At 58.7% G+C, this 57671-nt stretch carries 52 protein-coding genes and 1 tRNA gene (2 of these 53 cut by a window edge); 16 read left to right on the top strand and 37 right to left on the bottom strand.

Annotated features, from left to right (window positions below; genetic code table 11):
* The 3 genes from abgT to ACP39K_RS21535 all read right to left on the bottom strand — a co-directional run.
* Window positions 1–264, bottom strand: the 5' portion of a protein-coding gene (abgT, locus tag ACP39K_RS21545) for a p-aminobenzoyl-glutamate transporter (protein ID WP_028127596.1). 1263 nt of this gene lie to the left of the window's left edge; the window shows 264 of its 1527 coding nt (coding positions 1–264); the start codon lies at window positions 262–264; its stop codon lies beyond the left edge, outside the window.
* A 100-nt stretch (window positions 265–364) separates the two neighbouring features.
* A complete protein-coding gene (locus ACP39K_RS21540; RefSeq protein WP_079450163.1) occupies window positions 365–1816 on the bottom strand; it encodes a M20 family metallopeptidase in 1452 nt (483 codons plus the stop codon).
* On the bottom strand, window positions 1813–3129 hold the full coding sequence (locus ACP39K_RS21535) for a M20 family metallo-hydrolase (protein ID WP_497008823.1): 1317 nt from the start codon (window positions 3127–3129) through the stop codon (window positions 1813–1815). The genes ACP39K_RS21540 and ACP39K_RS21535 overlap by 4 nt, the downstream gene beginning before the upstream one ends.
* Window positions 3130–3401: 272 nt before the next feature.
* Here ACP39K_RS21535 and ACP39K_RS21530 point away from each other — a divergent pair, with 272 nt between their 5' ends.
* Window positions 3402–4298 carry a LysR family transcriptional regulator gene (locus ACP39K_RS21530; RefSeq protein ID WP_015379061.1) on the top strand — a complete coding sequence of 299 codons (897 nt, stop codon included), beginning with the start codon at window positions 3402–3404 and terminating at the stop codon, window positions 4296–4298.
* A gap of 27 nt (window positions 4299–4325) precedes the next feature.
* Here the strand turns inward: ACP39K_RS21530 and ACP39K_RS21525 are convergent, their stop codons facing one another.
* The 16 genes from ACP39K_RS21525 to ACP39K_RS21450 form a co-directional block, all read right to left on the bottom strand.
* Window positions 4326–6449, bottom strand: a complete 2124-nt coding sequence (locus ACP39K_RS21525; protein ID WP_033639383.1) for a TonB-dependent receptor family protein — start codon at window positions 6447–6449, stop codon at window positions 4326–4328.
* Window positions 6450–6609: 160 nt separating this feature from the next.
* Window positions 6610–7746, bottom strand: coding sequence for an ABC transporter substrate-binding protein (locus tag ACP39K_RS21520; RefSeq protein ID WP_147881449.1), 1137 nt, complete (start codon window positions 7744–7746; stop codon window positions 6610–6612).
* 85 nt (window positions 7747–7831) lie between these two features.
* Window positions 7832–9979: a phosphocholine-specific phospholipase C gene (locus ACP39K_RS21515; RefSeq protein WP_497008822.1), complete on the bottom strand. Its 2148-nt coding sequence runs from the start codon at window positions 9977–9979 to the stop codon at window positions 7832–7834.
* A gap of 123 nt (window positions 9980–10102) precedes the next feature.
* The gene (gene queF / locus ACP39K_RS21510) at window positions 10103–10942 is read right to left on the bottom strand and encodes an NADPH-dependent 7-cyano-7-deazaguanine reductase QueF (RefSeq protein ID WP_028127598.1); all 840 of its coding nucleotides are present in this window, start codon (window positions 10940–10942) and stop codon (window positions 10103–10105) included.
* Window positions 10920–11816, bottom strand: coding sequence for a queuosine precursor transporter (locus tag ACP39K_RS21505; RefSeq protein ID WP_004937338.1), 897 nt, complete (start codon window positions 11814–11816; stop codon window positions 10920–10922). The genes queF and ACP39K_RS21505 overlap by 23 nt, the downstream gene beginning before the upstream one ends.
* Window positions 11817–12431 (bottom strand): helix-turn-helix domain-containing protein, encoded by a 615-nt coding sequence (locus ACP39K_RS21500; protein WP_004937341.1) that lies wholly within the window; start codon window positions 12429–12431, stop codon window positions 11817–11819.
* A 531-nt stretch (window positions 12432–12962) separates the two neighbouring features.
* Window positions 12963–14264, bottom strand: coding sequence for a cytosine permease (locus ACP39K_RS21495; RefSeq protein WP_497008821.1), 1302 nt, complete (start codon window positions 14262–14264; stop codon window positions 12963–12965).
* A 20-nt stretch (window positions 14265–14284) separates the two neighbouring features.
* A complete protein-coding gene (locus ACP39K_RS21490) occupies window positions 14285–14974 on the bottom strand; it encodes a helix-turn-helix transcriptional regulator (protein ID WP_004937346.1) in 690 nt (229 codons plus the stop codon).
* A 27-nt stretch (window positions 14975–15001) separates the two neighbouring features.
* Window positions 15002–15412: a GNAT family N-acetyltransferase gene (locus tag ACP39K_RS21485; protein ID WP_016930107.1), complete on the bottom strand. Its 411-nt coding sequence runs from the start codon at window positions 15410–15412 to the stop codon at window positions 15002–15004.
* Between the two features lie 427 nt (window positions 15413–15839).
* Window positions 15840–16754, bottom strand: coding sequence for an alpha/beta hydrolase (locus ACP39K_RS21480; RefSeq protein ID WP_497008820.1), 915 nt, complete (start codon window positions 16752–16754; stop codon window positions 15840–15842).
* 640 nt (window positions 16755–17394) lie between these two features.
* A complete protein-coding gene (locus ACP39K_RS21475) occupies window positions 17395–18279 on the bottom strand; it encodes an ATP-grasp fold amidoligase family protein (protein ID WP_448175383.1) in 885 nt (294 codons plus the stop codon).
* Window positions 18280–18329: 50 nt separating this feature from the next.
* Window positions 18330–19625, bottom strand: a complete 1296-nt coding sequence (locus tag ACP39K_RS21470) for a lysine N(6)-hydroxylase/L-ornithine N(5)-oxygenase family protein (protein ID WP_033639387.1) — start codon at window positions 19623–19625, stop codon at window positions 18330–18332.
* A gap of 928 nt (window positions 19626–20553) precedes the next feature.
* Entirely contained in the window at window positions 20554–21414 is an 861-nt protein-coding gene (locus ACP39K_RS21465) for a hypothetical protein (protein ID WP_228009761.1), read from the bottom strand.
* 36 nt (window positions 21415–21450) lie between these two features.
* Window positions 21451–21933: an Hcp family type VI secretion system effector gene (locus ACP39K_RS21460; protein ID WP_025304261.1), complete on the bottom strand. Its 483-nt coding sequence runs from the start codon at window positions 21931–21933 to the stop codon at window positions 21451–21453.
* A gap of 47 nt (window positions 21934–21980) precedes the next feature.
* Window positions 21981–22463: an Hcp family type VI secretion system effector gene (locus ACP39K_RS21455; protein ID WP_004937362.1), complete on the bottom strand. Its 483-nt coding sequence runs from the start codon at window positions 22461–22463 to the stop codon at window positions 21981–21983.
* Between the two features lie 456 nt (window positions 22464–22919).
* Window positions 22920–22995: transfer RNA gene (locus ACP39K_RS21450), tRNA-Phe, on the bottom strand.
* Between the two features lie 705 nt (window positions 22996–23700).
* On the opposite strand from ACP39K_RS21450, the gene speF reads away from it, so the two are divergent.
* Window positions 23701–25866 (top strand): ornithine decarboxylase SpeF, encoded by a 2166-nt coding sequence (gene speF, locus ACP39K_RS21445; RefSeq protein WP_234214306.1) that lies wholly within the window; start codon window positions 23701–23703, stop codon window positions 25864–25866.
* Between the two features lie 48 nt (window positions 25867–25914).
* Here the strand turns inward: speF and mltC are convergent, their stop codons facing one another.
* The 3 genes from mltC to mutY all read right to left on the bottom strand — a co-directional run bounded on the left by mltC (window position 25915) and on the right by mutY (window position 28424).
* On the bottom strand, window positions 25915–26991 hold the full coding sequence (gene mltC / locus ACP39K_RS21440) for a membrane-bound lytic murein transglycosylase MltC (RefSeq protein ID WP_004937402.1): 1077 nt from the start codon (window positions 26989–26991) through the stop codon (window positions 25915–25917).
* Window positions 26992–27054: 63 nt separating this feature from the next.
* Window positions 27055–27327, bottom strand: coding sequence for an oxidative damage protection protein (locus tag ACP39K_RS21435; RefSeq protein WP_004937404.1), 273 nt, complete (start codon window positions 27325–27327; stop codon window positions 27055–27057).
* Entirely contained in the window at window positions 27324–28424 is a 1101-nt protein-coding gene (gene mutY, locus ACP39K_RS21430) for an A/G-specific adenine glycosylase (protein WP_227944618.1), read from the bottom strand. The genes ACP39K_RS21435 and mutY overlap by 4 nt, the downstream gene beginning before the upstream one ends.
* Before the next feature lie 177 nt (window positions 28425–28601).
* On the opposite strand from mutY, the gene trmB reads away from it, so the two are divergent.
* The 5 genes from trmB (at window position 28602) to ACP39K_RS21405 (ending at window position 31758) form a co-directional block, all read left to right on the top strand.
* Window positions 28602–29321, top strand: a complete 720-nt coding sequence (trmB, locus tag ACP39K_RS21425) for a tRNA (guanosine(46)-N7)-methyltransferase TrmB (RefSeq protein ID WP_016930097.1) — start codon at window positions 28602–28604, stop codon at window positions 29319–29321.
* A complete protein-coding gene (locus tag ACP39K_RS21420; RefSeq protein ID WP_004937412.1) occupies window positions 29321–29647 on the top strand; it encodes a YggL family protein in 327 nt (108 codons plus the stop codon). Before trmB ends, ACP39K_RS21420 begins: the two co-directional genes overlap by 1 nt.
* Window positions 29648–29742: 95 nt before the next feature.
* Window positions 29743–30666 (top strand): glutaminase B, encoded by a 924-nt coding sequence (gene glsB / locus ACP39K_RS21415; RefSeq protein WP_004937414.1) that lies wholly within the window; start codon window positions 29743–29745, stop codon window positions 30664–30666.
* Window positions 30667–30696: 30 nt separating this feature from the next.
* Complete coding sequence (locus ACP39K_RS21410) at window positions 30697–31419, top strand: YggN family protein (RefSeq protein WP_033639389.1); 723 nt, start codon at window positions 30697–30699, stop codon at window positions 31417–31419.
* Window positions 31420–31509: 90 nt separating this feature from the next.
* Complete coding sequence (locus tag ACP39K_RS21405; RefSeq protein WP_197829493.1) at window positions 31510–31758, top strand: DUF2442 domain-containing protein; 249 nt, start codon at window positions 31510–31512, stop codon at window positions 31756–31758.
* Window positions 31759–31795: 37 nt separating this feature from the next.
* Here the strand turns inward: ACP39K_RS21405 and hemW are convergent, their stop codons facing one another.
* From hemW to ACP39K_RS21375, 6 genes are read right to left on the bottom strand one after another with little or no spacing between them, the layout of a single operon-like run.
* Window positions 31796–32938, bottom strand: coding sequence for a radical SAM family heme chaperone HemW (hemW, locus tag ACP39K_RS21400; protein WP_048796774.1), 1143 nt, complete (start codon window positions 32936–32938; stop codon window positions 31796–31798).
* Window positions 32931–33524: an XTP/dITP diphosphatase gene (locus ACP39K_RS21395; RefSeq protein ID WP_497008819.1), complete on the bottom strand. Its 594-nt coding sequence runs from the start codon at window positions 33522–33524 to the stop codon at window positions 32931–32933. The genes hemW and ACP39K_RS21395 overlap by 8 nt, the downstream gene beginning before the upstream one ends.
* An 18-nt stretch (window positions 33525–33542) precedes the next feature.
* Window positions 33543–33833: a DUF167 family protein YggU gene (yggU, locus tag ACP39K_RS21390; protein WP_004948014.1), complete on the bottom strand. Its 291-nt coding sequence runs from the start codon at window positions 33831–33833 to the stop codon at window positions 33543–33545.
* Window positions 33830–34384 (bottom strand): YggT family protein, encoded by a 555-nt coding sequence (locus ACP39K_RS21385; RefSeq protein WP_004937436.1) that lies wholly within the window; start codon window positions 34382–34384, stop codon window positions 33830–33832. The genes yggU and ACP39K_RS21385 overlap by 4 nt, the downstream gene beginning before the upstream one ends.
* 31 nt (window positions 34385–34415) lie before the next feature.
* Window positions 34416–35237 (bottom strand): pyrroline-5-carboxylate reductase, encoded by an 822-nt coding sequence (gene proC / locus ACP39K_RS21380; protein WP_033639391.1) that lies wholly within the window; start codon window positions 35235–35237, stop codon window positions 34416–34418.
* A 19-nt stretch (window positions 35238–35256) separates the two neighbouring features.
* Complete coding sequence (locus tag ACP39K_RS21375; RefSeq protein WP_115116486.1) at window positions 35257–35964, bottom strand: YggS family pyridoxal phosphate-dependent enzyme; 708 nt, start codon at window positions 35962–35964, stop codon at window positions 35257–35259.
* Between the two features lie 20 nt (window positions 35965–35984).
* Here ACP39K_RS21375 and ACP39K_RS21370 point away from each other — a divergent pair, with 20 nt between their 5' ends.
* A complete protein-coding gene (locus ACP39K_RS21370) occupies window positions 35985–37007 on the top strand; it encodes a type IV pilus twitching motility protein PilT (protein ID WP_060445093.1) in 1023 nt (340 codons plus the stop codon).
* Here the strand turns inward: ACP39K_RS21370 and ruvX are convergent.
* The 6 genes from ruvX to ACP39K_RS21340 form a co-directional block, all read right to left on the bottom strand.
* Window positions 37004–37426, bottom strand: a complete 423-nt coding sequence (gene ruvX, locus ACP39K_RS21365) for a Holliday junction resolvase RuvX (RefSeq protein ID WP_015379046.1) — start codon at window positions 37424–37426, stop codon at window positions 37004–37006. The two genes, ACP39K_RS21370 and ruvX, sit on opposite strands and share 4 nt — an antisense overlap.
* Complete coding sequence (locus ACP39K_RS21360; protein ID WP_033635940.1) at window positions 37426–37989, bottom strand: YqgE/AlgH family protein; 564 nt, start codon at window positions 37987–37989, stop codon at window positions 37426–37428. The genes ruvX and ACP39K_RS21360 overlap by 1 nt, the downstream gene beginning before the upstream one ends.
* A gap of 145 nt (window positions 37990–38134) precedes the next feature.
* Complete coding sequence (gene gshB / locus ACP39K_RS21355) at window positions 38135–39085, bottom strand: glutathione synthase (RefSeq protein WP_016930084.1); 951 nt, start codon at window positions 39083–39085, stop codon at window positions 38135–38137.
* Window positions 39086–39095: 10 nt separating this feature from the next.
* Window positions 39096–39827 (bottom strand): 16S rRNA (uracil(1498)-N(3))-methyltransferase, encoded by a 732-nt coding sequence (rsmE, locus tag ACP39K_RS21350; protein WP_004937458.1) that lies wholly within the window; start codon window positions 39825–39827, stop codon window positions 39096–39098.
* Between the two features lie 69 nt (window positions 39828–39896).
* Window positions 39897–40592, bottom strand: a complete 696-nt coding sequence (gene endA, locus ACP39K_RS21345; protein ID WP_015379043.1) for a deoxyribonuclease I — start codon at window positions 40590–40592, stop codon at window positions 39897–39899.
* 101 nt (window positions 40593–40693) lie between these two features.
* Window positions 40694–41206: a SprT family zinc-dependent metalloprotease gene (locus ACP39K_RS21340; protein WP_033639394.1), complete on the bottom strand. Its 513-nt coding sequence runs from the start codon at window positions 41204–41206 to the stop codon at window positions 40694–40696.
* A 349-nt stretch (window positions 41207–41555) separates the two neighbouring features.
* Between ACP39K_RS21340 and fumA the strand changes: the two genes are divergently transcribed.
* Together fumA and ACP39K_RS21330 are read left to right on the top strand one after the other, a co-directional pair.
* Entirely contained in the window at window positions 41556–43202 is a 1647-nt protein-coding gene (gene fumA, locus ACP39K_RS21335; RefSeq protein ID WP_147881384.1) for a class I fumarate hydratase FumA, read from the top strand.
* Between the two features lie 150 nt (window positions 43203–43352).
* Window positions 43353–44219, top strand: coding sequence for a helix-turn-helix domain-containing protein (locus ACP39K_RS21330; protein WP_016930080.1), 867 nt, complete (start codon window positions 43353–43355; stop codon window positions 44217–44219).
* Here the strand turns inward: ACP39K_RS21330 and ACP39K_RS21325 are convergent.
* Window positions 44143–45195 (bottom strand): XdhC family protein, encoded by a 1053-nt coding sequence (locus ACP39K_RS21325; RefSeq protein ID WP_033639397.1) that lies wholly within the window; start codon window positions 45193–45195, stop codon window positions 44143–44145. The two genes, ACP39K_RS21330 and ACP39K_RS21325, sit on opposite strands and share 77 nt — an antisense overlap.
* Before the next feature lie 8 nt (window positions 45196–45203).
* Window positions 45204–45788, bottom strand: a complete 585-nt coding sequence (locus ACP39K_RS21320) for a nucleotidyltransferase family protein (protein ID WP_060445095.1) — start codon at window positions 45786–45788, stop codon at window positions 45204–45206.
* Between the two features lie 208 nt (window positions 45789–45996).
* Here ACP39K_RS21320 and ACP39K_RS21315 point away from each other — a divergent pair, with 208 nt between their 5' ends.
* From ACP39K_RS21315 to ACP39K_RS21305, 3 genes are read left to right on the top strand one after another with little or no spacing between them, the layout of a single operon-like run.
* Window positions 45997–48786 carry a xanthine dehydrogenase family protein molybdopterin-binding subunit gene (locus tag ACP39K_RS21315; protein WP_117287305.1) on the top strand — a complete coding sequence of 930 codons (2790 nt, stop codon included), beginning with the start codon at window positions 45997–45999 and terminating at the stop codon, window positions 48784–48786.
* The gene (locus ACP39K_RS21310) at window positions 48783–49337 is read left to right on the top strand and encodes a (2Fe-2S)-binding protein (protein WP_025304236.1); all 555 of its coding nucleotides are present in this window, start codon (window positions 48783–48785) and stop codon (window positions 49335–49337) included. Before ACP39K_RS21315 ends, ACP39K_RS21310 begins: the two co-directional genes overlap by 4 nt.
* Window positions 49334–50569, top strand: a complete 1236-nt coding sequence (locus ACP39K_RS21305) for a c-type cytochrome (protein WP_497008818.1) — start codon at window positions 49334–49336, stop codon at window positions 50567–50569. Before ACP39K_RS21310 ends, ACP39K_RS21305 begins: the two co-directional genes overlap by 4 nt.
* A gap of 63 nt (window positions 50570–50632) precedes the next feature.
* On the opposite strand, the gene ACP39K_RS21300 is transcribed toward ACP39K_RS21305, so the two are convergent.
* Window positions 50633–52009 (bottom strand): amino acid permease, encoded by a 1377-nt coding sequence (locus tag ACP39K_RS21300; RefSeq protein ID WP_004937488.1) that lies wholly within the window; start codon window positions 52007–52009, stop codon window positions 50633–50635.
* 631 nt (window positions 52010–52640) lie between these two features.
* Here ACP39K_RS21300 and pdhR point away from each other — a divergent pair.
* From pdhR to aceF, 3 genes are all read left to right on the top strand, one after another.
* The gene (pdhR, locus tag ACP39K_RS21295; protein ID WP_004937490.1) at window positions 52641–53405 is read left to right on the top strand and encodes a pyruvate dehydrogenase complex transcriptional repressor PdhR; all 765 of its coding nucleotides are present in this window, start codon (window positions 52641–52643) and stop codon (window positions 53403–53405) included.
* Between the two features lie 165 nt (window positions 53406–53570).
* Window positions 53571–56234, top strand: coding sequence for a pyruvate dehydrogenase (acetyl-transferring), homodimeric type (gene aceE, locus ACP39K_RS21290; protein ID WP_004937495.1), 2664 nt, complete (start codon window positions 53571–53573; stop codon window positions 56232–56234).
* A gap of 13 nt (window positions 56235–56247) precedes the next feature.
* Window positions 56248–57671, top strand: partial view of a pyruvate dehydrogenase complex dihydrolipoyllysine-residue acetyltransferase gene (gene aceF, locus ACP39K_RS21285; RefSeq protein ID WP_004937497.1) — the 5' portion only. Its footprint extends 460 nt past the window's final position; 1424 of the gene's 1884 nt are visible here — the first part of the coding sequence; its start codon is at window positions 56248–56250; its stop codon lies beyond the right edge, outside the window.

Raw genomic sequence — 57671 nt, 5'->3', positions numbered from 1 at the left:
AAAGCTGCTGAAATTATGGATGATATTGGGAAATATCCACTGCATGCCCGCCACGCTCATCAGGTTATTCACCTTGATGAGCTCGCCGGTGGCCGGATTTTTCACCGCCACATCGAGCCAGGAAAACAGCGCGGTGGCCAGCATAAGCACCAGGATCAAATAAACGAACAATAAAAACGGATTGGGGATCTTATTGCCGATGCGTTCCACCCAGTAAAAAACGCGTCCGGGGCTTTTATTGATTGGCGTTGTGGCCTCACTCATGATTTTACCCTCTGTGTTTGCTCTGTTGTGTGATTGTTATTATTTGATTTATTTATAATTATTCTTGGTGGCCCGGTTGTCCGGGCCCTGTCTGTTCATGCTATTTCAATGGAGATGGCTTCACCCCCTGCGGGATGGGGCAGCGGTACGGCTGTTCGGCGCGCCGGCGCTCAAACTCGCTGCGGCAGCGCGCCAGCAGGGCGCTGTCGCTCAGCAGATCGACGGCGGTCGCCGCCATCACCTTGCCGGCCAGGCACATGCCCTTATGGGCGATAGCGGTGCGGCCCTGCGCCACCAGTTGCCAGGTGTGCAGCGGAGTGCCGAGTGCGAAACAGGGGCTAAAGCATTGGGCGGTCGGCGCCACCCAGCTCACGTCGCCAACGTCGGTAGAGCCGTACAGCAGATCGTCGGATTCCACATAAGGAGCGACCTCGTCCATCAGCACCTTATCTCCCAGCAGTTGCACCCACTCGCGCCCGGCTGCACCGCCGGTGCGGGCAATGTTGAGTTTGGCGTTGCGCAGATCGTCGCGGCTCAGCGTCTGGCGGATTTCCTCGGCGAAGCGGCGTTCGGCGTCGCTGTACTCGGGCAGACCGAAATCACACAGGTTTTGATACATCGCGCGTTCAAGACTGCGGTTTGGCACATAGTTGGAGCAGGCCTTGTCGAAGCGCACTTCCATCTGGGTGTCAGTCATCAGCGCTGCGCCCTTGGCGATGTTAATCACCCGTTGGTAAATGTCCTGCGCCTGGTCGAGCTGCGGTGCGCGGATCAGGTACAACACCTCGGCGTCGGCCTGCACCACGTTGGGGGAGCTGCCGCCGGTGTGGGTGACCGCATAGTGCAGCCGCGCTTCTTGCACGATATGTTCGCGCAGGAAGTTGGCGCCGGTATTCATCAGCGTCACCGCGTCCAGCGCGCTGCGCCCCAGGTGCGGCGAGTTGGCGGCATGGGCGGCGACGCCCTTGAAGTGAAACGCCGCCTGAATGTTGGCCAGCGTACTGGTGTTGAACATGCCGCTGAAGCCTTCCGGGTGCCAGGTGAGGGCGGCGTCGACGTCGTCGAACAGGCCTTCGCGCACCATAAAGGTTTTGCCGGAGCCGCCCTCTTCACCCGGGCAGCCGTAGAAGCGCAGGGTGCCGGTCAGCCGGTTCTGCTGCATCCACGCCTTGGCGGCGAAGGCGCCCGCCAGCGCCGCGGTGCCCAGCAGATTGTGGCCGCAGCCATGGCCGTTGCCGTTTTCCACCAGCGGCTGCGGCGTGGCGCAACCGGACCGCTGGCTCAGCCCGGCCAGCGCGTCGTACTCGCCCAGCAGCGCGATAACCGGGTGACCGCTGCCGTAGCTGGCGATAAACGCCGTCTCGATGTCGCCCACGCCGCGCTCGACCGAGAAGCCTTCCTGTTCCAGCGCATCGGCCAGCAACGTGGCGGAATAGGTCTCGTTAAAGCGCGTTTCCGGATGGTCCCAAATCGCGTCGCTCAGCGCGCTGAAGCGGGACTGGCGTTGGTCAATGTAGTCGTCGATAAAAGCCTGCAGTTCTGAGTTGCTCATGCTCCGCTCCCGAATGTCGGCAGGTTCAGCGCCAGCGACGCCAGCGTTTTCACCGCCACCGCCATCACCTGTTCGTTGAAGTCGAATTTCTCGTTATGGTGTCCGGCGCTCAGCTCGGTGCCGAAAATGACATATGAGGCCTGGCCGCCGCGGGATTTCACCCGTTCCATCATGTAGGTGGCGTCTTCCGAACCCGCAGCCTGTTCGCGGCGATCGACCACCGAGGTCAGCTCGGTTATCTGCTGCGCCTGGCGACGGATGTAATCCACCCACGGTTGGGTCGGTTTGCTGCTCTGCGCCGCGCCCATCAGCGCGATGTCGCAGGCGACGCCGTGCATTTTGGCTGCGCCTTCGATGGCGTTCAGCGCCTGTTGATAGACGAACGCGTTGATCTCATTGGTGGCGCCGCGCGTCTCCACCTTCATAAACGCCCGATCGGCGATCACGTTGCGGCCGGTGCCGGCCTGCAGCACGCCGACATTGATGCGCGAGCTGCCTTCGCTGTGGCGCGGGATGGCGTAAAGCCCCAGCGCAGCCTGCGCCGCTGCCAGCAGCGCGTTGCGACCGTCTTCCGGCTTGGCGCCGGCGTGGGAGGCGACGCCGCGAAAGGTAACGTCCAGCTTGCTGGTGGCCATAAAGCTGTCGCTGCCGCACACCAGCTCGCCGGCCGGCACGCCGGTGCCGATATGCACTGCGGTGAAGAAATCGACGTCGTCCACCACGCCGGCCTCCACCATCGATTTTGCGCCGCGCGTGCCTTCTTCCGCCGGCTGGAAGATCAGTTTGACGGTGCCGCTAAGCTGGGACTCCAGGCTTTTGAACACGTGCGCCAGCCCCAGGCCGATGGTGGTATGGCCGTCATGACCGCATGCATGCATCATGCCGCTGTTGCAAGAGGCGAACCCTTCACGGAACGGCAGGTGCTCGGGTTCCAGCAATTCGTTGAGATCGAGGGCGTCCATATCCACGCGGTAGGCGATAATCGGGCCGGAGCGGCCGGTATCGAGCGTTGCGACGATGCCGGCGAAGCCGCCGGAAAAGTGCGGCAACCATTTTTCCAACGCGCCCTGATTGCGGGCGCGCAGTTCCTGCGCCTCCAGCTCATCGGACGAGGGCAGTCCCATGCGCGCCTCTGCCTTGATGACCTCGCGGCCCAGCTGCAAACGATAACCCAGCCGATCGAGTTCTTCCGCCACCAGGGTGGCGGTGCGGAACTCAAACCAGCCGGATTCGGCATAGCGGTGGAAGTCGCGGCGCCAGGCCTGCAATTGCGGGTACAGATCGGCCACCAACATCGAAAGCGAATTAGTCATAGTGATATCTCATAAGTTATCGCGCGCTGGATCGCTCCAGGCAGCAGTTATGCTCTGAACTGAAATCAGACGGTGAAGCTATTGCAAAGAAAAAGGTGCGTTTGGTTACTAACTGCCGTGAATGGCGCTTATTGGCGCAGAAAATGCGCTTAATTAAGCGAAATAAGAATTTGGTTATTTATTATGTTTTTTCCGAATGTACACAATGGAATCTGGCTAAATAAGATGCCAATATCTTGCTATTGATAAATAACGGTTATCGCCTTTCGCCTATGCCAGCCTCGATAAAATTGCACCAATTGCGTGCATTTGTGGACGTTAGCCGCCAGGGCAGCATCCGCGCCGCCAGCCGCACCTCTCGCCTTTCCCAGCCTGCACTGACCAAAGCCATTCAGGAGCTGGAAGAGGTGCTGGGCGCCAAGCTGTTTATTCGCCGCAGTCAGGGGGTGGTATTGACCGACTGCGGCGATAACTTTTTCCAGCATGCCAGCCTGATCCTCGAAGAGCTGCGGGTGGCGCAGGAAGACATTCAGCAGCGGCTGGGGTTGGCGGGCGGCACGGTGAATATCGGCGTTGGCGGCAGCATTGCGCGCACCGTGATGCCGCAGGTGGTCACCCAGTTTCACCGTGAGTATCCGAACGTGAAGGTGCGCATCGTCGAGGGGCAACTGGTGTCGATGATCCCAGAACTGCGCCAGGGCGAGCTGGATTTTACCGTCAATACCTATTACCCCAGCAGCCTCGACAACGAGCTGCAGTATGAACGGCTGATGGAAAAAGAGTATCGGGTGGTGGTGCGCAAAGGGCATCCGATGGAGGGGGCGACCTCGCTGAAACAGCTGCAGCACTGCGACTGGACCATGCCGACGCCGAAAGGCAGTTATTACCGGCTATTGCACGATCTGTTCGGGGACTTGGGCATGGCGCCGTCGATCAGCGTGACCTGTGAGACCTTTATGGCCTGTACCAGCCTGGTGGCGCAGAGCGATTTTGTCAGCATTCTGTCGGTGGACGTGATTTCGGATCCGATTCTGGGCAAGCATTTGGTGCCGCTTGAGCTGGAAGAGCGTCTGCCGAAAGCGACGTTTTATCTTATCCAACGCAAGGACACCACCTTGACGCCGATGGGCGCGCACCTGGCGCGCCTGTTTCGTCTTTATTGTCGGTGATACCGAAGCCCCATCGGGGCCTGGGTATCAGAAAGCGATCGACCCCTGCACGAAGAAGGTGCGCGGTTCGCCGACGTACTTGCCGAAGTTATTGTCGTTGGAGCGGGTGAAGTAGCGCTGATCGAACAGGTTTTTCACCCCGGCGCCCAGCGTCAGGTTAGACAGCTGCGGCCCGAAGTTATATTCCCCGCGCATATTCCACACCATGTAACCGGCGATGTTGCCGAACTGGCCATCGGCGCTTTCCTGCGTGATGTACTCCGGCCCGGTGCCCGGCGAATGCTGTTTCGACTGCGCATAACCGTCCAGATTCCATACCCAGCTGCCGGTGGCGTAACGCGTACCGACGGTATAGACCTGGCGCGAGTAGAACGGCAGATCTTTACCGGCGAAGTCGCCCTTGTCGGTGCTGGCCTTGGTGTAGGTATAGCTGGTGTAGACGCTGGCGCCGTCGAGCGCCCGATTCAGCTCGCTGAGATCGTAGCTGAGCGCCAGCTCGATGCCTTTGTGCTTGGTGGCGCCCATGTTGGTCCAGCCCACGTCGTTGCTGATGTACTGCAGCTGGTTATCGAAGTCGATATAGAACAGCGTGGCCTCGGCCTTAACCACGGTGTCGTCGTAGCGGGTGCCGAACTCATAGGTGCGCGCTTTTTCCGCCGTCAGCCCCGGCGCCGGCTGGTTGCCGTTGCCGCCTTTGGTCAGTTGGAAATACTGCATGCTGCCGAACGAGGTGTTGGCGTTGGCGAACAGTTTCCATGCGTCAGACAGGTGGTACATCACGTTCAATGACGGCAGCGGCTCGCTGTAGCTTTTCTCGCGGCTGATGTTGTTGAACGAATCGTCCACGTGGGTGCGAATGCTTTCATAACGCAGGCCCGGCGTGACCGTCCAGTTGCCGACGTTAATGGTGTCGTCGATATAGAACGCGTTGGCTGCGGTGCCGCCAGAGGTGTGCTGGTAATAGTCCGGGGTCTCCGGCGTCGAGCCGATATTCGCCGGGTTATACCAGGCCGAACGAGACGCCTTTTCATCCATGGTTTCATTCAGGTAGCGGTAACCGAGGGTGATCTCGTGCGCCATATCCCAGAAACGGAAGACCTGCGAGTAACTTGGTTCGATCGCCCAGGTTGAATAGTGGCGCGGATAGGAGACCATGCGCCGCTGGCCCGCGTTTTTGCCGGTGCCTTCCGATTCGATGTTGCTGCCGCGGTAGCTGTCGGTGAAGTAGGTCAACACTTCGAACTGTTTGTCGTCTTCCTGATGTTTGTACTTGAACGACATATCCTTGCGGCGGCCTTCGAACTGGTCCCACGGCCGCGTGGACTGGAACGGGTTCTGCGCGTATTGCGCGCTGCTCAGCCCGCCCGGCATGCCGGCTTTGGCGTCGTAGTAATGGAAATTGGCCAACAGTTCGTCGCGATCGGTAAACGCATAACGCGTTTTCAGCATGAAATCGTCGATGTCGGTGTTGTCGTTGTTGTCGCGGTAGCCCTGGCCGTGCAGGCCGGAATAGAGCAGTTCGGCGCCGAGGCCGTTGTCTGCGGTGCCGCCCACGGAGGCGCTGGTCAGGGTCTTCAGGCCGCCGTGGCTGGCGCCCTGGGTTTGTACGCTGGCGGTGCCGCCAAACGTTTTGGGAATGTCTCGGGTAACGAAGTTGATCACGCCGCCGACGTTCTGCGGCCCGTAGCGCACCGCGCCGCCGCCGCGCACAACGTCCACCGATTGCAGATTACCGATAGACAGCGGAGCCATCGACAGCTGCGGCTGGCCGTAAGGCGCGACCGCCAGCGGGACGCCGTCCATCAGAATGGTGGAGCGTGGAGAAAGGCGCGAAGTCAGGCCGCGCACGCCGACGTTGAGCGAGATGTCGCTGCCGCCGGTGCCGTTGCTGTCGCGCACTTGCACGCCGGGTACGCCGCGCAGGCTATCGGCGATGGTTTGGTCGCCCTGTTCGTGCATTTGCTGCTGGGTGACGATGGAACGCGCGCCCGGATGGTTGAGCAGCACCGAACTGGTATCAGGGTTGTCCAGCCAGTTGCCGACGACGGTCACGGTGTCGGTATCGTTCTGAGATGAGTTATCAGTAGCAAGGACAGGGAATGCGACGGCGATGGAAGCCGTCAGCAGAGAAAGCCGAAAAAGAGGTGACATAATAATGCCTTAAGAGTTTCAGACCCGGATGTATTTTTTTAGAAAAGACAATCTTAATGATAATTATTGGCAAGTAAATAAAATTGTTACGGGATAGTTAAGTAGGCAACTAAATAATGACTGCGGGAAACAGGGCCCGGCTGGCGGGCCCTGGCGGGGGTTATTGTGGCGTAAGCCAGAAGACGCCGCTGTAATCCAGCGCGGTGAATTTCTGGTGCACCATTTCGATATCCGCTTGCGGATCAATATCTTTAAACAGCGCCGGGTGCAGGAATTTGGCGATCGCCTCAACCGCGATAAAGTTGAGAGGCGTGTCGTAAAATTGATGATAAATCGCCATCACGCGTTTTTCTTTCACCGCTTTCAGCACGTTAATGCCGGTGCGATCCAGCAGGTGCGCCAGTTTCTTTTGGCTGGTGGCCATATCGGTGGCGTAACCCAGCGGCACCGCCAGCGTGCCGCGATGGCCGCGGCTCCAGTCGGCGCCGGTCAGCAGATAGAAATCCGGGTTGCTGCTGATCACCTGTTCGACGTTCACTTCACCGCCCATGTCTGAAAACAGCGTGCTGCCGATATTGTTGCCGCCGGCGGTATCGATGAACTGCCCGAAACTGCCTTTGCCGAAGGTGTTGCAGCACTGTTCGCCTTTGATGCCGGCGCTGCGCTCGATGAAGACGCTGGGGCGCTGTTCCGGTTTCAGCGTGGCGACCCGCTGCCGCACCAGCTCGAGGCGCTGCTGATAGAGACGGATGAAGGCGTCGGCATTGGGCTGCTCGTCAAATACTTTACCCAACAGCGCCATGCTGGCGATGGTGTTGGTCAGCGGCTGTTGGCGAAAATCGATGATCAGCACCGGGATGCCGACTTTTTCCAGCTGGGTCAGCACGCCGCTGTCTTTCAATTTGCTCAGCAGGCCAATGTCGAAAATGATCAGATCCGGTTGACGCACCACCGCGCTTTCCACGCTGAAATCACTGGTGTAGGGGTTGTCGAAGGTGGGGATCTGCATGACCTGCGGGAATTTTTTCGCGTAGGCTTCAACCAGATCCGGCGCTTTGACCTTCAGCGAGTTGTCCCAGGCGATGATGTTTTTCAGCGGCTCCTGCGGATGCAGAATATTCAGCGCCAGCAACGCGCGGGCATCGGCCAGGATAACGCGTTTTGCCGGTTGCGGCAGGGTGACCTGGCGGCCGGCGACATCGGTGACGACGATCGGCGTGGCTTGAGCGGCGCCGGCCAACAGTAAAACGCAGGCGGCCAACCAGCGGCCGGCTTTGGCGATAAGAACAGCGGGCATGAAGATCCTTGGGTAATCGGCGAAGAACGAGAACGCAATGATAAGCGATATCCTTTCGATTTTTGAACTCCCACAGTGCCGATAGTTACTCATGGCCCATCAGCGGGTCGCTGACGCTGTGTTCGCCATCTTCCAGCCGCCCCGCCAGGCGACGCAGCCAGCCCCCGGCGCTTTGCAGCGTAATATCGTACCAACCGCCGCTGGCGCGGGCGTCAAACGCTTGCTGGTGGCTGCCGCCCGCAGGCAGCGTGATAGGCCACGGGCCTTGCTGCGTGTAAGGGCAGCGTTCGAGGGTGATCGCTATCGCTTCGGTGCCCGGGTTATTCAACTGCAGCAGCAGGTTGCGGCCCGTCGGGCGCAAACGCACCTCAGGCTGCGGCCGGCTCAGGGCGCCGCGCAGTTCACGATGAAAGCCGTTGGGGCCGAGCAGCCACAGATGGTACTTATTTTCTGCCCGCCAGTCGTCGCTGACCGCCTTGCCGGCCTCGACGGTATAGCGACGCGGGATTTGCGTCAGGTCTCGCCGATCGTAGACGTGAAACACCGCTCCCTGCTCGCCGGTATTGAACAGGTTCAGCGTCACGCGGCGTTGCTCGGTCGCGACGCTGGCCTCGACGTGCAGCTGGTAGGGCAGAGCGCGGGAAGGGCGCGCCAGGCGGCGTTGGTGGGGTAAACGCTGGTGGGTGGGCGGCGGCAGCGGCACCTGCGGCAGCTGTTCCTGACGCTGGCGCAGGCCGTCGGCGGCGTGGCGGCTGGTGGCGGGCAGGCTCGGCAATGCTTCACCGTTAGGATCGACAAAGTTGAACGCCGAAGTGAGATCGCCGCACACCGCGCGGCGCCAGGCGCTGATGTTGGGTTCATGCACCTGAAAGCGCTTTTCCAAAAATTGCAGCACCGAGGTGTGATCGAAAACCTGTGAATTGACCCAGCCGCCGCGGCTCCAAGGCGACAGCACCAGCATCGGGACCCGCGGGCCGGGGCCGTAGATGCGGCCGTCCGGCGGCGGTTGATCCTGCGAGCCGGGCGGCGCCACGTGCTGGAAGATCTCGGTGTCGAACGGTACGGTCGATTTACCGGCGAAGCTGCCGTCTTCGCGCAGCGACGGCGCGGAAGGCGAAGGCATATGGTCAAAAAAGCCGTCGTTTTCGTCGTAGTTGACCAGCAGGACGGTTTTACTCCACACCTCCGGGTTGTCGGTCAGCGCGTTGAGGATCTCTTGGGTGAACCAGCCGCCCTGCACCGGGCTGGAGGGATCGGGATGTTCCGAATAGGCCGCCGGCGCGATGATCCAACTGACCTGCGGCAGTTTGCCCTGCTGCACGTCGGCGCGGAATCCGGCCAGCATGGCGTCCAGGTCGTTGCCGTCGGCGGCCGGCAGGGTGTTGCCGTTGCCTTTGTAGAGCGGTGCGGCCTCGTTGAGCGCATCGCTATAAGGCACGAAAGCGTTGAAGTCTTTCGACGGCCGCGCCGGGTTGCCCACTTGAATGCTGGCGGCGCGGTATTGGCGAAAACCCGCCAGCGGGTTGTCGGTAAAGTTGTCCGGCAGGAATTGATACACCTTCCAACTGACGCCGCTCGCCTCCAGCCGTTCCGGATAGGTTGTCCACTGGTAGCCGATGTCCGCCGGGCCGGGACTGTCCCATTCGTTGACCACTACCGCCACGTCGGCGGCGGACGGGCCGTTGGTGCCGGTCCAGTGGAACAGCCGGTTGGTGTTGGTGCCGGCGTGGATGGAGCAGTGATAGGCATCGCACAGGGTGAAAGCGTTGGCCAGCGCGAACTGGAACGGCAGCTCTTGCTGACGGTAGTAGCTCATCGAGGCCGGCGTTTTGTAGGTGGGCCAGGCGCTCATGCGGCCGTGATCCCAGGCGGCTTGCTCATCCACCCATGAGTGCGGCGTGCCGGTGACGCGCTGGGCGTTGCCGCGTTTGCTGTCCAGATGGTAGGGCAGCACCAGCCGTTCGGCGCCCTGTTGCTGCCAGACGAGGCGATCGCCGGGCAGTGGGATGGTAAAGCGATCGCTGAAGCCGCGCACGCCCGGCAGGGTGCCGAAGTAGTGATCGAAAGAGCGGTTTTCCTGCATCAGGATCACCACGTGTTCGACGTCGCGCAGGGTGCCGGTGCGGTTGTTGGCGGGAATGGCCAGCGCTTTGCGAATCGAGGCGGGCAACAGCGAGAATGCCGATCCGATGGCGGCAGCCCGCAGGATATCTCTGCGTGAAAGGTCAGGCATGCGTCGTTAATCTCCGTCAGTGTGCTTTGAAGATAGCCGCTGACGACGATAATGGCGAAAAATAACAGGGAGATGAAAGCGAGGGAAACAATGCTCCCTGGCGGGAGCATTGGGGGGTAACGCTTACTGCCTGATCAGGCGGCCGAGCGCCGGCGCCGTCTCGAAATCGCTGCGGAAGGGGTTGATGTCCAGGCCGCCGCGGCGGGTGTAACGCGCGAACACGCTGAGTTTTTCCGGGCGGCAGCTCTGCTTGATGTCGTTGAAAATGCGCTCGACGCACTGCTCGTGGAATTCGTTGTGCTGGCGGAAGGAGATCAGGTAGCGCAGCAGGCTTTCGCGATCGATTTGGCGGCCTTCATAGCGGATAACCACGCTGCCCCAGTCCGGCTGGTTAGTGACCAGGCAGTTGGATTTCAGCAGATTGGAAGACAGCGTCTCCGCCACGCGTTCTCCTTGATCGGCCGCGCCGCTCAGGTATTCCGGCTTGAAGGCGAAGTCGTCGATCGCGATATCCAGATCGTCGATGTTGATGCCCGGCAGGCGATCGATTTGCGCCGGGTAACCTTCCAGCCCAGGATAGAGTTTGACGGTGACCTGGCCGTTGGCCGCCTGCGACAGATCTTTTTGCATGGCGGCGCTCACCTGTTCCACGCTGTCGAAGCGCGTTTGGTTGAAACTGTTGAGATACAGCTTGAACGACTTGGATTCGATCAGGTTCGACGAGGAATGCGGGAAGGTAAATTCGCCGATGCCCACCACCGGCTTGCCCTTGGCGTTGAGCCAGGACAGCTCGAAGGCGGTCCAGAGATCAAAGCCGCTGAACGGCAGTTGCCGCTCGTCCACGCCGATCAAATCGCGGCCGCGCGCGCGCGGCAAGGCTTCGAGCAATGCGGGAGCATATTGATCCGGATAATCGGAGTTCGCGCCAAGATGGGTGATCTTATCTTGCTTTTGGATATGCATATTCATTGCCCTTTGCTTGTTCGGTATTGATGTAGCGGTTAAACAGACTGCGGGTGGCGTAGATCGGCCCGACGCCCAGCAGGGCGTAAACCACCTTGATCAGGAACTGCGACAGGATCATGGTCTTGATGATGTCCCAGCTCAGCACGTTGTAAAACGCCAGCGTACAGAACACCACGCTGTCGATGGCCGACGCCACTACGGTACTGGTGATCACGCGCACAAACAGGTAACGGGAGTTGGTCAACTCTTTGATTTTGCAAAGCAGATAGGAATTGACGTTCTCGGAAATCAGATAGGCCGCCGACGAGGCCACCAGCACCGCCATGATGCTGTGCACGATGCCGTTGTAGGTCTCGCTGTACTCCCACTGCGGAATGCTAGGCACCAGCGTTGTCACCCAGACTCCCAGAACGAAGGTCAGGTTGGCGATAAACGAGATGATGATGGTGCGCCGAGCCAACCGCAACCCATAGAATTCGTTAAGGATGTCCACCAGAATGAACGTGAGCGGGTAAATGAAGATCGCCGGCGGCGTGATGAGATTCAGCACCGGGATTTGGATCGGCTTGACGCCGCACAGCGTTGAGAAAATATAAATCACGCTGAGCGCCACGGTAATAATCAGATAGGCGTACCAGGAGCGTTCGTGGCGATCGCTGAGCTCGTAGGCGGTTTTTTGTTGGTTATCGCCATAGAGTTTGCGGTACAGCGCCTGCAGCTCGTGCCGGCTCAGATCTTCTGATATTTCGCTGTCGGCCAGCTCATTCAGCCCCATGGTGATGGTTTTGCCGGTGGCCAATACCATGACATTGGCCGCGATGGTGCCATGCCGGGTGAAGCCCAACAGCTTGAACTTCTGATTCGGTTCCATTTATAACCTTTCTCCAACGATGTAACCCAGGAATTGCACGGTGTCCTGAGGGCGTTTGTCCATGCTTTCGCTGTCTTTGTCGTCAACCACAAAGAAGCCGCTTTTTCCCGAGTGATACAGCAAAGGCGAATCGCAAATCAGTACCGGCGGGCGTTTGATGATGATGACCTCGCCGGGAATAAATGACCCTTTAATTTCGGTCTCTATTTTCATTGCCAACATGTTCGACTCATCGCCGAAGAAATAAGTCAAAGGGAACTCAGTGACCAGTTGCCCGATCTTGCGCTGCGAGACGGCCAGATAGCGCGACTGCGGGATCACCGGAATGGCGGAAGGGTTCTTGTTGCCTTCGGTGGACAGCGTTTCGTTAAGCAGCTCCAGCTTTTCCAGATCGTAATCTTCGATCTCTTCACAGGAGACACCGAAGAAATCGGAGATCCGATTCACGGTGGATTGCTGAACGTTGTTCACTCTTCCGTCAAGAATTTTGTAGAGGGTAGTGCGCGTCAGGCCGCTGCGATTGGAAAAGGAAGCCTTGGTTTCACCGCGGGTACGCATCAGATATTCAATATTTTTAATGATGTTGATTTTGCGCTGTGCGTTGGTGGTTTTCATTGGCTGTCCTTACAAACATTACGCAGGCTTCACTATATCTTACGCATTGGCGTTGTCCAGATAAAAAGGCGCGGACGAGCGGGTAACGAACTGATTATTAGTGGTAATTATTGTTTATCGTCAGCCGTTTAGCGCAGTGATGTCAGCGGGGGTAGCCTGCTTCCTCTGCGAGAAAGATAAAGCCGTGCAAATCAATTGATTAGGTTTTACTTATGGAAAAGTGAACACAAAAGCCGGTTTTATGTTTACTTTTATGTTGACCAAAGCCGATTTCATGGGCTACTGTTCATGCAAGCTGAAGCTTTTCTTTACGATCAAAATACGGAAGCCGACAGTTTTTATAATAAAAAGCTCAGAGGGGGCAATGCCACACTCTGAGCATAAATGGATAGCTTGCTACCGACACCAGGGACCCTAACCACCACGGCCGCTTGTCTGCGCGATCGGCCCCTTCTTTTGCATTGAATCCCCTTTTCGAGCGTCAAACACTCCCCCGAGACCTGGAGGAGTGCATTACCGCGTTCACGAAAATCAGAGCGATTTCTGTGATGCCAGCGGTTTTTGCGCCCGGCTGAAGACCAGTTTAAGCACCCAATACAGCAGGCTGGCAGCGACCAGGGAATTGATGGTCGGTACGCCCCATTCGGTCGCCAGGCCGACGGCGCCGCCGGCGATGCTGGCGACGATCGCCGCCCAGCCGATAGTTGGCGTTTCGTTCGGCAACTGGCCGGTAAGGCGGCTCTCATCCAGGATCTTGCGATGGCTGCGCAGCAGATAATAGTCCACCAGCATGATGCCGATAATCGGCGGGAAGACCACGCCAAGCACCGTCAGGAAGTCGACAAAGCGGTCAAGAATGCCCAGCACCGACAGCGTGGTGCCCAGAATACCGATCACCAGCGTAGTGTAGGTGTACTTCAGCTTCTTGCCGGTGATGCCTTCCACCGCGTTGACGATGCCCAGCGAAGAAGAGTACAGGTTGAGATCGTTGACGCGCAGGGTGGAGAACACCACCACCAGCAAACCGGCGCCGCCGGCCGCTTGCGACATGATGGTGACCACATCCGCGGTGCCCAGGGTTTTGGCGATCAGGATCGCCAGGCCGTTCACCACGAACTCGCCGGCGATGATGGTGAAGAGCGTGACGCCGAGCACGTGCTTGCCGTTTTTGGAGTAACGGGTCAGATCGGGGGTCATCAGGCTGGCCACGATGGCGCCGCCGACGACGATGGTGATGCCGGCGCTGATGGTCAGCGGTTCACCCGGCGGCGCCAGCTGGATGATCTCCTGCAGGTTATGGCCGGAAAGCGCGGTCACCGAAATATAGGCCACCAGCATGATGAACATCGGCACCGCGATACGGGCGGCGATGCGCAGCGCCTTGAAGCCGAATGCCACCAGGATGGTCAACAGCGTGCCCGAGAGCCCGGCGGCCAGGCCAAAGCCCAGCTTATTGCCGAGCGCGAAGTCGAGCGATTTGGCGAAAATGGCGTTCTGAATGCCGAACCAACCCAGCAGACTGACGGCAACCACCACGCCGATCAGCACCGAACCCAGACGGCCGAAACCGCACCAGCGCGCCAGCAGGCTGCCGGAAATGCCTTCGCGCATGCCCGCCAGCCCCAGGCCGAAGGTCACCACGCCGAAGATCAGGCTGCCGACGAAAATGGCGGTGAAGGCGTCAATCAGCGTCATGGAGTTGCCGAGCACGGCGCCGAGCATGAACTGGTCCAGCGCGGTCAGCATGCCCATATGCACGATGGCCACGCTTAAAAACGAAACTCGTTTATCTTGCGGCACCCGGGTGAGCGGATAATCTTCGATCTTTATCACGGTGAGATCTTCCTTGCGGTTCAAATAAACTGAATGCCTTTGGTTATCAGGCGATCGGGAATGTAGTTATCCAGATTGGCGTATTTGCAGTATTCCTCAAATTGCTGCTGAGTATGCACGTTGGCCTTCTGGTAAATGTTATAAATGCGGTTTTCGATGGTCTTATTGCTGACATTATAGATTTTGGCGATCTCTTTCACCGTAAATCGTTGCAGCATAAGGAAAATGACATCGAGTTCGGCACGGGTGAACAGCTCGTTATTGACTTCGGTGGTCAACACGCTGGGTTTTTGCTGATTGATGTACTTCAACGGCGACAGGCTGTTCATCGGTTTGGCGTTCCAGATCACGCCAATCACCTGTTTGTCATCGTTGTACACCGGCAGCTTTTCGCTGATAAACGGCGTCAGGCTGTCTTTGCCGTACCAGTAGTGCGTTTCTATGACCGTGACCCGATCGCGCGCCGCTTCGGTCATCTTGTCATGTTCGATAAAGTCGGCGGCGGAGTCGGCCCAGTCGGCGGGGAACTCGTGGTCATATTTGCCGGCGACGTCGAAATTCAGCGGCGTATTGGTATAGAGATAAGCGGCGCGGTTCATATAGAGGTGGCGGGACAGGTGATCTTTGATGCCCCAGGGTTCGCTCAGGTGCTCCATCATGGTGATGAGGCCCTTAAAATAAGATTCATTATTTTTATGCGATGAACCCATACCCACCTCTGTGCCGCTCAGGCCGCGTTACAGGCTTTTAGCCAGATAATGGCGGGTGTGGCGATGCGCATAGTCGCCCAGTTCGCCGTAGACCCGGTAGCCCAGTTTTTCGTAGAAGCCTCTGGCCTGGAAATCGAAGGTATCGACATAGGCCATATGGCAACCGCGCTTGCGGGCTTCTTCTTCGGCCAACTCCATCAATTGGCGGCCGTACCCGCTTTTGCGGCATTGATCGCCAACCCACAGATACTGCACTTCCAGGCCGCCCCACCAGGTGCGCGCGACCAGGCCGCCGACGATCTGCTGGCTGTCGTCGGTAACGGTCAGGAACAGCGGGTGAATGTCTACGGGCTGGGTTTTATGATTGTGCGCCCAAAGGCTGTCGATAACGAACTCTTCATCCTGCGGATTGGGTTTGTCGGTGATATTAATATTCATTTTTAATATAATTCCCTGATTTAATTATTCAAAACTGAACTAGGCGCTTTCGCCCCAACCGCTTCTAATATCACTTTCGTTAATGTATTTCAAGGGTGGTTTTCACCCTTTTCCACCTGGTGAGCGGGCGCTTATGATAGGCGCCACAGGGAGAAGAAAATAGTGAAACAGGCGGTATTAAAACGCTGAAATGCCCTGCTTACACCATCTTTTCCTACTTGCGCCTCACCAGGGCCCCACCGGGAAAACTGCAGTACTGTATGGCTCCACCGGATAGAGCAAGCTCACTTGCCGACGGGGGAGCCACTTTGTTTTTTGACGCGCTCGCCCGCGGCCACTGTTCTCTGTCTCAGATATTAAACACTCTTCTTATCAGAAGATATGCGCCGCAGATGAAAATGTGGCCGATACCTTCTGAGCCGCGGATTCAGTCTTCTGCGATGACGCTGTCCAGCGCCGGCTCGATGGTCGCGCCCAGCATGGCGCCGTGCCCTAAGGTGGGCCATTCCCGATAGCCAACGGTGAAACCGTCGAGCTGCGCCAGCTGTTCGGCCAGCAAATGCGTTGCGTCCGCCGGCAGAGCGGGGCTCTTCACGCCGGGCGGGGCCGCGCGATCGCGTTCCGCCAAGCCAACCCACAGTTGCAGCCTTACCGCCGGCGCCGCGCGCCGTTCCGTCATCTGCTGCGCTTCTTGCAGGATCATGCCATTGCCCCACCACAGCGAGGGTTCCACGGCGATATAGCGCTGAAAGGCGGCGGGATGGGTAAACAACGTGTGCAGAACGAAGAGCCCGCCGTAAGAGTGCCCCCACAGCGTCTGCCGCTGCGGATCGACCGCCAGTCTGGCGGCGATCGCCGGTTTGATCCGAGTTTCAATCAATTGCAGGAACGCATCCGCGCCCCCGCCGGACCGTGGTGGTGTCTTCATGACTGCCGGCAGAGGGAGCGTATAGTCGTAGGCACGGCCGGCGGCATCGATGCGCAGATCGTTGTCATAGCCGATCATGACCAGCACCGGCGGCCGCTTCGCCGCTGCCAATTTGGCCAGTAAGGCGGCGTTTAACTCCATCAGCACCGCGTTGCCGTCAAGGAAATAAATCGTTGGATAGCCGTCCGGCTCAGGCGCCCGATGCGGTTGGGCGATGCGAACGCGATAATGCCGTCGGCCATCGGCGGAGGTGAAGCGCAGGTCGCTGAAACGGTAATCCGCAGAATCGCTATCGGCTACGGTAGCGCCGATCTTGCGTTCCAAATCGGGCCTGGCCAGCACGGAGCCCGGCAGCCAAAGGCCGATGGCGAGCGCCAGAAGCGCAGAGATAAAATGCCGGTTGGACAAAAACATGCGGGTTAACACCTTCGGAAAAAGGCCGATAGTAGCATCCGTTCGCGCCCGGCAAAAACCTAGCTTTAGGGCGGACATTCCGGCCGCGAATGGCGGCCAAAACCCGGAAGAGGGTCGCCAGTTGCTTTGCCGGGTTAATAGCAACTCATTGTTATTATTGGTAAGTCAGGAATAAGAGAGATTGCAATTAATTAGAAATGGTTATGATTTTTATGGTGAGAGGAATGGCGAAGGGAGGGGGAACTACACGGTTATCAACGATTTTTAGCAAAAAAAGCCCTATAAAATAGGGCAAAGACACACAACAACACCAGGGAAACTTTCCGGTATCTTATATTATAGCTTCCTATACATATAGAACATTTTATTATAAATATGTAAGTGATTCTTATTGATTATTTAATGCCATTATTTTTCAAATGGTTATGTGGTCCGGCTGAGGCATTGCTCTTGGGTCGGCTGCGGGCTATCAGGGATGGGTGGCGGGGCTTTTCTGTAACGGCGGCATGAACAAGCGAGGTCATTGGCCCGATAACCCTCAGGGCAATACCGGCCGGCAGGCTGCGAACATGTCGGCCGGTATTCCTCCTCGCGCTGGATACTGCGCCGCACGATCTTCTCTGCGGGCGTCCGGTGAAAATCAGTGCTGTTGCAGCGTCAGCATCTTGCCAAGCAAAATATCGGTCGGCGGCAAAATATCCGTATCCAACCCGGCGGAGGGGGTAAAAGTCAGCTCGCCAAAAATGATTTGGCCTTGCGAGATGTAGAAATCAACGCGAACAAACTCAAAGGGCGCCGACAAGCGAGTGGCGTACTCAAACAGTTCATCGTATCCCTCAGGTTTCACGAAAGCGTTTATCTCCTCCTGGCTCAATGCCAGACAGTCCTCGCTATAGCAAAGGAACTTGAACTCTTTGTCGAAGAAGTAATATTTTGGCGTCCCGGTATCCCTGCCGACGCACAGTAAGGTGCAGTAAGGCACACCGCGGAAACAATAGATTTTATAGTCTTCAGGCCCGTGACCATTGGCCGATTCGATATATTTTTCCCCAATGATCTTTTTTTGTATCCCTTTGTAGTTGAGTTCTACATAGGTTTTCCAGTAATCGTCTTTCATCCACCCATCAATCAGATGAGAGGCGCTTTTAATGTTCAATGATTGCTTATTTTGGCAAATTAAATTATACCCTGAACCGTGGTTTCCCTTGATGACAAATTTATCAGGCAGCGTTTCCCACGGTATTTCCTGCACTGAATCACAGGAAAAATACAACTCATTAAGAATCTCTTCACATCCCTTTTCTTTGATGTACTCTCTCACCGCATATTTATCTGCACATTGAGTCACTAATGCGTTATTACTGTAGTTATTCAACTTAAGATGATTTATTTTTTCATTCCAGGTTGAGGGGGACTGTAAATTCAGCGGTTTGCCAAATGCCCTTTTGTATATCAATCTGGCCTTGAATTCGGGGGCTAATACGGCCAGCTGATTCAGAATAAACTTCTTGAATTGTCTCTTCATATACGTAATTCCATCAAAGCATAATGACAATGATTAAGACGTTCTTGTATTTAAAACGCGGGCGGCACGCTTTCACTGCGCCATTGAATGGCTGTCGGCGTTGTTCCCAGATCAAATGGCTTGTGGTCTAACGCCCGATTAAGAATGCGGGCCGATCGCCAGGCCATCAGGCTCAGCTGAGGATCGGCAATGCCGTGATTATGCATACTGGCGTTCATCGCAAATAAGCAGTTCTCCGCTGGGCCTTCCCACTCAAAGGTAAAGTCAGGGGCTATGCGGTATTCGCCGTCCGCAGTCTTCAACAACCGGTGGGCCAAAGGCTCAAGGAACTCAGGCGTCGCCGATTGATAACCGGTGGCAAAGATCACCACGTCCGCCTTGAAGGTTTCCTGGCCGTGATCGAGATGATGACGCGTTTCGAGCTGGTAGGCGTTGTCCAGCGTGTGTTTCACGGCCGTCAGCGAACGGCTGGGCAGCAGGCGCACCCATAATTTCTCGCGCAGGACGTCGAAGCGGTGGTACATGGCGCGATAAATCGCCAGCAGCGACTCACTGGTGATGCCATCTGAGGTCATCTTCTGTTCGGCCAGCATATGCCGCTTGGCCGCGCTGTCCAGTGAGTAAAAGCTCTCGACGTAATCGGGCGTGAAGTATTCGTTGGCAAAAGCAGCCTCATCGAGCGCATTGTAGTTGTTGCGGCGCGATATCCAGTCGAGCTGCTCCGGCTGCCCCCATTCCCCTTTAAAAATATTCAGGAACAGATCTGCGCCGCTCTGGCCGCCGCCGACGATCGCCACGCGTTTCCCGGTCAGATCGGGGTTGCGCAGCATCATTTCGCTGGCGTGGAAACAGCGATCGCTTTGCGTCGTCACGCAATCCGGCAACTTTATTTTCTTGCCTATACCTATGCTGACGTGTTTGGCGTGGAAGACCTTATTCGAGGTGGTCACCACGAACTGGCGCTGCCGATCGTCAAATTCGACCCGCTGAACGTCTTGATTGAATGCCAATGATCCCATCCCGGCGGCGGCCCAGGTAAGGTAATCGGCGAACTCTTCGCGCGATGCGGTGCGCTGCTCCGTCGTCAGGAAACGATAAAATTTTCTGTTTTTCACCAGATAGTTGAGAAAGCTGTAGCGATTGGTTGGGGCAACCGCACTCACTAAATCTTTTAAGAAGTTGGTCTGCATACTGCAATCCGCCAGGATCATCCCTGGGTGCCAGGAGAAGTGAGGCTTGCGTTCAAGGAATTGTCCCGTAAATCCCTCTATTTCACTTCCTAAGGCTGCCAGGCTAAGATTCGATGGGCCAAGGCCAATACCGATGATATCCAAACGCTGATTCATTAATAAGCTCCAGTATAATGAGAATAATACCCAGAAATACGGCTGCAGATAGGGTGGCTTATAGCAACCAGGCTGCCTTTTTCTTATAAGTAAGCTTCACGAATTAAATGTAATTAAAAGGTGTACGGGCCAAAATGCCGCATTTTTAAATGCCCGTTGAGAATTCGGTAGCGCATCAGGTAAAGGCTACAGGCGTATTTCTTTCCATGAAAATCCCTATGAAGGTTTGCGCGTGTATTTAATGAATATTCCTAAGTAAAAATCCGATGCCGCCTGATTCATCAAGCCATGAAAACGGCTACCAGGGAGGATGTCCACCGTATGAGTTCTTATCTGCTTTTCTGGTGTATATGCCATTGCATTGCCGGGATCGGTGTATTCGTTGCTTAGAATAGCCTTAAAATAGGCGCGAGGAAGGTGAAATAACGTGATATTAGAGGCAGGATGCTTTTTGCAAAGATGAAATCGGAAGTGAAATTATGAAATTTGTGCGTTGCGAGGTGGTTTTTATCATTTAATTCAACATGTTATTTTGTTTTTTGCGGCAGAGTATCACACTCTTTCACTGAGGTGATACGCACGCTTCTGTACCTTTATCTCCTCTTGTTGCCCCCCGAAGGGCAATATTTTACCCCGAGTTGCATCACCCTAATGGGCGCGGATGGTTCGCGTTAACTACCGGGGTCAGGATTCGTTTAATTAATGCCGGACAAAGGGTGGCCGGAGAGGACGCTTGCTCGAGCCGAGTGTGAAAAAACCTGGCCACGCTGGCGCAACGATCGCGTCCGATCCGGCAATCTGCCTTGTCATCATCATTGACCATTCTTACCGACAATAAAAATCTTTTGGTCAGCTCGGGGCATTTTTGCGCGCTGGACAGAATGACAACCGTTGCGCTAAAACCGTGAAGACCTGCCAGGTTGATCAATCACGGGAGCTTCAAATTGCTGAGGTAGTCATACTGGGCTTGCGAAATGTCCAGTTCCCCATCGCTGAAAAAGACTTTTATAAACATATCGCCCTGGCCGACGATATCGACACGTTGGTAGGTTCCCGTCACAAAACGGCGCACGATAGCCTGAATGGCAGCGGTATGATTAGCAGGAACTGCATTGTTATCCGTGACTTTCTGTTCAAAAGTAATAGGGTGCTCTGCCTGAGGATCGGGACTGTATTGTGCGCGTTTGGCTGCGCTTTCGAACTTGAAATCATTAAAGGCGTTGTGGGTGGAGTTAAACATATCGGCAAGGTTTTTGATATGCGCCGCCATCTGATTCACGACCATGGTTTTATTGGTCACGAAGCGTTTACCCAAATAAGTGCCAGTCACTACCGCGAGTTGGGCGGCATTTCTGCCTAAAATGCTGCCAACGCCAGAACCGGCCCCCGTCCATAATCCCGCGATCAAAACCAGTCCGGCTCCGCCGACGGTGCTCGATGCGATATTCTCAAAATGCTGAACACGTGCCCCCATTTGCCATGAGGTTCCGGGAAAAGAGACATTAATGCGGTTATCCAGGTGATTAATTCTTCCGCCTGGTCGTTGTCCTGACTCAATATTATTGGCTGTCAGCCGGCGGTTGTTTTCATCTTTGAGTTCACCCAGCGTAAACGCGATCTGTCCGGTCTCCGTTTTTGTTAATCGAAAGACTTCTTCTGGTGACAGAGACCTGACGAGGATCAGGGCCTCATTTAAAATCTCACGGGTCAAAAAGTTGGCTGACACCCGATTATTCGATTCGTGTTGCGATGTCAGAGCTAAAATTTCATGTGACTTAGGAAATGCCATAATCCCCCCGCCATTACGATATGCACCGTAATGTGATTAGCTTTCTTTATTTTGCTTAATATCCCAGCCCATCTGCACCGAAGCTCCTTTATTGCCTTGCTTCGCTTGCTCCCAATATTCCATCGATACTTTACCGGCCTGAAAAGAGTATTCAATGCCTAGCGTGGAACCGTGCTCGACACCGATGAAGTCAGTATGAGTCACTAATACATCTTCCAGGGTAATACGGGTATATTCCACTTCCTGCCCACCGGCTTTGCAAAGCGACAACTGCACTTTGGCGAGGTGTTTACCGGCCGAACAGTATTTCAATAAGGCAGGTGTCGCTTTATCTATCAGAGCCTGTACGGTCAGATCGCGAAAATTCACTTTACCCGCACCGCCGCCGCCGCCAACGGCCATATTGCCAGGCTGCCGCGCGCCCCAGTTAAAGGAAAAGACATCGATCCATTGCTTGTGATTCGCATTTTTCGATTCGCCATTAATGCCTTCAACTTTTAAAAACATATCCATTGCCATGATTTTATCACCCGATCATTAACGTATTGTTAGGTGCCCGAATGCGCTTAGCTCTCTTTATTCTGCTTGATATCCCAACCAGATTTGCTTTCCGCGCCTTTAGTGCCGCTGCTGCCTTGTTCCCAGTAACTCATGGTGACTTTTGACGCCTGGAAGGCGTAATCAACCAGGATCGCATCATTTTGACCGACACCGTTAAAATCGGTTTGCGTCACCAGCACGTCTTCGAGAACGATTTTGGAATATTCCACCTGGTTGCCGCCCGCTTTGCAGACGGAAAGCTCGATTTTCGCGACATGTTTTCCACTGGAACAATATTTAAGAATGGCGGGCGTAGATTTGTCGATAAGCGCTTGAATACGGAGGTCTTGGTAATTCACTTTCCCGGAACCGCCCCCACCGCCGACAGCCATATTTCCTGGCTGTGAAGCACCCCAGTTAAACGAAAGTACGTCGGTCCATCCTTTATGATTGCTGTCTTGGGACTCGCCCGTCATTCCTTCAACTTTCATATACATATCAATTGCCATTGTCGTCGGATTCTCCATTATTTCGCGTTGGTGGCGGAATAGGTTAAAAATGTCTTATCAATGGGTAAAATTCAGCATAGCCTTATATGAATGAATTAACAGCAATGTTGTTTTTATTCGGAATGTTCCTAGTTTTAATCCAATATGTTGTGATTTAACAAAGTGATACCGTTATAGGTTCGTGGTTATATTCCATCACTGAATGACAATAAAAAACACTCGATAAACGGAGAATAGGCGTGCGCTCGTTTGACGCTTGGGGGGCGGGGATTGGGGGGCGGGCCTTTCGAGAAAGTGCACCTGTAATGCGAAATTGCACATCCATCGGATGATGCGGTGGCGCTTCAGCGCTGGCCCGCAGGGTGAGGTCTTCAGACCGAATAATCGAACGTAGTTCGATGGAGAGTCCAGTCCCTGAAAAGCAAAAACCCAGCCATAGGCTGGGTTCTCTAAATATGGTGCCCGGACTCGGAATCGAACCAAGGACACGGGGATTTTCAATCCCCTGCTCTACCGACTGAGCTATCCGGGCAACGGGGCGCATTAAACCGTATTGGCCGGATGGCGTCAATCGCTTTCTGTCACAAAGCCGATCGGTTGCTCTATTTTCAGGCAGCGAGCCCGGAGGGGCGGGAGACGGGGGGATGTCCTCATTCAATAAATATGCATATAAAACGTGTATTTATACCACTCAAAAACGCGCTATTTATTATTTTTCAATTAAATAACAATGGATTATGTCTTGGTCAACGGGCGTTCAATCAAGACGATTCTCGCTTGAACCCCGCAACGAATCATGCAATCATTGCGCAAATTTTAGCACTCTCCGTTCGCTAACGGTGTTCCCGCTTCTTATAAGCCAGAGGGTTATTGGCATGACTGGTTTTGTTGCTCAAGCGCTGCTGCGCACCAGACATCTGACGCCGCCACCGTTCCGCCGTTGTTTCCTCCGCACGTCATCCGCCCGAATACGCCTGCCGGCCATGCGGTAAGGCCGCCTGACGCTCGCTGTTAGGCATGCGTAAAGCCAGCGCTGCGGCCCTGATTTTACTGATGCCTGTCGGACGCTGCCAAGACCAGTTCCCCCGATAGCCGCCTGATGATCCCCGATCATGAGCCGGTCACGCACGCCGCTTATGCTGCCGTGCCCGGGTATCGCTTTTACCGGGATAACCGCGTTATCTCATTACCGTGCCGGTGGCACACCCTCATCCTTCACCGTTTGAGAGTCAGCATGATGAAAGAATTGAAAATCGCGACCAGCGCCAGCCTGGTCGCCACCATTGAGACGCTGCGCCAGATCGTGCGCGTAGAGCAGACGGACTACACCGACGTAGCGGCGGTGGTGGTGTCGGTCGCCGACGTGAACGCCGGCATTCTGGCGCGTTTGCAGGCGACGGGGTTCGACATTCCGACCTTCGTGGCGGTGGAAGGGGACGAGCATCTCTCGCCGGACTATCTGCCGTTTGTCAGTGGGGTTTTCGCGCTGCTGGCCGGCGCCAGCAAGCCGTTCTACATGGCGCAGCTGGAGGCCGCCGCCGACGCCTATGAGCAGGCGCTGCTGCCGCCGTTCTTCAAAACGCTGAAGACCTACGTCGAGATGGAAAACTCGACCTTCGCCTGCCCAGGGCATCAGGGCGGCGAGTTCTTCCGCAAACACCCGGCCGGCCGGCAGTTTTTTGATTTCTACGGCGAGACCCTGTTCCGTTCCGATATGTGCAACGCCGACGTCAAGTTGGGCGATCTGCTGATCCACGAAGGCTCGGCCAAGGATGCGCAAAAGCACGCGGCGCGGGTGTTCAACGCCGATAAAACCTACTTCGTGCTCAACGGCACCTCGGCGGCCAACAAGGTGGTGACCAACGCGCTGCTGACCCGCGGCGATCTGGTACTGTTCGATCGCAACAACCACAAATCCAACCACCACGGGGCGCTGATCCAGGCCGGCGCCACGCCGATCTATCTGGAAACCGCCCGCAACCCGTTCGGCTTTATCGGCGGCATCGATGCGCACTGCTTCGACGAACGCTATCTGCGCGAGCAGATCCGCGAGGTGGCGCCGGAGAAAGCCGCGGCGGCGCGGCCGTTCCGGCTGGCGATCATTCAGCTCGGCACTTACGACGGCACGATTTACAACGCTCGCCAGGTGATCGACACCATCGGCCACCTGTGCGACTACATCCTGTTCGACTCCGCCTGGGTGGGCTACGAAGGCTTTATTCCGATGCTGAAAGAGTGCTCGCCGCTGCTGCTGGAGCTGGACGAGCACGATCCGGGCATCTTCGTCACCCAGTCGGTGCATAAACAGCAGGCGGGGTTCTCGCAGACCTCGCAGATCCACAAGAAAGACGACCACATCAAAGGGCAAAAGCGCCACTGCAACCACAAGCACCTGAACAACGCATTCATGCTGCATGCGTCGACCAGCCCGTTCTATCCGCTGTTCGCCGCGCTGGACGTCAACGCCAAGATGCACGCCGGCGCCGCCGGGCGCCGCATGTGGATGGACTGCGTCAAGCTGGGCATCGAGACGCGCAAACAGCTGCTCACGCGCTGCTCGCAGCTGAAGCCGTTTATTCCGCTGCAGGTGGCGGGCAAAGACTGGCAGGATTACGATACCGATCTGATCGCCAACGACGCGCGCTTCTTCACCTTCGTGCCGGGGGAGACGTGGCACGGCTTTGAAGGCTATGCCCAGGACCAGTATCTGGTGGATCCGTGCAAGCTGCTGCTGACCACGCCGGGCATCGACGCTTCGACCGGCCAATACACCGAGTTCGGCGTGCCGGCCACCATTCTGGCCAACTTCCTGCGCGAGAACGGCATCGTGCCGGAGAAGTGCGATCTCAACTCGATCCTGTTCCTGCTGACCCCGGCGGAGAACCCGGCCAAGATGGAACAACTGGTGGAGATGCTGGCGCAGTTCGAACGTTATGTCGAAGAGGATGCGCCGCTGAGCGTGGTGCTGCCGACGGTGTACCGCAAGAACGAGCAGCGTTACCGCGGCTACAGCATTCGCCGGCTGTGTCAGGAGATGCACGATCTGTACGTCAGCTTTGACGTCAAGCAGCTGCAAAAGGAGATGTTCCGACAGGATCATTTCCCGCCGGTGGTGATGAACCCGCAGGACGCCAACGTGGAGTTTATCCGCGACAACGTCGAGCTGGTGCCGATCGGCCAGGCGGAAGGGCGCATTGCGGCGGAGGGGGCCCTGCCGTACCCGCCGGGCGTGCTGTGCGTGGTGCCGGGCGAAGTGTGGGGTGGCGCGGTGCAGCGCTACTTCCTGGCGCTGGAGGAGGGCATCAACCGCCTGCCGGGCTTCTCGCCGGAGCTGCAGGGGGTCTACATCGAGAAAAAAGATCACGGCTGGAAGCGCATCTTCGGCTATATGATCAAGCCATAGAAAAAGGGCCGGTTCGCACCGGCCCTTCTTCCATCCACGCGGGAAGCGCTACTTCCTGCGGTAGCTCTTCTGCGCGGTATTCACTTTCACCAGATAGCGGCGCGACTCGGCGGCCGGGTGCTTGGTGGTCAGCGTTTGGTACACGTCGCCCGGCTGCATGCCGTTGATGATGCCCACCGCGCGCGTCCTGTCGCTGGAGAACACCCGCAGCACGCTGCCGGCGCCGCCGTTGTAGGCGGTGATCACCGCATAGCGGCGCGAGGTCGGGTTCTGAATGCCGCCCAGGTAGTTGTTTTGCAGGATCGCCAGGTAGGCGGTGCCGGTGTCGATGTTGTTCTCCGGATCGAACAGGTAGCTGCGGCTCGGGGTGCCCCATTTGCCGCGCATCTGGAACACATCCTTACCGGCGGTGTGCTGCACCACCTGCATCAGGCCCAGCGCATCCGAACCGCTCACCGCATAAGGGTTGAAGCTCGATTCGGTCTGCATGATTGCCAGGATCAGCGATTCGTCCACGCCGTATTTTTCCGACGCCTTGCGCACCATCGGCAGATATTTGTGCGCACGTTTGTCCAGGTGGTTCGGCACCAGCTGGATGGTGACCGAGTAGATGACGTGCAGACCGGAGGTGCGTTTTTGCAGCTTGGTCTGCAGCAGGTAATCGGCGAAGTGCGCCGCGCGCCATTCCCAGCGGATCGGCGCGCCTTTGTTATCCAGCACCTGGCCGTACAGGAACGGCTCTTTGCTGATCTGGATATCGTTGGCGTCGGAATAGAGATCGATGGAGCCCGGATCGTCACCCATCAGCAGCGTGCTGATGATCGCCTGGCGCAGGTGCGCGGCCGGATCGGTGGTGGCGATGGTCTCGATGGTGATGGCGCCGGTGTCGAAGTTGATGTGGCTGCGGGTTTGGTATTGGTCGGTATATTTGACGTAGTCTTTCGGCCCGGCGATCAGAACTTCGTTCAGACCCCAGATGTTCTCGATGTTGTGAGCGAATTGCCCCATCAGAATGTCGAAGCCGTTGGTGTCTTTGATCCAGGCTTCGTTGATTTCTTCACTTTTTTTGCCGGAACAGGAGATCAGCAAAGGCGCTATTACGAGCAAAGCTAAAATTTTCTTCATCTTAAAGCCGTTTGGAAGAAGTATAAGAGGATTGAAGCGGGCCAGCGCCTGGCCCCAACAACGTTATTCGCTTGGCGGCGTATAGCCTTCGATGTGCACGTCGTGCCCTTCGAACAGGAACTTGATCATTTCCTCTTCCAGCAGTTTGCGGTCATCCACGTTCATCATGTTCAGCTTCTTCTCATTGATCAGCATGGTCTGCTTCTTCATCCACTCGCCCCAGGCTTCCTTGGAGATCTCGTTGTAGATGCGCTTGCCGACGTCGCCGGGATAAAGCTGAAAGTCCTGGCCTTCGGCGTCGCGCTGCAGGAAAGTACAAAAAATGGTGCGGCTCATGCTAATTCCTCGTCGATGGCGCTATCGCCATATAAGTTTTGTTGGATCGGGGGCTGCTTCGCCAGCTGTTGCAACAGGCGATCCACCGGCGCTGCCAGCCCGACCGACGGCGGCTGCGCTAAGTTATACCAGAGACCCGCGCCCTCATCCATGCCGCTGCCCGCCACGTCGAGCGACAGCCACATCGGCACGATATCGAGATGGAAATGGCTGAACGTGTGGCGAAACGCGGTCAGCTGTTCCAGGCGCTTGCCTTTCAGACCGCGCTGCTGCAGCCAGAGTTCCAAATCCACGCGCGCGCTGAACTGCGGGAAGCAGAACAGGCCGCCCCACAGACCCACCGCCGGGCGCTGTTCCAGCCACACGCGGTCGCCGTGCTGCAGCAATAAGAAGTAGGCGGTTTTTTCCGGCAGGGTCTGTTTGGGTTTCTTGCCGGGGTAGTTGGCCCAGCTGTGATTGGCGTAAGACAGACAGCCGACGTTGAGCGGGCAGAGTTCACACTTGGGTTTGGAACGAGTGCAGACCATGGCGCCCAGATCCATCATCGCCTGGTTGAACTGACCGACGCCCTGCGCCGGGGTAACCTCTTCGCTGATTTTCCACAGCCGGTTTTCGACTTCTTTTTTGCCCGGCCAGCCTTCCACCGCGTAGCAGCGGGCCAGCACGCGCTTCACGTTGCCGTCGAGGATCGGATAGTGTTGGCCCAGCGCTAACGACAGCACCGCGCCGGCGGTGGAACGGCCGACGCCCGGTAAATCGGCGATTTCTGCGAAGGTTGTCGGGAACTCGCCGCCGTGCTGTGCGACAATGGTCTGCGCCGCTTTGTGCAGATTGCGGGCGCGGGCGTAATAGCCGAGGCCGGTCCACAGATGCAGCACTTCGTCCAGCGGGGCTTCCGCCAGCGCGCGCACGTTGGGAAAACGGGCCATAAAGCGCTGAAAATAAGGAATGACGGTGGCAACCTGGGTCTGTTGCAACATCACCTCGGAGAGCCATACTTGATAGGCGGTTTTTTCCAGCTGCCACGGCAGGGTTTTGCGGCCGTAGCGCTGATACCAGTCAAGCACCACCTGTGCGAATTGTTGTGCTTGCATCATGAGCAGCGTCGTTATCCGGCAGAAAATGAAGCGAGATTGCAGCATAGAGTCATGGTGCTGTAAACCGGAACTTTCCGACGCCGCACGGCGGGTACAGAAGATGAACACTTGCTAAACCAATGTATCTTTGCATAATGCGCGTTTCCCTAATTGGCAGCCAAACAGACAGAAAGCACTATGATTAATGACGTCATCTCCCCGGAATTTGATGAGAACGGCCGCGCGATGCGCCGTATCCGCAGTTTTGTCCGCCGCCAGGGGCGGCTGACTAAAGGCCAGCAGCACGCGCTGGAGAACTATTGGCCGGTGATGGGCGTGGAGTATCAGGCTGAGGCTGTCGATCTCGCCGCGCTGTTCGGCCGCGAAGCGCCGACGGTGCTGGAGATCGGTTTTGGCATGGGCGCCTCGCTGGTGACCATGGCGGGCAATAATCCGCAGCAGAACTTTTTAGGGATCGAAGTGCACTCGCCGGGCGTGGGCGCCTGCCTGGCCGACGCCCACGAGGCGAAGCTGAGCAACCTGCGCGTGATGTGCCACGATGCGGTTGAAGTGCTGGAAAACATGATCCCGGACGGCTCGCTGGACATGGTGCAGCTGTTCTTCCCCGATCCGTGGCACAAGGCGCGCCACAATAAGCGCCGCATCGTGCAAACGCCGTTTGTCGAACTGGTGCTGCGCAAGCTGAAGACCGGCGGGGTCTTCCACATGGCCACCGATTGGCAACCTTATGCGGAACATATGTTAGAGGTTATGAACGGGGTCGCAGGCTACCGTAATCTTTCCAGCGATAATGATTATGTGCCGCGTCCGGATTCGCGCCCATTGACGAAATTTGAATTACGCGGCCAGCGCCTGGGACATGGCGTTTGGGACTTGATGTTTGAGAGGAAAGAATAATGGCTAAGAACCGCAGTCGTCGTTTACGTAAAAAGTTGCACATTGAAGAATTTCAGGAGCTGGGTTTCTCCGTAGCCTGGCGCTTCGCCGAAGGCACGTCGGTGGAAGACATCGACAGCACGCTGGATACCTTCATCGATGAAGTGATCGAGCCGAACGGCCTGGCGTTTGACGGCAGCGGCTACCTGCAGTGGGAAGGTCTGATCTGCCTGCAGAAGATCGGCCACTGCACCGACGAGCATCGCGAACTGGTGAAAAACTGGCTGGAAGCGCGCAAACTGACCGACGTTAAGGTCAGCGATCTGTTCGATATCTGGTGGGATTGATCGCGGCTGCCCGATGAGCGCGGCTTCGCGCCGCGCCGTTTTATTGATCTAAGGTGCCTTAACGGCGCCTTTGTTTTGCCCGGAGTGTGACCGAGGTGGTAACAACATTGGATAACGCGTTGCTGGAAGAGATCCTGCAACAGGTGCGCCCGCTGATTGGCCAGGGAAAAGTGGCCGACTACATCCCGGCGTTGGCGGAAGTGCCCGCCGATCGGCTGGCGATCGCCGTGTGTACGGTGGATGGCGAACTGTTCCAGGCCGGCGACGCCGCGGAGCGCTTCTCCATCCAGTCGATCTCCAAAGTGCTGAGCCTGACGCTGGCGCTGACGCGCTATCAGGAGCCTGAGATCTGGCGGCGCGTCGGCAAAGAGCCTTCCGGCCTGCCGTTCAATTCACTGCTGCAGCTGGAGATGGAACAGGGCAAACCGCGCAATCCGTTTATCAACCCCGGCGCGCTGGTGGTGTGCGACATGCTGCAAACCCGGCTCAGCGCCCCCAAACAGCGCATGCTGGAGGTGGTGCGTCAGTTGGCCGGCGAAGACGACCTGGCCTATGACCTGCGGGTGGCGCGCTCCGAGTTCGAACACTCCGATCGCAATGCGGCCATCGCCTATCTGATGAAATCGTTCGGCAACTTCGAAAACGACGTCATCACCGTGCTGCAAACCTATTTCCACTACTGCGCGCTGCGCATGAGCTGCGTGGAACTGGCGCGCAGCTTCGTCTATCTGGCCAATCACGGCCGCGATCTCAGCGGCGAGGCGGTGATCAGCCCGCTGCAGGCCCGGCAGATCAACGCCCTGATGATGACCAGCGGCATGTACGACGGCGCCGGCGAATTCGCCTATCGGGTGGGGATGCCGGGCAAGTCTGGCGTGGGCGGCGGCATCGTGGCCATCGTGCCGGACGAGCTGTCGATCGTCGTTTGGTCGCCGGAGCTGGATGCTTCCGGCAACTCGCTGGCGGGAACTGCGGCGCTGGAACTGTTGTCTCAACGTATCGGTCGTTCGATTTTTTAATCCCAGTCTGGATGGGAGTCAGGAGAAGCTATGTTGAAGAAAACCGGGTTAGCCTTACTGCTGCTGGCGGCGACTGCCGCGCAGGCCCACGCCGAGTACCAATGCAGCGTTAAACCCCAGGACGATGTGATCATCAGCCCGCAGAGCGTGCAGGTGAAAGGCGCCAGCGGCGACCTGCAAATATCGCCGGATGGCGACGTGATCCGCAACGGCCAGGCGCTGAGCCTGAACGACAGCCAGCGGCAGAAAGCCTTCAGTTACCAGAGCGCCTTGCGCAAGCAGCTGCCGTGGATCGACGACGGCGCGCAGAAACACCTGGAGAAAGCCCGCGCAGCGCTGGATAAAGTGATCGTTAAAGAGCTGGGCAGCAACAGCAACGTGCGCAACCGGCTGACCACCCTGAACGGCCAACTGAAACAGCAGATGAACCGCATCATCGAGCACCGCAGCGACGGTCTGACCTTCCACCACCAGGCGATTGACCAGGTGGAACAGGATGGCCGCAACATCGTGCAGCAGAGCATGGGCGGGGTGCTGCAGGACAGCCTGAACGAGATGGGCGTCAAACAGGCCGCCAATAGCGGCGGCAACCCGCTGCAGGCGATCATGGGCAACCTGGGCGGCTTGCAGAAGGCGATCCAGAACGAATGGAACAATCAGGAGCAGGACTTCCAGAACTTCGGTCATGACGTGTGCAACCGCGTCACCGCACTGGAAACCCAGCGCAAGGATCTGCTGAAGGCGTTGAAGTAACGGATAGATATCGCATATCCATATCAGAGACGCTGAGGCGAAGCGAAATTCTGGTTGATACCTATCAGGCATTGTTTTTGGAGGCTTGGCATGAGTATTTCGGCTAAACGCGTCAGCTTTGACGATGCGACGCTGTGGGTCGAACTGAGCGACGCCCGAATTATTGGCGTGCCACTGGCCTGGTTTCCGCGTTTGTTGAATGCGACGCAAGAACAGCGGGCGGGGTATGAGCTCAGCGCTCGTGGCATCCATTGGGATGCGTTGGACGAGGATGTTTCCGTTGAGGGATTGCTGAAGGGGAGTGGCGACGTGACGCATCGCCCTCATAATGCCGCCTGAACATGAAAAAAAGCGCTGATCATTCAGCGCTTTTTTTTTATTCGTCGTCCGCCAGGAACAGTTCCAGCAGCGAGTTGAGGAACAGTTTTCCCTTCTCGGTGATCTGCCAATGCTCCGCGGTTTCTTCCAGATAGCCTTTGGCCAGCGCCTCGTCCAACTGCGGGCGAATGACGCTTTCCGCCAGCCCGGTGTAGTTGACGAAGTCGGCGCGCGGCGCGGCTTCCAGCAGGCGGAAGCGGTTCATGAAGAACTCGAACGGCCGATCCGCCGCCGCCACCTCATGCTGCTTGTCCATGTAGTCGCCGCGCATAAAGCCGCGCGGGTGCTTGGTCTTGGCGGTGCGCAGGATGCGTCCGTCGCTGAAGGTCACCTTGCCGTGCGCGCCGCAGCCGATCCCCAGGTAGTCGCCGAAGCGCCAGTAGTTGAGATTGTGCTGGCATTGGTAGCCCGGCTTGGCGTAGGCCGAGGTTTCATACTGCTGGTATCCGGCGGCGCTCAGCAGCTGGTGGCCGCGCTCGAAGATGTCCCACAGCGCGTCGTCGTCCGGCAAGACCGGCGGGCGTGAGCTGAACAGGGTGTTCGGCTCGATGGTCAGCTGATACCACGACAGGTGCGGTGGATTGAGGGCGATCGCCTGGCGCAGATCGTCCAGCGCCTCTTCCAGCGACTGGTCCGGCAGGCCGTGCATCAGATCGAGGTTGAAGCTGCGCAGGCCGAGGCCGGTCGCCAGCGTCGCCGCGCGTTTGGCTTCTTCCGGGCCGTGGATGCGCCCCAGACGGTTCAGCTTCTCGGCGCTGAAGCTTTGCACCCCGATGGAGATGCGGTTGACGCCGGCGCGCTGGTAGCCGCTGAAGCGATCGGCCTCCACGGTGCCGGGATTGGCTTCCATGGTGATTTCGGCGTCGTCGGCGACGCGAATGCGCGCTCGCACGCCGTCCAGCAAGGCCTGCATCGCCTCGGCGCTCAGCAGGCTGGGGGTGCCGCCGCCGATAAAGATAGTGCTGATTTCCCGGCCGCCGGCCAGCGGCAGGTCGGCATCCAGATCCGCCAACAGATGATCGACATACTCCTGATGCGGCACGTCACCCTTCAGCGCATGGGAGTTGAAGTCGCAGTACGGGCATTTCTGCACGCACCACGGGATATGGATGTAGAGACTCAGCGGGGGCAGCTTAAGCATTGCGCATGGCTTCCAACATCAGCTTCAGCGCCTTGCCGCGGTGCGAAATCGCCCGCTTCTCGTTGCGGCTCAGCTCGGCGGCGGTGCGGCCCAGCTCCGGCACGTAGAAGACCGGATCGTAACCGAAACCGCCTTCACCGGCGGCCTGTTCGGTGATTTCGCCGGCCCAGCTGCCGTGGAACACCAGCGGCGTCGGGTCTGCCGCATGGCGCAGATAGACCAGCACGCAGTGGAATTGCGCGCCGCGCCGGCCCGGCGCCACGTCTTTCATCGCCGCCAGCAGCTTGTCGAGGTTCTGCCGATCGTCGGCATCTTCGCCGGCGTAGCGCGCGGAGTAGATGCCCGGCGCGCCGCCCAGCGCATCTACCGCCAGACCGGAGTCGTCGGCGATCGCCGGCAGGCCGGTGACCTGTGCCGCATGGCGCGCTTTCAGGATGGCGTTTTCGATAAACGTCAGGCCGGTCTCTTCGGCGGATTCCACGCCCAGATCGGTTTGCGCGACCACGTCCAGGCCGAAATCGGCCAACAGGTCGGCAAGTTCGCGCACTTTGCCCGGGTTACCGGTGGCAAGAACGACTTTTTGCATAAGTGACTACCTTGAAAATTATTCGATGAGCGCCGCGACCACGGCGGGGATCTGTTGCGGATTCACGATGCGTAACTGTTTATGCCGCCCCAGTTCGCCTTTCTCGATGGTGACGTTGCTTTTCGCCACTTTGAACTGCTTGGCGATAAACTTGATCAGATGGGCGTTGGCTTGGCCGTCGACCGGCGGAGCGGTGATGGCGACTTTTAGTTCGTCGCCATGCAAGCCGATAATTTGGTCGCGGCTGGCTTTCGGCTGAATATATAGCCTGATCGCCAGCCCGTCCAGCACCGGAGTGACCGCACTCACAGCAGGAACCAGATCTCGCCGAACAGATCCATGCCCAGGTAGTTGATCAGATAGAGGATCAGGATCACTACCATGGCGGAAAAGTCGATGCCGCCCATCGCCGGGATGATGCGACGGATTGGCGCCATCAAGGGTTCGGTCAGTTGGTACATCACATAGTCGATCGGGCTGCGGCCCTGGCTTACCCAGCTCATCAGCGCACGAATGATCATCACCCAGAAGATCAGGTAGCCGGCGGACTTCACCAGCGAGATCAGACCGAACAGCAGGTTATACGGGCTGAGCGACATCGCGCCGCCCTGAATCAGCAGCAGCAGCGGGTACTTGATGGTCATCAGCAGGAACGCCAGCAGCAGCGAAGCGCTGTCGATGGGCCCCAGTGACGGGATGATGCGGCGCAGTGGGCCGACCACCGGCTGGGTGATCTTCACCACAAACTGTGAGAACGGGTTGTAAAAATCGGTGCGCGCCCACTGCATCCAAATGCGCAGCAACAGCACCATCACGTACAGATCAATAACGGTCTTGACCAGGAAAGTCAGCGTTAGCATGAAGTGGTCCTTCTCCTTAACTCGCGGTTATTTAAAATAATTTTTCCATCTCTTGGGCGCGGGAAACGGCGGCCTGCATCGCTTGCCCCACGGTTTCCGGCAGTTGGCGTTCGTTGAACACCCGCAGCGCTTCGGCGGTGGTGCCGCCTTTGGAGGTCACCTGTTCGCGCAGCGTGCCCAGCGGCGTATCCGGGTTGGCTTCCACCAATGCGGCGGCGCCGGAAGCGGCCTGTTGCACCAGATCGCGCGCGGTCTGGCTGTCGAAGCCCATGCGCTCGGCCTCTTTTTGCATCGCCTCCATAAACAGGAAGAAATAGGCCGGAGCGCTGCCCGCGGCGGCGATCACGCCGTTGATGCCATTTTCGTCATCGACCCAGCAAACTTTACCGACCGACGCCATTAAATCGCCGGTGTAATCGCGATCCCGCTGGCTGACCTGCGCCGGCGCGTACAGCCCGCTCATGCCCTTGCCGACCAGCGACGGAGTGTTGGGCATGATGCGCACGATGTCCAGCTTGTCGCCGAGCAGCTGATAGAAACGGCTGACCTGAATGCCGGCGGCGATCGACAGCACCAGCTTGCCGCTGAAATCGACCTGCTCGCGCAGCGGCTGGCAAACGTCGGCCATCAGCTGCGGTTTGACCGCCAGCACCACCACCTCGGCCTCGCGCGCGCAGGCGACGTTGTCGCCGCTGCTGACGATGCCGTAGTCCGCCGCCAGTGCGTCACGGTTTTTCGCCGAGGGGGCGCAGACGCTGATGGATTTGGCTGGATAGCCGCCCGCCACCAGGCCGGCGATGATTGCACGCGCCATGTTGCCGGCGCCGATAAAGGTAATCTTGCGATGTTGCATCAAATCCCTCGTCTGTGTGTCAGGCCTGCGAGTAGTCGCGGGCGCCAAAAATTGCGGTGCCGATGCGCACCAGGGTGCTGCCTGCGGCGATCGCCGCCGCCATATCGTCCGTCATGCCCATCGACAGCGTATCGGCCTGCGGATAACGCTGACGCAGGGCGAGAAAGGCGTCGTTCATCCGGCTGAATACCGCCAACTGCCGCTGATAATCCGCTTCCGGCGCCGGGATGGCCATCAGGCCGCGCAGCGTCAGGTTCGGCAGCGCGGCTATCGCGTCGGCCAGCGCCGGCAGCTCGCTTAACGCGATGCCGGATTTGCTTTGCTCGTCGCTGATGTTGATTTGAATCAGCACGTTGAGCGGCGGCATGTCGGCCGGGCGCTGATCGCTCAGGCGCTGGGCGATGCGCAGCCGATCCACGGTATGACACCAGGCGAAATGTTCCGCCACCAGCCGACTCTTATTGGATTGCAGCGGGCCGATAAAGTGCCACACCAACTCGCCGCCCTGCGGCGACTCGGCGAAATGCCGGATCTTGTCTACCCCTTCCTGCACGTAGTTCTCGCCGAAGGCGCGCTGGCCGGCGGCGATGGCTTCTTCGATCGCCGCCACAGGTTTGGTTTTGCTGACTGCAAGCAGAGCAACTTCTTCCGGCGCCCGCGCGCAATTTCGCGCGGCGGCCGCGATGCGGTTTCTGACATCCTGCAGGTTCTGTTGGATAGTGCTCATTATTGACCCGGGAGAGTGATATGGATATCGATGAATTCGTGGCCCTTAGTGTAAAGCATAATGCTTCCGATCTGCACCTTTGTGCCGGTCATCCGCCGATGTTGCGCATCGACGGTGAACTGCAGCCGCTGGCGGCGGCGCCAACGCTGACGGCGCAAGGCGTGCAGGCCCTCTGCGACGGATTGCTGAATGCGCAGCAGCGCGAGAGCCTGCGGCGGCTGGGGCAGGTCGATCTGGCGTTGCACAGGCCGGGCGGGGAGCGGCTGCGGGCCAACGTTTTTCAACAAAGCGCGGGGATTTCTCTCGCGTTGCGGCGTATCGCCGGGCAATCGCCTTCGCTTGCCGAGCTGGCGGCGCCGGCCATTGTCCCGGCGTTGCTGCGGCGCGACGACGGGCTTATCCTGGTCACCGGCGCCACCGGCAGCGGCAAGTCCACCACGTTGGCGGCGATGATCGACGAGATCAACCGGCACCAGCAGCGGCATATTTTGACGCTGGAGGATCCGATCGAATTCCTGCACCGCAGCCGGCGATCGCTGATCCAGCAGCGGGAGATCGGCCGCGACAGCCACAGCTTCGATGCGGCGTTGCGCGCCGCGCTGCGCGAAGATCCGGATGTGATCCTGCTGGGCGAGCTGCGCGATACCGCCACCATCCGGCTGGCGCTCACTGCGGCGGAGACCGGCCACCTGGTGCTGGCGACGCTGCATACCCGCAGCGCGCCGCAGGCGGTGGAACGGCTGGTGGACGTGTTTCCGGCGGAAGAGAAACCCTATGTGCGCGCCCAGCTGGCCGGCAGTCTGCAGGCGGTGATCGCGCAAAAGCTGATGAGGCGGCCCGGCGGCGGACGCGTGGCGATCTTTGAAGTACTGACGGCGACGGCGGCGGTCAGCAACCTGATCCGCGAAGGGAAAACGCATCAGTTGGCGAGCGTGTTGCAAACCGGCGCGCAGTCCGGCATGCAAACCTTTGAGCAAGGTTTGCAGCAGCGGATCGACGCCGGCGTGTTGGGAGAGTGCGCGGGGGAAAGGGCGGGCGTTTAGCCCAGTTGCCGTTCGAACCAGCTTTCGAGGATCACCACCGCGGAGGCGGAATCCACGCTGCCTTTATCAAGCGCGCGGAAGCCGCCGCGATCGAACAGGTTGGCGCGCGCTTCCACGGTGCTCAGGCGCTCGTCATGCAGATCGATCTGGATGCCGAAACGGCCGTGCAGGCGGTTGGCGAACTTGCGCGCCTGGGCGGTAACGGGTTGTTCGGTGCCATCCATGTTCAGCGGCAGGCCGACCACCACCAAATCCGGTTGCCACTCCTTCAGCAGCTTTTCGATTTTCAGCCAGTCCGGCGAGCCGTCCTGCGCTTTGAAAGCCGGCAGGGCACGGGCGCTGCCGGTCAACTCCTGGCCGACGGCCGCGCCGATGCTTTTGGTGCCGAAGTCGAAGGCGATAATGGTGCGGTTGCTCATCAGGCGTGTCCTGCGTGGTTGGCGATGCTGCGAATGTCGATACCCAAAAGGTTCCCCGCCTCGCGCCAGCGGCTGGCGATCGGCGTGCGGAACAAAATGTCGGTGTTGGCTTCGATGGTCAGCCAGGCGTTTTCCAATACTTCCTGCTCCAACTGGCCCTTTTCCCAACCCGCATAACCCAGCGCCACCAGCACGTCGTCCGGTTGCTCTGGCGTGCCGAGCGTTTCCAGCACGTCTTTCGAGGTGGTGATCATGGTGTTGGGCGAAATTTGAATGCTGGCGCCGAAGCCGTGGCGCGGCGTATGCAGGATAAACCCGCGATCGTCCGCCAGGGGGCCGCCGGCGAACACCGGCTTGTCCAGGCTAATGGCCGGATCGCGCGCAGGCGGCATGATCTTCAGCTTGCTCAGCACCGTGGCTACCGTGAACTGCTCCACCGGTTTATTGATCACCAAACCCATGGCGCCTTCTTCGTTATGCTCGCAGACGTAAATCACCGAGCGCTTGAAGCGAGGATCCTGCAGCGTTGGCATGGCGATCAGAAAATGGTGCTGTAAATTCATGGCGTTAGTATAAGGTAATCAATGGGTGAGAAAATAAACAGCCGCCAGTATGCGGCTATACCCGCCGCCTTTCAAGCCGCGCGCAAAGGCGAGCTTTGGCGGGCGCGATACGGGATAGCGGGCGGCATGCCGCCCGCATGACGCATTACTTCGCCGCCAGGCGTTTTTCAATCGCGTCCATCAGCATGCCGGTAATCGAAATCGGGAATGCCGCCTCAATCTCGCGCGCGCAGGTTGGGCTGGTGACGTTGATTTCGGTCAGGCGATCGCCGATCACGTCCAGGCCGACGAAGATCAGCCCTTTCTCTTTCAGCGTCGGGGCGACGGCGCGAGCGATTTTCCAGTCGCTTTCGCTCAGCGGGCGCGCTTCGCCGCGGCCGCCGGCCGCGAGGTTGCCGCGGGTCTCGCCCTGCGCCGGAATGCGCGCCAGGCAGTAAGGCACCGGCTCGCCGTCCACCACCAGGATGCGTTTGTCGCCGTCCTTGATCGCCGGCAGGAAGTTCTGCGCCATGCAGAAACGGCTGCCGTGTTCGGTCAGGGTTTCGATGATCACCGACAGGTTAGGATCGTCCTGCTTCACGCGGAAGATAGACGCGCCGCCCATGCCGTCCAGCGGTTTCAGGATGATGTCGCCGTGCTGCTGGTGGAATTTGCGGATGTGCGCGGCGCTGCGGCTGACCAGCGTATCCGGCGTCAGTTCCGAGAACCAGGCGGTGAACAGCTTCTCGTTGCAGTCGCGCAGACTTTGCGGCTTGTTGACCACCAGCGTGCCTTTAACTTCGGCGCGTTCCAGAATGTAGGTCGCATAGATGTATTCGGTATCGAACGGCGGATCCTTGCGCATCAGGATCACGTCCAGTTCGTGCAGCGCCAGATCCTGCTCGGCGCCGAAGCTGAACCAGCTCTCCTTGTCTTCCTTCACGCTCAGCAGGCGGGTGCGCGCGCGCCCGTCACCGGCGTGCAGATAGAGATCGTTCATCTCCATGTAGTGCAATTCGTAACCGCGGCGCTGCGCTTCGAGCAGCATGGCGAAGCTGGTGTCTTTCTTGATGTTGATGGAATCGATAGGATCCATCACGATGCCGAGCTTAATCATCTTTTCTCCTTTAACCCAGGTCGCCGAAGCGGACCTGCAGAGCGGTAATGGCGGTGAGCGCTGTGGTTTCGGTACGCAGAACGCGTGGTCCCAGCAGAATATCAGTAAATCCGTGGTCGGTGGTCATGGCGATTTCGTCGGCGGACAAACCGCCTTCCGGGCCGATCAGCAGGCGAACATGATCCACCGGCTGCGGCAGCGTGTTGATGCTGTGGCTGGCGCGCGGGTGCAGGTTGAGTTTCAGGCTGCCGTCCTGCTCGGCGCACCAGGCTTCCAGCGACATCGCCTCGCGGATTTCGGGAATGCGGTTGCGGCCGCACTGTTCGCAGGCGGCGATGGCGATCTTTTGCCATTGCTGGATTTTCTTCGCCAGACGCTCGCCGTCCAACTTCACGCCGCAGCGCTCGGAAAACAGCGGGGTGATGACGTTGACGCCCAGCTCGATGGATTTCTGGATGGTGAACTCCATCTTCTCGCCGCGCGAGATCACCTGGCCCAGGTGCAGGTTGAGCGGCGATTCGATGTCATCCACGCGGCCGTCGCCGAGGCGCACCAGCACGCTCTTTTTGTCCACCCGGATTATTTCGGCGTCGAACACCTGGTTGCTGCCGTCGAACAGCTGCAGCGCCTGGCCGGCGCTCATGCGCAGCACGCGCCCGACGTGGTTGGCGGCGTCCTCGCTGAGGGCGATCTCCGCCCGGTCGGTCAACGGCTGCGGATGGTAAATGCGGGGTATGCGCATGGGTAGTCTGATCCTGACGAAACGGCGCCGCGGGTTAGCGGCGCCATGAAAGATAAAGGCTATAGTAGGTTAGCTTTTCCGCTGCTGACAAGCCTGTTGAATATAGGGGTTGTGGTTGCCCTGCACCTTGGCGATACGTGCTTCGCGCTGACATTCCCATTGGCTCACCGGATATTGCCGGTTCCACACCTCGAACAGCTGGGTTTGCTGGCGTGACAGCCGCAGCTGGTAGCGATCGCGCATGTAGAAGTAGGTGCGGGCAATGGCGCCGCGGGCGCGGGCGGGCGGCTCCGCCTGTTTATTCTTGAAGTCCACCTTCATTGGGCATTGCCCGTACTGGCCCGCGCCGCCGTTCCATTGGCTGTACATGAAGTTGTTGCGGTCGCCGTTCACTTCGCCGATCGCCGGCTGCAGGTTGTGCAGATCGGTTTCTATCTGGCGGTAGGTGGCGTCCTTGTTGCAGTTTTTGCGCCCGCCGTCCTGCCAGCACTGCAGCTGGTGGCCGAATTGCCAGGCAGGCACCACGTGTTCCCATTCGATGCGTTGCGCGCGCTGGGCGTTTTTACGCACCTGATAGCCGCAGCCGGCGAGATCGGGAATGCCCTTCTTGCCTTGCCACTCGATGCGGCAGCCGCAGTAAAAACTGCCCGGCGCATCCTGGTTAATCTTGGCCGCCGCCGTCTTGGCTTGAGAGAAGTTATTGATGCCGTGCGCCTGTGCGGCGCCTGCGGCGAAAACCGCCATAAACAAAATTCTGCGAAGCATATTCCAAAACAGCTCAAAATTGGAAAAGCAGGCAGGGTAACGGAACTTGCCGGCAGTGGCAAATGGCGATATTTACTTGTTTTAACGTATAAATCGTTTAACTAAAGGTTCTCGCTAGCAAGAAATTTCAGTTTTTCACCGCACCGGCGGCAGCGGTATTCGCTTTCGCCGCGCAGCACGCGGTTATGGCGGCGAATGGTGAGCTGGTGCTGCCCGCAGCCGCAGCGGTAGGGGAAGGTTTTGCTTTGCACCGAGGCGGTTTCGAAACGATGAGTGCGGCTGGCGGGCGTCAGCAGCACGCTTTCCATCACCCAGCGCCATTCGCGGCCGTGCGGCGCTACCCGGCCGAATTGGCGAAACACCAGCAGATGCGCCAGCTCGTGCGGCACCACTTCATCGATAAACGGCTGTTGGTTTTCCAGCAGCAGCACCGGGTTCAGACGGATTTCCCAGCTTTGCAGCCAAGCGGTGCCCGCGCTGGTGCCGCGTTGCTGATAGACGATGCTGGGTTCGGGGAACTCGACGGCAAAATGCCGGCGGGCCAACTGCAGCTTTTCTCGCAGGCAGCGCATCACCGCTTGTTGCAGCGCGATAGGGATTCTCGGTTTGTTCATTGCGGCTAGCTTAAGCAATGGCGCGGCGGCTGACAATACGCCCCGGCGCAAATCGCATCCGGCGCTTTTTCGCCACATTGATAAGACGATCGCCGCCGATGGATTGTAATCAATGTGTTAACTGCGGGATAATAAAGCGTGCATGATGAGCCTGTACCCGCAGTTCTCACCGGACAAGGTTGAAACGCCGCCTGTGGTAATCCCTTACGCAAAGAGCGGTTATTTTGCGATTTGGCGCAATAACTGACTGATTAAAAATACGTAAGGTGGAGGCAGTTTTTTGACAAGGCGCCGAGCCGTGCGCCGCAAGTGTGAATTTAACGCAGCTGATGTTGCAAGTGAGAGATCAATGTCGAATAAACCGTTCCACTATCAAGATCCGTTCCCGCTGAAGAAAGACGATACCGAATATTATCTGCTGAGCCGCGACCACGTTTCCGTGAGCGAATTTGAAGGCCAGGAAATTCTGAAAGTTGCCCCTGAAGCGTTAACCCTGCTTGCCCAGCATGCGTTCCACGACGCCTCGTTCATGCTGCGCCCGGCGCACCAACAGCAGGTGGCCGATATCCTCGGCGATCCGGACGCCAGCGAAAACGACAAGTACGTTGCGCTGCAATTTCTGCGTAACTCAGAAATCGCCGCCAAGGGTATTTTACCGACCTGCCAGGACACCGGCACTGCGATCATCGTCGGCAAAAAGGGCCAGCGCGTCTGGACCGGCGGCGGCGATGAAGAAGCGCTGTCGCGCGGGGTCTACAACACCTACATCGAAGAGAACCTGCGCTATTCGCAGAACGCCGCGCTGGATATGTATAAAGAGGTCAATACCGGTAGCAACCTGCCGGCGCAGATCGATCTCTACAGCGTGGACGGCGAAGAGTACAAATTCCTGTGCATCGCCAAGGGCGGCGGCTCCGCCAACAAAACCTATCTGTACCAGGAAACCAAGGCGCTGCTGTCGCCGGGCAAACTGAAAAACTACCTGGTCGACAAGATGCGCACGTTGGGCACCGCGGCTTGCCCGCCGTACCACGTGGCGTTCGTCATCGGCGGCACCTCGGCGGAAGCGACGCTGAAAACCGTCAAGCTGGCCTCGACCAAGTATTACGATGGCCTGCCGACCGAAGGCAACGAGCATGGCCAGGCGTTCCGCGATCTGGAACTTGAAGCGGAATTGCTGCAAGAAGCGCAAAACCTGGGGCTGGGCGCGCAGTTCGGCGGCAAATACTTCGCGCACGATATCCGCGTGGTGCGCCTGCCGCGCCACGGCGCCTCCTGCCCGGTCGGCATGGGCGTCTCCTGCTCGGCGGACCGCAACATCAAAGGCAAGATCAACCGCGAGGGCATCTGGCTGGAAAAACTGGAGCACAATCCGGGTAAATTCATTCCTCAGGAGCTGCGCCAGGCCGGGGAGGGCGAAGCGATCAAGGTCGATCTCAACCGCCCGATGGCCGAGATCCTCAAACAGTTGTCGCAGTACCCGGTTTCCACCCGCCTGTCGCTGAGCGGCACCATCATCGTCGGCCGCGATATCGCGCACGCCAAGCTGAAAGAGCGTCTGGATCGCGGTGAAGGCCTGCCGCAGTACGTCAAGGATCACCCGATTTACTACGCCGGCCCGGCCAAAACGCCGGAAGGCTACGCGTCCGGTTCCTTGGGGCCGACCACCGCCGGACGTATGGATTCCTACGTCGATCTGCTGCAATCTCACGGCGGCAGCATGATCATGCTGGCGAAAGGCAACCGCAGCCAGCAGGTGACGGATGCCTGCCACAAGCACGGCGGCTTCTACCTCGGCAGCATCGGCGGCCCGGCGGCGGTGCTGGCGCAGCAGAGCATCAAGAGCCTGGAGTGCGTGGAGTACCCTGAGCTGGGCATGGAAGCGATCTGGAAAATTGAAGTGGAAGATTTCCCGGCGTTTATCCTGGTGGATGACAAAGGCAATGACTTCTTCCAGAAGATCCAAGCCGGTCAGTGCTCCAGCTGTCTGAAATAATCGTTACCCCCTCCACCGCCCGCGGGCGGTGGAGGGGATTGTGTAAAGTCCTGTAGCTTGCTGGACGTCGAGTTTTAACCTGTATACCCTACGCGAATAGCACTAAAATTCGACTAATGGAATATCGGCAACATAAGGTTCGGCAAGCACATGGGCACGCAGGAAAGTCACATCAGGGAGTTACTGGTCTGGATTGAAGATAACCTGACCAATCCGCTGTCGTTGGATATCGTTTCCGCCAAGTCAGGCTATACGAAATGGTACCTGCAGCGCATGTTCAAGAAGCAGACCGGATTATCGTTAGCTTCCTACATTCGCGCTCGCCGCCTCTACATCGCCGCCTTCGCCTTGCGTTTCACGCAGAAGAGCATCCTCGATATTTCGGTTGAATATCAATTCGATAATCAGCAGACATTCTCGCGCTGTTTCAAGAAACATTTCGCCGAATCGCCCAGCGTTTATCGTCATGCCCGCAAACAGGACTTCAGCAATCTGGTGCGTTCGCTGGCGGCCAGCCAGCCCGGCGATATTCAGGTCGAACGCGTCAGCATCGCCAGAGGGCAATACGCCTTTCAGGGCAAACAGTACGCTTATCACCTGGATATCGAAAAGTTGGACAAGTCGCATCTGCCGCAGCGCAGCGCGCTGCGGGCGCAGTTCTACACCTTGTTGGGCGAGCGTCCGGCGCAGACCTATTCGTTTACCCAACTGGTGCCGGACGGCGAGCGGGTCAGGGTCGACTATACCTTGGGCGTGACGGCGGACTATCCGCTGCGTGAAGGCGTGGCGCTGGAGCCGCTGCCGGAGGTCCACGGCGAGTTTTGCCGTTTTCGCTATTCCGGCAAGCCGGTGGCGCTCAATGACCACATCATTCAAATCTACACGCAGGTGCTGCCCGAAATGGGGCTGGCCCGCGGCGACGGGCCGGACATGACGGTGTTCAGCTATTCGCTGAGCGGGAAAGAGGAGCTGCATCTGGAGCTGCAACATCTGGTGCCGGTGGTGCCGCTGCACTGATCCCGTCGGCGGCCGGCCGCCGGTTTTTTTGCTGCACGATCGCCGCCATCACCGCCAGGGCGATCTCCGCCGGGGTTTTGCTGCCGAGCGGCAGGCCGATCGGCGCGTGAATGCGTTCCAACTCCTGCGGCGTGAATTCGGCGATCTGCTGCAACCGCTGGCGCCGCCGCGCGCTGTTTCTGAGCGAGCCCATGGCGCCGATGTAAAACGCCGGGGTGTGGATCGCTTCCATCAGTGTCAGATCGTCCATACGCGGATCGTGGGTCAGCGCCACGACGGCGGTATTGGCGTGGCAACCGCCGTCCTCAATGAACTTGGCCGGAAACTGGCGCAGCAGCGTCACGCCCGGTTTTAACTCGGCGGCGAAGTTATCCAGCGCCTCCGGGCGGTTCTCGCACACCAGCACCTCAAACCCCAGCGCTACGGCGAAATCGGCGCAGTACAGCGCCACGCTGGACAGCCCGGCGATCAGCAGGCGCGGCGCGGCCGCGATATGCAGGGTAATCTGTTCGAGCCGGCGTTCAACCTGAGTGGCGCTGGTGAAATGGCTCTGCTCAAGGCTATGGCAGGCGTTGGGCAACGTCAGGCGTTTGAGCAACGCATGATGCCCTTCCAGCGCGCCGGCGATGCGCTGCAGGTAAGCGACGCTGGCTTCTCCCGCCGGCAGATACTCGATCAGCACGTCCAGCACGCCGCCGCACGGCAGCGCCACATTGGGCGTCATGCCGCCTTCGCCGTAGCGGATCACCTGGCTGGCCGCCTGATACTCCCCGGCGGCCACGCGCCGCAGAAAGTCCTCCTCCACGCACCCGCCCGACAATGAGCCGCTGTAGCGGCCGTCGCGGGTCGCGGCCATCAACGCGCCCGGCGACCGCGGCGAAGAGCCATAGGTGCTGAGCACGGTGCATAACCAGACCGGCTGTTGTTGCAGCCAGCTTATCGCCTGGCTGACCACGGTGACATCAAGATGTTGCATAGGTGAATTTACTCGCTGGCCGGGAGTTGCGATGGAAGATCAATATCCTGCACGACGCCGGGGTGTTCAAGCGGCAGCAGGTGCACCGCTGCGCCTTGCAGCAGTTCACGCGCGCCATTATCGCCGCGCAGTTGGCAAAGTGGTTTGCGCAATCGGGCGGAAAAGCCGACCGGGTGGCCGGGCTGTTGCGCATAGCTGGGGCGCACGATCGGGTGCTGCCGCAAGGCATCCGCCACCTGTCGGAAAACGTCGGCGCCGACGAACGGCATATCGGCCAGGTGGATCAGCCAGCCTTGCCAGTGCGGCGTGGCCGCAACGCCTGCGGCGATTGAGTCGCCGAGGCCCGCGCTGGCGAGCAGGGTGACCGGCACCTGGTTGGCGGCGCAGGCTGCCAGCACCGGCAGATTATCCGGCCGGGCCACCACCTGTACCGGCAGGCCGGAGGCCAATGCCCGGCGCAGGGTGTGTTCAAACAGCGATCGCCGCTCGCCCGCCGCATCGGCAAATCCGGCGTTCAATTTGTTGCCCTGGCCGCCGGCCTGAATAAAGCGCTCTCCGCGTCCGGCGGCGGTAATGACAATGCCCGTGGTCATGGTTGAAGTCCGCGTTTGCGCAAATTATTTATTAGCCTACAAACTACCTGTGTTTTGTAAATGTTTTTTTGTTGAAAACAACCTGTTAATCATCACATAATTTTAGTTATAAGCATATGCTTATGACGTCTACGGCAAGGTCGTCAGCGTTTGCGCAACAACACCGCGAACAAAAACCAATTACAAGAAAGACGTGAAGGACTTATTTATGAGCAATTTCAACCCGTCGCGGCGCCGCTTTATCAAAAGTGCCGTGATTGCGGGGGTCTCCGTGTACCTCGCCCCCCTGTACAGCCGCGCCTACGCCGCGCTGTTCGAGCAAAAAATCCTCCAGTCGCCCAACTGGGATCCGCAGGCCAAGCGCGTCCGTTTCCGTATCGATGGCCGCGCCAAGGTCATGGGGCAGAAGGTGTTCGCGCGCGATATCCGCGCGGTGGACATGCCGCACTGGCCGCAGAAACAGGCGCACGCCTTCATTCTGCGCGTGACCAAAGCCGACCGGCTGTTCGAAGGCGTCGATCTGTCGCTGCTGGGGGACGATCTGCAGCCCGATCGCCTGGTGACGGCGGAAGACCTGGCGCGCGACGGCCTGGCCTTCCCGGCGTTCTACGGTGACGACATGCTGCTGCCGAGCGGCAAAACCCCGGCCTACCTCGGCCAGGCGGTGGCGATCCTGATCTATCACGACTTCGCCCGTTTCCGCTTCGCCAAGGACAGGCTGAAATTCCGCGAAGAAACCATCAAATACGGCGCGGTCACCGGCCCGCTGGAGCGCGATCCCTGGGGCAGCTTCCGCTATGTGCGGGTGGGGGGAGAACAGCCGTTCGACGACGACCGCTTCTCCAGCCTGAAGGACACGCCGATCTTCCCGGTGTCGATGAAAAAACACCTGCCGGTGTGGCCGGAAGGGCGTGAGGGCGGCAAGCTGGATCAGGAAGGCATGCGCTATGCGGGGATGATCGCCGACGAGATGGCGAACCCGCCGGCCGACTGGCTGGTAATGTCGCGCCGCTACACCACGCAGTCGATCGACACCTCGGCGCTGGAGCCGGACAACGCCAACGGCTGGTTCGACGCGCAGACGCAAACCCTGCATCTGGTGGTGCCGACTCAGTCGCCGCAGGAAGTGGCCGACGAGATGCCGCGCATGCTGGCCAAGCGCAATCCGCCGGTGAAACAGCTGATCCTGCACCCGTGCTACACCGTGGGCTACGGCTCGAAAGACCACTACAACTTCCCCTATTACGGCGCGGTGGCGGCGATGTATGGCGACGGCCACCCGGTGCGCCTGGCCAATGATCGCTTCGAACAGTTCCAGACGGCGTTGAAGCGCCACGCGTTCGACATGAACTACCGCATCGCGGTGAATAAGCAGACCGGCGTCATGCAGTCGTTCCTCGGTGACATGACCGCGGACGGCGGCGGCCGCAGCAACTTTACCCCTTCGGTGGTGATGGTCGGCGCAACCGCCGCCCAGTCGATTTACTACTTCCCGAAAAGCGATCTGTCGTCGGTCGGGCTGGCCTCACGCGCCATCGACGCCGGTTCGGCGCGCGGTTACGGCACGCTGCAGAGCATGGCCGCCACCGAGATGATGGTGGATGAGCTGGCCGCCGAGCTGAAGATCGACCCGATCGAGTTCCGCCTGCGCAACGTGCTGAAATCCGGCATGAAAAACACCCAAGGGGCGATCCCGGCCGGTGCGATCCGCGCCGATGAAGTGCTGGAGAAGGCGGCGAAGCATGAGATGTGGCTCAAGCGCGCCGAACGCAAGGCCGAGTTTGAGAGCCGCCATCCCGGCAAGCGCTATGGCGTCGGCTTCGGCTGCGTGCAGAAAGACTTCGGCACCGGGGCGGAAACCTCGTTCGCCCGGGTGGAGCTGAGCGAAGACGGCCGCATCACCCTGCATCACAGCGGCGCGGAGATGGGCACCGGCATGTCGACCTCGCAGTCGGTATTGTGCGCGCAGTGGCTGGGCAAACCGGCCGACGAAGCGCACTTCTCGGTCACCGACTGGTCGGTATTGCCGATGGTCACCAGCGGCGATCCTTACCTGATGTCGCAAGAAGAGCAGGACAAGCTGCAAACCAACCCCAACTGGACGCCGAGCTACTGTTCGCCGTCGAGCGCCAGCAATTCGGCCTATTACTTCTCGCACAGCACCCGCGAAGCGGCGCGCCTGATCTTCGATCACGGCCTGTGGCCGGCGGCGATGGCGCTGTGGCAGGCCGGTATCGGCGGCGGCCAGGCGGCGCCGCTGGTGGTGCGGCGCGAAGATGCGCGTTGGGTCGAAGGCGGCCTGACGGCGGCGGGCATGTCGGTGCTGAGCCTCGAGCTGCTGGCCAAGACGGCTTATCAGATGGGCGGCGTCACCGGCGCGGCGGTGCACGTGTTCAACCGCTGGCAGTGGGCGGAGGCCGATTTCACGTTGAACGGCAAAAGCGAACGCCTGCCGATCGACGGCATGGCGCTGCGCAACGCCGGCGGCGAATTCAAACCGCTGGCGCGCGGGCAGGTCTACTACCCGCCGACCCAGCGCAACAATGCGGCGGTGACCTACTACAGCGCCGTCGGCACGCTGGCGGAAGTGGCGGTGGATATCGCCACCGGCCAGGTGGAGTTGCTGAATCATCACTCGATCATGGAGTGCGGCAACCTGATCGTGCCGGAACTGGTTTCCGGCCAGCTGCAGGGCGGGCTGGCGATGGGCATCGGCCATGCGCTGCACGAATATTTACCGCTGTACGAAGACGGCCCGGGCAACGGTACCTGGAACTTCAACCGTTACCACCTGCCGCGCGCCAGTGATGTGGCGGTGTGGAAACAGAGCGGCGACATCCTGCCGGCGCTGTCGGAAACCGATCCGCCGAAAGGCATGGCGGAGGTGGTGATGATCCCGATCGTGGCCGCGCTGGTCAACGCCATCGCCGACGCCACCGGCCACCGTTTCCGTGATTTGCCCGTTCGTGCAGAAAATATTCGTGAGGTATTACAATGAGCATTAAAACCCAGCCGATTTCCCTGACCATCAACGAGAAACAGTACGGCCCGATCGAGGTGCCGGAAGGCTTGATGATGATCGATTTCCTGCACGAGTATCTCGATTTGACCGGTTCGCGCCTCGGCTGCGGGCAGGGCATTTGCCACGCCTGCGTGGCGATCGTCGATCATCCGAGCGGCACCAGCGAAGAGGTGCGCACCTGCATCACCGGCGCGCATTTCTTCAACGGCAAGAAAGTGCGTACCGTCGAAGGCCATGCCAAGGTGGACGAACAGGGCGAGGTGGTTGAGCTGTCGCCGATCCAGCAGGCGTTTCTGGAGCACTACAGCTTCCAGTGCGGCTACTGCACGCCGGGTTTCGTCAACGCCGCCACCATTTTCGTGGAAAAGCTCAAGCGTGAGCCGATCGCCCGCGAACAGCTGGAAAACGCCATTGAGCAGGCGCTGGACAGCCACATCTGCCGCTGCACCGGCTACGTGCGCTACTACGAAGCGGTGCGCGACGTGGTGCTGAAAACGCCGGGCCTGCTGAAGGAGACGGCGCAATGAAAAAACGTCTCGCAGTGTTGATTGTGCTGGTGGCGATCGTGGTGATTGCGCTGCTGTGGTGGCGGGAAAACCGCCGTTACGACGGTCCGGTGCAGCAGGTAACCGCCAGCGCCGAACAGATCGCCCGCGGCCGCTATCTGGCGCAGGCCGCCGACTGCGCCGCCTGTCATACCGCCAGCGGTGGGGCGCCGTTGGCCGGCGGCTATCCGCTGGACACGCCGTTCGGCACGATTTACGGCAGTAACCTGACGCCGTCGGCCGACCACGGCATCGGGCGCTGGAGCAAGGACGACTTCTTCCTGGCGTTGACGCAGGGCGTGGCGCCGGGCGGGCGGCACCTGTACCCGGCGATGCCTTATACTTCGTATAAGGGCATGTCGCGTCAGGACGCCGACGACATCTACGCTTACCTGATGACGCGCCCGGCGGTGGACGTGGCCATTCCGGCCAACGAGATGCCGTTCCCGTTCAACCAGCGCATGGCGCTGATCGGCTGGAACCTGCTGTTCCGCAGCCAGGATCCGCTGCCGGCCAGTTCACAGGGCAGTTCGCCGCAATGGCAGCGCGGCCGCTATCTGGCCGACGTGCTGGGGCACTGTGGCGAATGCCACACGCCGCGCGGCGCGCTGGGGCAGATGGATCTCGGCAAACCGATGCAGGGCGGCGATCTCGGCCGCTTCATGGCGCCGGACATTACGCCGCACGGTCTGGCGCAGCGCGGCTGGACGCCGCAGGACGTCAGCCGCTTCCTCAGCACCGGCCTCGCACCGCAGGGTTCCGCCTTCAGCGAGATGCACATGGTGGTGGATCTCAGCACCCGTCATTTGACGCCGGAAGATCATCAGGCGCTGGCGCTGTATCTGATGGGCGAGCAGCCGCCGGCGGCGGTGCCGGTGAAAATGGGCCAGGGCAGCGATGCCGGGCGCATGACCTATCTGGATCAGTGCGCCGGTTGCCATGCGCGCGAAGGCGAGGGCAAACCGCACGTCGCACCGGCGATGCGCGATAACGCCACGCTGCGCCAGGCGGACGGCAAGAACCTGATCGTGTCGGTGCTGGATGGCCTGCCGGCCCAGCAGTTCCCGAACGGTGAAAGCATGCAGAGCATGCCGGGCTTCGGTGAGCGTCTGAACGATGCTGAAGTGGCGGAACTGGTGAATTACCTGCGGGTGACCTGGGGAGGCTTGCCGGCGGACGTCACCGCCGAGCAGGTGAAAGCGCTGCGCAAGTAAGCGGCGTTCAGGCGAAAAAAATGGCCCGCATCTGCGGGCCATTTTATTGCGCGGTCAAGGGGTTCAACGGCTGGTGACGCCGTCGACGCGCTGGCTGCGCTGTTTGATGGCGTAACCGACGGCCAGGATCGCTACCCACACCGGGATCAGCAGCACCGAGATTTGAATGCCCGGCGTCAGGTACATGATCACCAGGATGCCGGCCATGAACAGCAGGCACAGGTAGTTGCTGAACGGATACCAGAACGCTTTGAACTTCGGCACCACGCCTTCGCGGTTTTTGGCGGCGCGGAATTTCAGGTGCGCCAGGCTGATCATCGCCCAGTTGATCACCAGCGCCGACACCACCAAGGCCATCAGCAGTTCGAAGGCGCGGCCCGGGATCAGGTAGTTAATCAGCACGCACAGCGCGGTGGCGAGGGCGGAAATGCCGATGGCCACCACCGGCACGCCGCGGCCGTCGACCTTCAGCAGGCTTTTCGGGCCGTTGCCCTGCTGCGCCAGGCCGTACAGCATGCGGCTGTTGCAGTAGACGCAGCTGTTGTACACCGACAGTGCGGCGGTGAGCACCACGATGTTCAGCACGGTCGCCACCAGGTTGCTGTTCAGCGCGTGGAAGATCAGCACGAACGGGCTGCCGCCTTCGACCACTTTGCCCCACGGGTACAGCGACAGCAGAATGGCCAGTGAACCGATATAGAAGATCAGGATGCGGTAGATCACCTGATTGGTGGCTTTCGGAATGCTTTTTTGCGGGTTGTCGGCTTCGGCGGCGGTGATGCCGACCAGCTCGAGGCCGCCGAAGGAGAACATGATCACCGCCATCGCCATCACCAGGCCCATGACGCCGTTCGGGAAGAACCCGCCCTGCGCCCACAGGTTGGTGACGGTGGCTTCCGGGCCGCCCATGCCGCTGAACAGCAGGTAGGCGCCGAACACGATCATGCCGATAATCGCCACCACTTTGATGATGGCGAACCAGAACTCCATCTCGCCGTAAACTTTGACGTTGGCCAGGTTGATGGCGTTGATCGCCAGGAAGAACACCGCGGCGGAAACCCAGGTGGGGATCTCCGGCCACCAGTACTGCACGTAGATGCCGACCGCGGTCAGCTCCGCCATCGCCACCAGGACATACAGCACCCAGTAGTTCCAGCCGGAGGCGAAGCCGGCGAAGTTGCCCCAGTATTTGTAGGCGAAGTGGCTGAAGGAGCCGGCGACCGGCTCTTCCACCACCATTTCCCCCAGCTGGCGCATGATCAGAAACGCGATGAAGCCGCCGATGGCGTAGCCGAGAAGCACTGACGGGCCGGCCATTTTTATTGTTTGAGCGATACCGAGAAATAACCCGGTGCCGATTGCGCCACCTAAGGCGATGAGCTGAATATGGCGGTTTTTCAGGCCGCGCTTCAGCTGGTCACCATGCTGTTGACCATCCATCAATCTAACCCTCTGTCGTTGTGAATGCCCACCTGCCTGTAAAGCAGTGGTTACGATGTGTGTTTTGTTTTATTTACGGCGTTATAGCTATTAATTCCACGGCGCCGCTACCGTTTGGCAGAGAATAATGTTATGCGCGTCGGTTTGCACCTGCTTTGTCGTGTGAGTGATTAAGATTGCAGCAGTTTAGGAAACAAAATGCGGGTTGTGTGACGGCGGGGGGGATTCAGTGCATGAAATAAGCAACAAATCACATAATGCGCAAAAATAACGTAGATCTGAACGGTGGGGCGCGTTCAAATAATGAACGAACCGCCGTTGCGCCGCTCGCCAAATAGCCATTCATTAAAGCGTCATAACCATGCAATAAAACTCGGGCAAAAAGTTTGCACTCTGCCTTGCGTAAGGTTTGGTAAAAGTTAAATCCCCAACCCGCCGCGTAAATGGTAATACCATCACGGCGTTACCGGTTTGCAGCGGGGTTTTCAGCGGGGTGTTAAAATGTGCGGGTAACCTGATTTCGATCAAGGCCCGTATGGACAGGAGGTGAATACTTTGTTACTTTACCGTCACGTTTTTGAAATTGGTATTACCAATTGACTCCGCGCCATTCGCAGAGAAGAATTCACTCATGGCCTACAGCAAAATCCGCCAACCCAAGTTGTCAGATGTTATCGAGCAACAGCTCGAATACCTGATCCTCGAGGGGACACTGCGCCCAGGCGAAAAATTGCCTCCGGAGCGCGAGCTGGCGAAACAATTTGATGTCTCCCGTCCTTCTCTGAGAGAGGCCATTCAGCGCCTTGAAGCGAAAGGGCTGCTCCTGCGCCGTCAGGGCGGCGGCACCTTCGTGCAAACTAATCTGTGGCAGAGCTTCAGCGATCCGCTGGCCGAGCTGCTGGCCGACCATCCCGAATCACAGTTCGATCTGCTGGAAACCCGTCACGCGCTGGAAGGCATTGCCGCCTATTACGCGGCGCTGCGCGGCACCGATGAAGATCTGGCGCGCATCCGCGATTGCCACATCGTGATTCAACAGGCTCAAGACAGCGGCGATCTCGACGCCGAAGCCGATGCGGTCATGCAGTATCAAATCGCCGTGACCGAAGCCGCTCACAACGTTGTGTTACTTCACCTGCTACGCTGCATGGGGCCGATGCTGGAACAGAACGTGCGTCAGAACTTTGAATTGCTCTACTCGCGCCGTGAGATGTTGGCAAAAGTGAGCAGCCACCGCGCCGGAATTTTTGAGGCGATTGTGGCACGCGAGCCGGAAAAGGCCCGTGAAGCCTCGCATCGCCACTTGGCGTTTATCGAGGAAATCTTGCTGGATCTCAGCCGGGAGCATACTCGGCGCGAGAGATCGCTACGGCGTCTCCAGCAACGCAAGGATTAAGAGCTGTCCTCTTCAGGGTACACCAGCCTGCGGGGGTTAAGTTCGAGGTACTTAGTTAAGTACTTAAGCGGCAACTAAACTGATGGGCCTGTCTTCGTGTGTTTTTTCACAGAGCACAGGAAGACAGGCTCCAAACAAACCATTAGACAGATAAGGAATACCACCATGTCAGAACGTTTAAACAATGACGTGGATCCGATCGAAACCCGCGACTGGCTGCAGGCGATCGAATCGGTCATCCGTGAAGAGGGTGTTGAGCGAGCTCAGTTTCTGATTGATCAGGTATTGGGAGAAGCCCGCAAAGGCGGCGTTAACGTTGCGGCCGGTGCTGCAGCGCACAACTACGTCAACACCATCGCGGTAGAAGACGAACCGGCCTACCCAGGCAACCTGGATCTGGAACGCCGCATTCGCTCTGCGATCCGTTGGAACGCGATCATGACCGTTCTGCGCGCATCCAAAAAAGACCTGGAGCTGGGCGGCCACATGGCTTCCTTCCAGTCTTCCGCGACCTTCTATGAAGTCTGCTTTAACCACTTCTTCCGCGCACGCAACGAGAAAGACGGCGGCGACCTGGTGTACTTCCAGGGCCACATCTCTCCGGGCGTTTACGCGCGCGCCTTCCTTGAAGGCCGCCTGACCGAAGAACAGATGAACAACTTCCGTCAGGAAGTGCACGGCAACGGTCTGTCCTCTTACCCGCATCCTAAGCTGATGCCGGAATTCTGGCAGTTCCCGACCGTATCCATGGGCCTGGGCCCAATCAGCGCCATCTATCAGGCGAAGTTCCTGAAATACCTGGAACACCGCGGCCTGAAAGACACCTCTGAGCAGACCGTTTACGCCTTCCTGGGCGACGGTGAGATGGATGAGCCGGAATCCAAAGGCGCCATCACCATCGCGACTCGCGAGAAGCTGGACAACCTGGTGTTCGTCATCAACTGCAACCTGCAGCGCCTGGACGGCCCGGTCACCGGTAACGGCAAGATCATCAACGAACTGGAAGGCATCTTCTCCGGCGCAGGCTGGCAGGTGCTGAAAGTGATCTGGGGCGGCCGTTGGGATGAGCTGCTGCGCAAAGACACCAGCGGTAAACTGGTTCAACTGATGAACGAGACCCTGGACGGCGACTACCAGACCTTCAAATCCAAAGACGGCGCTTACGTGCGCGAGCACTTCTTCGGCCGTTACCCGGAAACCGCGGCGCTGGTCAAAGACATGACCGACGACGAAATCTGGGCGCTGAACCGTGGTGGTCACGATCCGAAGAAAATCTTCGCTGCACTGAAAAAAGCGCAGGACACCAAAGGCAAACCGACCGTTATCCTGGCCCACACCATCAAAGGTTACGGCATGGGTGAAACCGCGGAAGGTAAAAACATCGCTCACCAGGTGAAGAAAATGAACATGGAAGGGGTTCACCACTTCCGCGATCGTTTCAATGTGCCGGTTGCCGATGCTGACATCGAAAAACTGCCGTACATTACCTTCGAGAAAGATTCCGAAGAGTACAAATACCTGCACGAACGTCGCCAGGCGCTGAAAGGCTACGTGCCTACCCGTCTGCCGGAGTTCACCCAGAAGCTGGAAATGCCGGCGCTGGAAGATTTCAGCTCGCTGCTGGAAGAGCAGAACAAAGAGATCTCCACCACTATCGCCTTCGTGCGTGCCCTGAACGTGATGCTGAAGAACAAGTCGATCAAAGATCGCCTGGTGCCAATCATCGCCGACGAAGCGCGTACCTTCGGTATGGAAGGTCTGTTCCGTCAGATCGGTATCTACAGCCCGAACGGCCAGCAGTACACCCCGCAGGACCGTGAGCAGGTTGCTTACTACAAAGAAGACGAGAAAGGCCAAATCCTGCAGGAAGGCATCAACGAACTGGGCGCAGCCTCTTCCTGGCTGGCCGCAGCGACCTCCTACAGCACCAACGATCTGCCGATGATTCCGTTCTACATCTACTACTCGATGTTCGGTTTCCAACGCATCGGCGACCTGTGCTGGGCAGCGGGCGACCAACAGGCGCGCGGCTTCCTGATCGGCGGGACCTCGGGCCGTACTACCCTGAACGGCGAAGGTCTGCAGCACGAAGATGGCCACAGCCACATTCAGTCTCTGACCATCCCTAACTGCATCTCTTACGATCCGGCTTACGCGTACGAAGTGGCGGTGATCATGCACGACGGTCTGGTGCGCATGTATGGCGACAACCCGGAAAACGTGTACTACTACCTGACCACGCTGAACGAAAACTACCACATGCCTGCGATGCCGCAGGGTGCGGAAGAAGGTATCCGCAAGGGTATCTACAAGCTGGAAACGCTGGAAGGCAGCAAAGGCAAGGTGCAGCTGTTGGGCTCCGGCGCCATCCTGCGCCACGTGCGCGAAGCTGCGCAGATCCTGGCGAAGGACTACGGCGTGGGTTCCGACACCTACAGCGTGACCTCGTTCACTGAACTGGCGCGCGACGGCCAGGATTGCGAGCGCTGGAACATGCTGCACCCAACCGAAACGCCACGCGTGCCTTACATCGCTCAGGTGATGAGCGACGCGCCTGCGGTAGCGTCTACCGACTACATGAAACTGTTCGCCGAACAGGTTCGTACTTATGTGCCGGCCAGCGATTATCGCGTACTGGGCACCGACGGCTTCGGTCGTTCGGACAGCCGCGAAAACCTGCGTCACCACTTCGAAGTCGATGCATCTTACGTGGTGGTTGCTGCTCTGGGTGAACTGGCTAAACGCGGTGAGATCGAAGCTTCTGTGGTTGCTGATGCAATCAAGAAATTCGACATCAACCCGGAAAAAGTTAACCCGCGTCTGGCCTAAGAGGTACTGAATAATGTCTATCGAAATCAACGTACCGGACATCGGTGCAGATGAAGTCGAAATCACCGAGATTCTGGTGAAGGTCGGCGATAAAGTTGAAGCGGAACAATCGCTGATCACCGTGGAAGGCGACAAGGCCTCCATGGAAGTGCCCTCCCCGCAGGCGGGCGTGGTGAAAGAGATCAAAGTGGCGGTCGGCGATAAAACCGAAACCGGCAAACTGATCATGATCTTCGAAGCGGCAGGCGCAGCGGAAGCTGCACCGGCGGCGAAAGCGGAAGAAAAACCGGCGGCAGCAGCAGCTGCTCCGGCTGCCGCTGCGGCCAAAGACGTTGCCGTGCCGGACATCGGCGCCGACGAAGTCGAAGTGACCGAGATCCTGGTGAAAGTGGGCGATAAGGTGGAAGCCGAGCAGTCCCTGATCACTGTGGAAGGCGACAAGGCTTCCATGGAAGTCCCTGCGCCGTTCGCGGGCACCGTGAAAGAGATCAAGATCGCGACCGGCGACAAAGTGAAAACCGGTTCCCTGATCATGGTGTTCGAAGTGGCTGGCGCCGCTTCCGCTGCGGCCCCGGCTGCGGCTGAAGCACCGGCTGCCGCTGCAGCGCCTGCGGCCTCTGCGGCCAAAGACGTCGCCGTGCCGGACATCGGCGGTGACGAAGTCGAAGTGACCGAGGTGATGGTCAAGGTGGGCGACAAGGTTGCCGCCGAGCAGTCTCTGATCACCGTGGAAGGCGACAAGGCCTCCATGGAAGTGCCAGCGCCGTTCGCGGGCACCGTGAAAGAGATCAAGATCGCGACCGGCGATAAAGTGAAAACCGGCTCCCTGATCATGGTGTTCGAAGTGGAAGGCGCTGCGCCTGCCGCTGCCGCCGCTCCAGCCGCTAAAGCGGACGCTGCGCCGGCGCCGGCCGCCGCTAAAGCCGCCGCGCCGGCTGCGAAAGCTGAAGACAAAGGCGAGTTCGCCGAGAACGCGGCCTACGTGCACGCGACCCCGGTCATTCGTCGTCTGGCGCGCGAATTCGGCGTTAACCTGGCGAAAGTGAAAGGCACCGGTCGTAAAGGCCGCATCCTGCGCGAAGACGTTCAGGCTTACGTGAAAGACGCGGTGAAACGCGCTGAAGCGGCTCCGGCTGCTGCCGGCGGCGGTCTGCCGGGCATGCTGCCATGGCCGAAAGTGGACTTCAGCAAGTTCGGCGAGATCGAAGAAGTCGAGATGGGCCGCATCCAGAAGATCTCTGGCGCGAACCTGAGCCGCAACTGGGTGATGATCCCGCACGTGACTCACTTCGACAAAACCGACATCACCGATCTGGAAGCGTTCCGCAAGCAGCAGAACGAAGAAGCGGCCAAGCGCAAGCTGGACGTGAAGTTCACGCCTGTCGTGTTCATCATGAAAGCCGTCGCTGCCGCTCTGGAGCAGATGCCGCGCTTCAA

This window comes from Serratia sp. EC4 (assembly GCF_059652115.1).
This window is presented reverse-complemented; position numbering and strand designations above follow the sequence as displayed.

Coding starts and splice junctions, on each gene's coding strand:
- ACP39K_RS21330 (WP_016930080.1), top strand. CDS start 43,353: ATGGGCACGCAGGAAAGTCACATCAGGGAGTTACTGGTCTGGATTGAA.
- ACP39K_RS21405 (WP_197829493.1), top strand. CDS start 31,510: ATGAGTATTTCGGCTAAACGCGTCAGCTTTGACGATGCGACGCTGTGG.
- ACP39K_RS21465 (WP_228009761.1), bottom strand. CDS start 21,414: ATGGCATTTCCTAAGTCACATGAAATTTTAGCTCTGACATCGCAACAC.
- ACP39K_RS21455 (WP_004937362.1), bottom strand. CDS start 22,463: ATGGCAATTGATATGTATATGAAAGTTGAAGGAATGACGGGCGAGTCC.
- ACP39K_RS21370 (WP_060445093.1), top strand. CDS start 35,985: ATGGATATCGATGAATTCGTGGCCCTTAGTGTAAAGCATAATGCTTCC.
- aceE (WP_004937495.1), top strand. CDS start 53,571: ATGTCAGAACGTTTAAACAATGACGTGGATCCGATCGAAACCCGCGAC.
- ACP39K_RS21505 (WP_004937338.1), bottom strand. CDS start 11,816: ATGGAACCGAATCAGAAGTTCAAGCTGTTGGGCTTCACCCGGCATGGC.
- ACP39K_RS21375 (WP_115116486.1), bottom strand. CDS start 35,964: ATGAGCACTATCCAACAGAACCTGCAGGATGTCAGAAACCGCATCGCG.
- ACP39K_RS21305 (WP_497008818.1), top strand. CDS start 49,334: ATGAAAAAACGTCTCGCAGTGTTGATTGTGCTGGTGGCGATCGTGGTG.
- ACP39K_RS21360 (WP_033635940.1), bottom strand. CDS start 37,989: ATGAATTTACAGCACCATTTTCTGATCGCCATGCCAACGCTGCAGGAT.
- ACP39K_RS21540 (WP_079450163.1), bottom strand. CDS start 1,816: ATGAGCAACTCAGAACTGCAGGCTTTTATCGACGACTACATTGACCAA.
- ACP39K_RS21435 (WP_004937404.1), bottom strand. CDS start 27,327: ATGAGCCGCACCATTTTTTGTACTTTCCTGCAGCGCGACGCCGAAGGC.
- mltC (WP_004937402.1), bottom strand. CDS start 26,991: ATGAAGAAAATTTTAGCTTTGCTCGTAATAGCGCCTTTGCTGATCTCC.
- hemW (WP_048796774.1), bottom strand. CDS start 32,938: ATGCTTAAGCTGCCCCCGCTGAGTCTCTACATCCATATCCCGTGGTGC.
- ACP39K_RS21515 (WP_497008822.1), bottom strand. CDS start 9,979: ATGCCTGACCTTTCACGCAGAGATATCCTGCGGGCTGCCGCCATCGGA.
- pdhR (WP_004937490.1), top strand. CDS start 52,641: ATGGCCTACAGCAAAATCCGCCAACCCAAGTTGTCAGATGTTATCGAG.
- ACP39K_RS21300 (WP_004937488.1), bottom strand. CDS start 52,009: ATGGATGGTCAACAGCATGGTGACCAGCTGAAGCGCGGCCTGAAAAAC.
- speF (WP_234214306.1), top strand. CDS start 23,701: ATGAAAGAATTGAAAATCGCGACCAGCGCCAGCCTGGTCGCCACCATT.
- ACP39K_RS21525 (WP_033639383.1), bottom strand. CDS start 6,449: ATGTCACCTCTTTTTCGGCTTTCTCTGCTGACGGCTTCCATCGCCGTC.
- mutY (WP_227944618.1), bottom strand. CDS start 28,424: ATGATGCAAGCACAACAATTCGCACAGGTGGTGCTTGACTGGTATCAG.
- ACP39K_RS21320 (WP_060445095.1), bottom strand. CDS start 45,788: ATGACCACGGGCATTGTCATTACCGCCGCCGGACGCGGAGAGCGCTTT.
- ACP39K_RS21325 (WP_033639397.1), bottom strand. CDS start 45,195: ATGCAACATCTTGATGTCACCGTGGTCAGCCAGGCGATAAGCTGGCTG.
- ACP39K_RS21395 (WP_497008819.1), bottom strand. CDS start 33,524: ATGCAAAAAGTCGTTCTTGCCACCGGTAACCCGGGCAAAGTGCGCGAA.
- ACP39K_RS21310 (WP_025304236.1), top strand. CDS start 48,783: ATGAGCATTAAAACCCAGCCGATTTCCCTGACCATCAACGAGAAACAG.
- ACP39K_RS21490 (WP_004937346.1), bottom strand. CDS start 14,974: ATGGGTTCATCGCATAAAAATAATGAATCTTATTTTAAGGGCCTCATC.
- ACP39K_RS21420 (WP_004937412.1), top strand. CDS start 29,321: ATGGCTAAGAACCGCAGTCGTCGTTTACGTAAAAAGTTGCACATTGAA.
- rsmE (WP_004937458.1), bottom strand. CDS start 39,827: ATGCGCATACCCCGCATTTACCATCCGCAGCCGTTGACCGACCGGGCG.
- proC (WP_033639391.1), bottom strand. CDS start 35,237: ATGCAACATCGCAAGATTACCTTTATCGGCGCCGGCAACATGGCGCGT.
- ACP39K_RS21385 (WP_004937436.1), bottom strand. CDS start 34,384: ATGCTAACGCTGACTTTCCTGGTCAAGACCGTTATTGATCTGTACGTG.
- ACP39K_RS21530 (WP_015379061.1), top strand. CDS start 3,402: ATGCCAGCCTCGATAAAATTGCACCAATTGCGTGCATTTGTGGACGTT.
- ACP39K_RS21470 (WP_033639387.1), bottom strand. CDS start 19,625: ATGAATCAGCGTTTGGATATCATCGGTATTGGCCTTGGCCCATCGAAT.
- queF (WP_028127598.1), bottom strand. CDS start 10,942: ATGCATATCCAAAAGCAAGATAAGATCACCCATCTTGGCGCGAACTCC.
- ACP39K_RS21480 (WP_497008820.1), bottom strand. CDS start 16,754: ATGTTTTTGTCCAACCGGCATTTTATCTCTGCGCTTCTGGCGCTCGCC.
- gshB (WP_016930084.1), bottom strand. CDS start 39,085: ATGATTAAGCTCGGCATCGTGATGGATCCTATCGATTCCATCAACATC.
- trmB (WP_016930097.1), top strand. CDS start 28,602: ATGATTAATGACGTCATCTCCCCGGAATTTGATGAGAACGGCCGCGCG.
- ACP39K_RS21475 (WP_448175383.1), bottom strand. CDS start 18,279: ATGAAGAGACAATTCAAGAAGTTTATTCTGAATCAGCTGGCCGTATTA.
- ACP39K_RS21460 (WP_025304261.1), bottom strand. CDS start 21,933: ATGGCAATGGATATGTTTTTAAAAGTTGAAGGCATTAATGGCGAATCG.
- ACP39K_RS21485 (WP_016930107.1), bottom strand. CDS start 15,412: ATGAATATTAATATCACCGACAAACCCAATCCGCAGGATGAAGAGTTC.
- fumA (WP_147881384.1), top strand. CDS start 41,556: ATGTCGAATAAACCGTTCCACTATCAAGATCCGTTCCCGCTGAAGAAA.
- ACP39K_RS21410 (WP_033639389.1), top strand. CDS start 30,697: ATGTTGAAGAAAACCGGGTTAGCCTTACTGCTGCTGGCGGCGACTGCC.
- ACP39K_RS21535 (WP_497008823.1), bottom strand. CDS start 3,129: ATGACTAATTCGCTTTCGATGTTGGTGGCCGATCTGTACCCGCAATTG.
- ruvX (WP_015379046.1), bottom strand. CDS start 37,426: ATGAGCAACCGCACCATTATCGCCTTCGACTTCGGCACCAAAAGCATC.
- ACP39K_RS21340 (WP_033639394.1), bottom strand. CDS start 41,206: ATGAACAAACCGAGAATCCCTATCGCGCTGCAACAAGCGGTGATGCGC.
- ACP39K_RS21315 (WP_117287305.1), top strand. CDS start 45,997: ATGAGCAATTTCAACCCGTCGCGGCGCCGCTTTATCAAAAGTGCCGTG.
- endA (WP_015379043.1), bottom strand. CDS start 40,592: ATGCTTCGCAGAATTTTGTTTATGGCGGTTTTCGCCGCAGGCGCCGCA.
- ACP39K_RS21500 (WP_004937341.1), bottom strand. CDS start 12,431: ATGAAAACCACCAACGCACAGCGCAAAATCAACATCATTAAAAATATT.
- ACP39K_RS21520 (WP_147881449.1), bottom strand. CDS start 7,746: ATGCCCGCTGTTCTTATCGCCAAAGCCGGCCGCTGGTTGGCCGCCTGC.